Annotated in this window: 39 protein-coding genes; 16 read left to right on the forward strand and 23 right to left on the reverse strand. The window is 40.5% G+C overall.

Annotated features, from left to right (window positions below; translation table 11 throughout):
- Positions 1-156: 156 nt before the first annotated feature.
- A complete protein-coding gene (locus tag KBF71_02790; GenBank protein ID MBP9877243.1) occupies positions 157-3,111 on the reverse strand; it encodes a hypothetical protein in 2,955 nt (984 codons plus the stop codon).
- 30 nt (positions 3,112-3,141) lie between these two features.
- Positions 3,142-5,229 (reverse strand): AsmA family protein, encoded by a 2,088-nt coding sequence (locus KBF71_02795; protein ID MBP9877244.1) that lies wholly within the window; start codon positions 5,227-5,229, stop codon positions 3,142-3,144.
- A gap of 91 nt (positions 5,230-5,320) precedes the next feature.
- On the opposite strand from KBF71_02795, the gene KBF71_02800 reads away from it, so the two are divergent.
- Entirely contained in the window at positions 5,321-6,130 is an 810-nt protein-coding gene (locus KBF71_02800; protein ID MBP9877245.1) for an NAD kinase, read from the forward strand.
- Positions 6,131-6,254: 124 nt separating this feature from the next.
- Here the strand turns inward: KBF71_02800 and der are convergent, their stop codons facing one another.
- The 4 genes from der to rpmB all read right to left on the reverse strand — a co-directional run bounded on the left by der (position 6,255) and on the right by rpmB (position 10,239).
- Positions 6,255-7,670, reverse strand: a complete 1,416-nt coding sequence (der, locus tag KBF71_02805; GenBank protein MBP9877246.1) for a ribosome biogenesis GTPase Der — start codon at positions 7,668-7,670, stop codon at positions 6,255-6,257.
- 36 nt (positions 7,671-7,706) lie between these two features.
- Positions 7,707-9,110 (reverse strand): PQQ-binding-like beta-propeller repeat protein, encoded by a 1,404-nt coding sequence (locus KBF71_02810; protein ID MBP9877247.1) that lies wholly within the window; start codon positions 9,108-9,110, stop codon positions 7,707-7,709.
- Positions 9,111-9,153: 43 nt separating this feature from the next.
- The gene (locus KBF71_02815) at positions 9,154-9,807 is read right to left on the reverse strand and encodes a tetratricopeptide repeat protein (GenBank protein ID MBP9877248.1); all 654 of its coding nucleotides are present in this window, start codon (positions 9,805-9,807) and stop codon (positions 9,154-9,156) included.
- Between the two features lie 126 nt (positions 9,808-9,933).
- Complete coding sequence (rpmB, locus tag KBF71_02820; GenBank protein ID MBP9877249.1) at positions 9,934-10,239, reverse strand: 50S ribosomal protein L28; 306 nt, start codon at positions 10,237-10,239, stop codon at positions 9,934-9,936.
- A 168-nt stretch (positions 10,240-10,407) separates the two neighbouring features.
- On the opposite strand from rpmB, the gene acs reads away from it, so the two are divergent.
- Positions 10,408-12,312: an acetate--CoA ligase gene (acs, locus tag KBF71_02825; protein ID MBP9877250.1), complete on the forward strand. Its 1,905-nt coding sequence runs from the start codon at positions 10,408-10,410 to the stop codon at positions 12,310-12,312.
- A 5-nt stretch (positions 12,313-12,317) separates the two neighbouring features.
- On the opposite strand, the gene KBF71_02830 is transcribed toward acs, so the two are convergent.
- The 4 genes from KBF71_02830 to KBF71_02845 are packed head-to-tail and all read right to left on the reverse strand — an operon-like array spanning position 12,318 to position 15,137.
- Positions 12,318-13,013 (reverse strand): ATP-binding cassette domain-containing protein, encoded by a 696-nt coding sequence (locus tag KBF71_02830; GenBank protein ID MBP9877251.1) that lies wholly within the window; start codon positions 13,011-13,013, stop codon positions 12,318-12,320.
- A complete protein-coding gene (locus KBF71_02835; GenBank protein MBP9877252.1) occupies positions 13,007-13,852 on the reverse strand; it encodes a hypothetical protein in 846 nt (281 codons plus the stop codon). Before KBF71_02835 ends, KBF71_02830 begins: the two co-directional genes overlap by 7 nt.
- Positions 13,849-14,835: an ABC transporter substrate-binding protein gene (locus KBF71_02840; protein ID MBP9877253.1), complete on the reverse strand. Its 987-nt coding sequence runs from the start codon at positions 14,833-14,835 to the stop codon at positions 13,849-13,851. The genes KBF71_02835 and KBF71_02840 overlap by 4 nt, the downstream gene beginning before the upstream one ends.
- Positions 14,836-14,837: 2 nt before the next feature.
- On the reverse strand, positions 14,838-15,137 hold the full coding sequence (locus KBF71_02845; GenBank protein MBP9877254.1) for a transcriptional regulator: 300 nt from the start codon (positions 15,135-15,137) through the stop codon (positions 14,838-14,840).
- Positions 15,138-15,311: 174 nt separating this feature from the next.
- Between KBF71_02845 and KBF71_02850 the strand changes: the two genes are divergently transcribed.
- Positions 15,312-17,144: a hypothetical protein gene (locus tag KBF71_02850; protein ID MBP9877255.1), complete on the forward strand. Its 1,833-nt coding sequence runs from the start codon at positions 15,312-15,314 to the stop codon at positions 17,142-17,144.
- Between the two features lie 166 nt (positions 17,145-17,310).
- The gene (locus KBF71_02855; protein MBP9877256.1) at positions 17,311-18,480 is read left to right on the forward strand and encodes an ATP-binding protein; all 1,170 of its coding nucleotides are present in this window, start codon (positions 17,311-17,313) and stop codon (positions 18,478-18,480) included.
- On the opposite strand, the gene KBF71_02860 is transcribed toward KBF71_02855, so the two are convergent.
- The 9 genes from KBF71_02860 to KBF71_02900 form a co-directional block, all read right to left on the reverse strand.
- Entirely contained in the window at positions 18,437-18,733 is a 297-nt protein-coding gene (locus KBF71_02860) for a GIY-YIG nuclease family protein (protein ID MBP9877257.1), read from the reverse strand. The genes KBF71_02855 and KBF71_02860 overlap by 44 nt on opposite strands.
- Positions 18,730-19,329, reverse strand: a complete 600-nt coding sequence (locus KBF71_02865; protein MBP9877258.1) for a mobile mystery protein B — start codon at positions 19,327-19,329, stop codon at positions 18,730-18,732. The genes KBF71_02860 and KBF71_02865 overlap by 4 nt, the downstream gene beginning before the upstream one ends.
- Positions 19,326-19,784 (reverse strand): mobile mystery protein A, encoded by a 459-nt coding sequence (locus tag KBF71_02870; protein MBP9877259.1) that lies wholly within the window; start codon positions 19,782-19,784, stop codon positions 19,326-19,328. The genes KBF71_02865 and KBF71_02870 overlap by 4 nt, the downstream gene beginning before the upstream one ends.
- A 120-nt stretch (positions 19,785-19,904) precedes the next feature.
- Positions 19,905-20,978: a flagellar biosynthesis protein FlhB gene (gene flhB / locus KBF71_02875; protein ID MBP9877260.1), complete on the reverse strand. Its 1,074-nt coding sequence runs from the start codon at positions 20,976-20,978 to the stop codon at positions 19,905-19,907.
- Between the two features lie 15 nt (positions 20,979-20,993).
- A complete protein-coding gene (gene fliR / locus KBF71_02880) occupies positions 20,994-21,758 on the reverse strand; it encodes a flagellar biosynthetic protein FliR (GenBank protein ID MBP9877261.1) in 765 nt (254 codons plus the stop codon).
- Positions 21,759-21,761: 3 nt separating this feature from the next.
- The gene (gene fliQ / locus KBF71_02885; GenBank protein MBP9877262.1) at positions 21,762-22,034 is read right to left on the reverse strand and encodes a flagellar biosynthesis protein FliQ; all 273 of its coding nucleotides are present in this window, start codon (positions 22,032-22,034) and stop codon (positions 21,762-21,764) included.
- Positions 22,035-22,062: 28 nt separating this feature from the next.
- Positions 22,063-22,392 carry a flagellar hook-basal body complex protein FliE gene (locus KBF71_02890; GenBank protein MBP9877263.1) on the reverse strand — a complete coding sequence of 110 codons (330 nt, stop codon included), beginning with the start codon at positions 22,390-22,392 and terminating at the stop codon, positions 22,063-22,065.
- Between the two features lie 33 nt (positions 22,393-22,425).
- A complete protein-coding gene (gene flgC, locus KBF71_02895; GenBank protein ID MBP9877264.1) occupies positions 22,426-22,839 on the reverse strand; it encodes a flagellar basal body rod protein FlgC in 414 nt (137 codons plus the stop codon).
- Positions 22,840-22,857: 18 nt separating this feature from the next.
- Positions 22,858-23,271 (reverse strand): hypothetical protein, encoded by a 414-nt coding sequence (locus KBF71_02900; GenBank protein ID MBP9877265.1) that lies wholly within the window; start codon positions 23,269-23,271, stop codon positions 22,858-22,860.
- A 151-nt stretch (positions 23,272-23,422) separates the two neighbouring features.
- On the opposite strand from KBF71_02900, the gene KBF71_02905 reads away from it, so the two are divergent.
- The 5 genes from KBF71_02905 to KBF71_02925 all read left to right on the forward strand — a co-directional run bounded on the left by KBF71_02905 (position 23,423) and on the right by KBF71_02925 (position 27,747).
- Entirely contained in the window at positions 23,423-24,271 is an 849-nt protein-coding gene (locus tag KBF71_02905; GenBank protein MBP9877266.1) for a folate-binding protein YgfZ, read from the forward strand.
- Positions 24,272-24,367: 96 nt separating this feature from the next.
- The gene (sdhC, locus tag KBF71_02910; GenBank protein MBP9877267.1) at positions 24,368-24,754 is read left to right on the forward strand and encodes a succinate dehydrogenase, cytochrome b556 subunit; all 387 of its coding nucleotides are present in this window, start codon (positions 24,368-24,370) and stop codon (positions 24,752-24,754) included.
- Positions 24,755-24,759: 5 nt separating this feature from the next.
- Positions 24,760-25,152, forward strand: coding sequence for a succinate dehydrogenase, hydrophobic membrane anchor protein (sdhD, locus tag KBF71_02915; GenBank protein MBP9877268.1), 393 nt, complete (start codon positions 24,760-24,762; stop codon positions 25,150-25,152).
- A 6-nt stretch (positions 25,153-25,158) separates the two neighbouring features.
- On the forward strand, positions 25,159-26,949 hold the full coding sequence (locus KBF71_02920) for a succinate dehydrogenase flavoprotein subunit (GenBank protein MBP9877269.1): 1,791 nt from the start codon (positions 25,159-25,161) through the stop codon (positions 26,947-26,949).
- An 18-nt stretch (positions 26,950-26,967) separates the two neighbouring features.
- Positions 26,968-27,747, forward strand: a complete 780-nt coding sequence (locus tag KBF71_02925) for a succinate dehydrogenase iron-sulfur subunit (protein ID MBP9877270.1) — start codon at positions 26,968-26,970, stop codon at positions 27,745-27,747.
- Between the two features lie 704 nt (positions 27,748-28,451).
- On the opposite strand, the gene KBF71_02930 is transcribed toward KBF71_02925, so the two are convergent.
- The 4 genes from KBF71_02930 to KBF71_02945 form a co-directional block, all read right to left on the reverse strand.
- Positions 28,452-28,724, reverse strand: coding sequence for a hypothetical protein (locus tag KBF71_02930; GenBank protein ID MBP9877271.1), 273 nt, complete (start codon positions 28,722-28,724; stop codon positions 28,452-28,454).
- A 268-nt stretch (positions 28,725-28,992) separates the two neighbouring features.
- Positions 28,993-29,730 carry a hypothetical protein gene (locus KBF71_02935; protein ID MBP9877272.1) on the reverse strand — a complete coding sequence of 246 codons (738 nt, stop codon included), beginning with the start codon at positions 29,728-29,730 and terminating at the stop codon, positions 28,993-28,995.
- Between the two features lie 145 nt (positions 29,731-29,875).
- Positions 29,876-31,270: a CRTAC1 family protein gene (locus tag KBF71_02940; GenBank protein MBP9877273.1), complete on the reverse strand. Its 1,395-nt coding sequence runs from the start codon at positions 31,268-31,270 to the stop codon at positions 29,876-29,878.
- Between the two features lie 95 nt (positions 31,271-31,365).
- A complete protein-coding gene (locus KBF71_02945; protein MBP9877274.1) occupies positions 31,366-34,551 on the reverse strand; it encodes an AsmA-like C-terminal domain-containing protein in 3,186 nt (1,061 codons plus the stop codon).
- A gap of 69 nt (positions 34,552-34,620) precedes the next feature.
- On the opposite strand from KBF71_02945, the gene KBF71_02950 reads away from it, so the two are divergent.
- From KBF71_02950 to KBF71_02980, 7 genes are all read left to right on the forward strand, one after another.
- Positions 34,621-37,542, forward strand: a complete 2,922-nt coding sequence (locus KBF71_02950) for a bifunctional [glutamine synthetase] adenylyltransferase/[glutamine synthetase]-adenylyl-L-tyrosine phosphorylase (protein ID MBP9877275.1) — start codon at positions 34,621-34,623, stop codon at positions 37,540-37,542.
- Between the two features lie 10 nt (positions 37,543-37,552).
- Positions 37,553-38,008 carry a thioredoxin-dependent thiol peroxidase gene (gene bcp / locus KBF71_02955; protein ID MBP9877276.1) on the forward strand — a complete coding sequence of 152 codons (456 nt, stop codon included), beginning with the start codon at positions 37,553-37,555 and terminating at the stop codon, positions 38,006-38,008.
- Positions 38,009-38,215: 207 nt separating this feature from the next.
- Positions 38,216-38,920, forward strand: a complete 705-nt coding sequence (locus KBF71_02960) for a hypothetical protein (GenBank protein MBP9877277.1) — start codon at positions 38,216-38,218, stop codon at positions 38,918-38,920.
- Positions 38,921-39,196: 276 nt separating this feature from the next.
- Entirely contained in the window at positions 39,197-39,880 is a 684-nt protein-coding gene (locus tag KBF71_02965; protein ID MBP9877278.1) for a PEP-CTERM sorting domain-containing protein, read from the forward strand.
- Positions 39,881-40,052: 172 nt separating this feature from the next.
- Positions 40,053-40,439 carry a hypothetical protein gene (locus KBF71_02970; GenBank protein MBP9877279.1) on the forward strand — a complete coding sequence of 129 codons (387 nt, stop codon included), beginning with the start codon at positions 40,053-40,055 and terminating at the stop codon, positions 40,437-40,439.
- A 47-nt stretch (positions 40,440-40,486) separates the two neighbouring features.
- Positions 40,487-41,137: a sel1 repeat family protein gene (locus tag KBF71_02975; GenBank protein ID MBP9877280.1), complete on the forward strand. Its 651-nt coding sequence runs from the start codon at positions 40,487-40,489 to the stop codon at positions 41,135-41,137.
- A gap of 399 nt (positions 41,138-41,536) precedes the next feature.
- Positions 41,537-43,300, forward strand: coding sequence for an ATP-binding cassette domain-containing protein (locus KBF71_02980; protein ID MBP9877281.1), 1,764 nt, complete (start codon positions 41,537-41,539; stop codon positions 43,298-43,300).
- Positions 43,301-43,772: the final 472 nt, after the last annotated feature.

Here is a 43,772-nt window from a genome sequence, read left to right on the forward strand (position 1 = left end):
TAGATCAGATGGAAAAATACACTCCCGTAAATTTATACTCTAAGTTATAATCGAAAAAGTGTTACCTATGTCCCCGCACATTCGTTACCCATGTCTCCGGTCTGTACACTTTCGCAGGGATGACAAAGGAGAACGTGGGGATGACAAAAGAAAAGTTTATTTATTGAAAGAAACCCCTATTGTGATGCCTCGTTTGATTGATTTCTGAAGCCATTGTTTTTGATTTTCGGGGATGAGTTGTACATCAATATTCGTCTGACAGAGTTTGAGTCTTTTGAGCCTTGTATTTTCAATGCCTCCCGGTAATTCACACAAAGGATTGTGAGAAAGAGATAGGACTCGAAGACGTCTAGATTGGTTGATGCCACCTGGGAGTTTGCTCAATTGATTATAATCCAGTTTGAGTGTCTCTAAAAGCGGAAGCCTCCATATCTCTTCATGGATATAAGTTAATCGATTTCTTTGTAAATTTAAGTATTTGACATGCCTTAATTCTCTTATATTCAGAGGGAGGAGGGTGAGAGTTTGGCCTGTGTTAAATGTTCTATTCAGTGTAAAAGAAGGATCTTTTTGACGGACAGAATCTTCAATCATTTTTACGCAAACGCTATATCCTTTGTAGGAAAAAGAGAGCTCTGTTGGGTTGATTTGGTGTTTTTTTCGTAAAGGGATGGCTTCATTCGATCGAACAACAGAGTCAGCAAATTGCCTTAGATAGTCAAGGAAGGCTCCCAGATCGCCATCAAAAGAATCTGGAGAAAATCTTGCCTCTATTTGATCAAGAGGCTCGAAGCCAGATGTTTCTTGAAGTGACAATTGTATAGATTCTAGAATGGCAGGGATCTGGGAAAGATAGGCTGGCGCGGGGATGCCTGCTGTTTTCATCTTTTGGTGGGTTTGTCGTAATAACCAGAGTTTCTGTTTTGCGCTGAGAGCACTCCATGTCAGGCTGACGCGCAGATCCCTTAAAGAGGTTAGTTTTGTCATTGAATCTGGTAATGCACAAATAGGATTCTCTGTTAAGATGAGCGACTTTAAATGAGACAGTCTTGAAAGAGCATCAGGTACGGTTTGAATATTATTTTTATGCAGAGCAAGCATTTCAAGAGATTGCAGGTTTGCAATTTTGTCTGAAATGAGTGTGATGCAATTTTCTATTAAAGCAATTGTTTTTAACTGTAGGCAAGCATAGAGAACCTTCGGAATCTCAGCAAATAAATTTTTGTTTAAATAGATGTGTGTAAGATGAGGTAAGTCCTTAAGACTATCAGGTAAAGACGTGAGGTAAAGTTCGATCAGTGTAATTTTCTCAAGGTGTCTGAATTTTGAAAGTTCGGGTGGTATCAAAACAAGAGCAGAATTGACAAAAGAGAAGCGCTTACTATTTTGTTTGCTTTGTGAAAGATCATCAAGACAACATTCATATGAATGAAAAGCACGTTCAAGAGAAACATGTTGATCGTTGGGTTGAATCATCTTATTGATGTCTCTTACCAATCGGACGAATCGAGACAGGTGATCTAGAAAAGCGTCTTGGCTATCAAAAAAATCATAGGAAAGCCATTCTCTAACATCTTGAGTAGAGTAGACATATTGTTTAATTTCATTTCCATCATCATCTTGCTTAACATAATTTATAATATCATCTTGAATTCTAAGGCAAATTCGCTCGATCTCTTGAAGAATGTAGGTGATTTTAAAAGAGATTTCAATCTGTGTTAGGCTTAAGTGCTGTGTGAGAAAATCTTTTTCACCTTCTTCAATATCTGCAAATCTAGATCCAAATACATGTTGACTGATGAGGTTACGTCTTTCTATGAGTGATTTTGCATAGCGGTTTAAATATCTATTGAGGCCAGCAAGATGATGAAGTTCTTGCCATGGTAGAAATGTCATTAAGAGTAAAAGAAGATGCTGAGGAAGTGCCTCAAGGAGTGAGAGAACGTGTGCGCCGTGTACCTTACAGTTTCTTTCTCTGAAAATGTGTAATTCTCTGTCTTCTATGAGCGTGATTGACACATATTTAAGGCCAAGATAGGTCAATTCTAAAAGACTGCTTGCCTGTAGAGAAACGCTGGTAAGAGGGTTACCTGATAGGCTTAGCTTGCTTAAAGAGCCAAGACGATTGATCACATGAGGCACAGTGGACAGATGATTGGCGGAAAGATCAAGAAGGCGAAGGTTTGTTAGATTTTCAAACTCATCTGGTAGAGTCGTGAGCAAATTTTGTCGTAAACTAAGCTGTGTAAGACTCGTCAAATTTTGAAATGTACTTGGAAGATGAGTAAGGCCATTGCCTCTAAGATTTAATTGTCTTAATTGAGTGAGAGACCCAATTTGTAACGGGAGATAGGCTAATCTATTGCCATCAAGATAAAGTGCAGTAAGTCCAGTTAAATAACCAATTTCAGGCGGTAGGACTAATAAATTAGATCGTGATTGTTTTGTTTTGATTGTTAATGATTGTGCCTCGCTCTCAAGAGCCTTGTGAATGAATTCATTTGCTTCGACATAATCAATATATGACTCTTTTATTCGCAGAGAATTAAGTAATATAGAGTCTGCTTTCATTTTGTCATAGAGCTTTTTAAAAGAGTAAAGATGGAGACAAAAATCAGCTGAATTGCTAAATTCATGTTTAGAGAGATCAGATTCAATATCGCTTGCTTGTCTTGGTTTTATGAGTTCACCTTGAATGCGACGGATGATGTGATAGGCATGATTCGATAAAAATTGTTGAACATCTTCTGGTGATAAATCCAGATGTTCGATAACAAAGAGTTGATGCTCCTCTGTCGGAAGGTCATCATAGGTCTGTCCAAAGATGAGTTGGCTTGCATCATAGGTTAGACGATTCAGCGTCTTAGCAAAGGCTCCTAATGTTGTTTTTTTGCAGACTGTTGTTTTGAAATAAGGACCAATTTTTTCGCCAGCTCTTTTAAGCAGCGATTTGGTAAAGGGACCTTTGTCATGAAAAACTGTGCTTTCAAGCGATGTCTTTCGATTCAGAAAGTTATCTCTTACAGCCTTAATTGTTGATTTTTCAGTCTTCCAGGCTTTTGTTTCAAAAAATCTGAGTAAGGCAGAATGACATTCTGCTTGTCCAACCATCGTTCTATCTCTCCAACATCAATATGACAATTACTGACCTAGGAGCTGATTCAGAATCGCACCAGGATTAGAATTGTTTTTTTGTGCTGGTTGATCTTGAGACGGTGCTTGTGACGGCTCTCCCTCAGGTGCTTGTGAAGGCGCAGAAGAAGATCCTCCACCCAGGATGCCATTGATGATATCTTGAGTCGCAGCGCCTTTTTTGCCGCCTTTTTTACCAAGTAGATTGTTAATCTGATTTCCAAGAGCTTCAGGATTTTTAAGTGATTCCTCAATGATTCCTTTTGCATCAGGCAATACAGTGAGATGATCAAAAGTACCTGAAACAATAAAAGGAATGGTTAGGCTTGCAAGATTCAATTTGCCCTGTGAAGCTTTTGATGTATCTGCAAATTTTGGCACAATCCGGATATTCACACTTTCAGATGGTAAGTCCACATAACCATTACCAGAGAGTTGAACCATTGGGGATTTCATGGCAAGATCGTTTGTGTTGATGCGACCATTGTTCGCTTGGAATGTCATTGTGAGGCTTGAAAATTCTGTTTTTGCATTCGATTGCGAGAATAGTTTTGTAATGTCTCTTCCAATCGCTCCAAGATCAATCCCTTGTATGGATCCATTTTGAATATTGAAGGCACCACTGCCACTCATGCTTTGTTTGAGTTGTTTTTTGGTTGTTCCTGCCATGGTGATAGATCCATTACTGTCGGCTGTACCATTGAGCTTTTTAAAGTCTTTAAAAAGGGTCAGAAGTGGATTCACATCCACATCATCAAGCCCCCAATTTACAGAATAGTTCCCATTGCTTGTGAGCACTGATTTGATATCTGCTTTTCCTTTGAACAAGTTTGATTGCACGAGTTGGCTATTCAGGCGACCACCAGAAAGCGCTGCATCAATGTTTGTCTGTCCAAGACTCTGACCTTTAAGGCTCAAGTTTGTAATACCAATTTTGAAGGTGCCATCTAAAGTATCAAGTGCGGACAAATCAATTTTGTCATCATCTGAGTCAGCAAGAGCAACTTTTGAGAGAAAAAGTTCTTGTAGAGTTGCGGTGGTTAAATTTGTATCGGTTGTTGCTTCTGCGACCATGCGATCAATCGCAATGTTGTTGAATGAGAGATTTACTTTTGCATTTGGTTTTGATGTTCCGAGCGCAATTGTTGCAGAACCTTCTCCTTTATATTCATCAACTTCAATCTGTAAAGGATTGACGGAAAGAGTATTTTGGGCGAGTTGAATTTTCCCTTTCTTGCTGACTTTTGTGAAAGAAGAAGATGGTTTTTCAGCAGCGCCTGATGTCCATTGCAGAAGGGCAGGCAGGTCCTTTGTTTCAAAATCATAATCGCCTTTAAGCTCTCTTGCATCAGAAATAAGAGATTGTCCTGTTCCGTTGAAAGTCATTCTCATGACATTGTTTTCAAGAGACATTGAAAGATCGGATGCTTCTTTTTCATAGAGAGCATTTGCTTTTTTCAGTGTGATGTTAAAATCTGTTTTTTGCCCATGGAGCATAAAGTCTGCTTCAGCTTTTAAAGTTGATGAAAGGCTAGGCATTTCGAGATCAAAATTCAAATGGTCGATGACTTCAGTTTTGTTTTTTGAAGCATCAACATAGGTGAGCTTGCCGTCTTTAATTTTAACTTGGTTGACAAAAAGAGCTGCAGCTGCTGGTGAAACACTGCCTTCTTTCTTTTTGTCAGTATCATTGTTTGATTTGCTTGCAGATGCTGTATCAATCGACCAATTGAGAGTGCCTTCCTTTTTCTTTTCAAGGTAGAGATCTGGGCTGATTAGATCGAGTCTTTCAACGCGAACTTGTTGTGAGAAAATAAGATCTGAAAGAGAGATCACAAGATTAAGGCTTTCAACAGAAGCGAGCTGTTTTGATTCGTTTGGTTTTTTGATTGTTACTTTTGGTGCTTCAAGAGCAATCGATGGAAAAACGGATAAAGAAGCGGTTCCATCAATTGTGATATCGAGACCAGTTTGGTCTTTGGCTTGTTTCAGAGCTTCAGCTTGAATTTTTTCAATAGGGATAAATTTGGCTGCAATAAAGACACCAGCAAAAAGAATGATAATGAGCGCAAGAACGATATATAAGAATTTTTTCATGATGAGCCTCTGAATTAAGCTGTTATGGATGGCTTTCTGAAAGATTGCCATTTTATAGAGAACAATCTATAATGAGTCTCTAATAGGATATATGAGATTCAATTTTAAGGAAATCACAAAATTGCATTCGTTTGAAAAAAATACGCTTCATTTTTGCCATAGCCAGACTGTAGAGGCCTCAGCGGCATTTGAAGAGCTTATATCTTTTTATGGTCAATGTGATAAGGCTAAAGCAAAATGCCTTGTTGCTTTAGGCGGTGACGGATTCTTGCTTCACACGCTTCAGCAGAGTTTAGATTTGAATATTCCTGTTTTTGGTATGAACTGCGGATCGATTGGTTTTTTGCTGAATCCATTGCGACATGATGATTTATTGAATAGGCTGAATCAGACAAAGCCTTATAAGCTCTTTCCCTTACACATGAAGGCGATTGATAAGAATGGCAAGAGTCATGAACGTCTTGCGATCAATGAAGTGAGCCTGCTCAGACAACGGCATCAGACGGCAAAATTATCGATTCAAATCGATAATGTCATGCGGATGGAAGAGCTTATTTGTGATGGCGCATTGGTTTCAACGCCAGCAGGGAGCACGGCTTATAACTTTTCGGCTCATGGTCCTATCTTACCACTCACCTCAAACCTGATGGCTTTGACGCCAATTAGTGCTTTTCGGCCAAGACGCTGGAGAGGTGCTTTGCTCAATGAATCAGCACGTGTTGTTTTTGAGGTTTTAGAGGCCGATAAAAGACCAGTGAGTGCTGTTGCAGATGATCAAGAGATTCGCGATGTTGTGCATGTTGAAATTAGTGTTGATCACACGCATCCCTATGTTTTACTGTTTGATCCCGATCACGGCTGGGAAGAACGGATTTTGCAAGAGCAGTTCAGTAAAGAGTGATACAAAACACCATTTTAAAATTCTACTGCTTCACTCGTCGCTTATGTAGGTAAACTACACTGCGCTTCTCGTTCATAGTATAATTTTATCTGGTGTTTTGTATGAGCGTTGTTGGTTTTTATCGTTACCGCCGCTTTTTACCATCATCAAATGGGTTTTTGCCTTTGCGTAACATGAGGCGAATCGGAACCCCAGGCATCTCAAAATCTTCTCGTAACTGGTTGATGAGATAGTTTTTGTAATGACCAGGCAAATCTTCAGGTAGTGATGTCCACATTGCAAAGGTTGGTGGGCGATGCTTGACCTGTGTCATATATTTTAACTTAAGACGCTTTCCTTTAACCATCGGTGGCGGATGAATCTCGGTCTTTTCATTCAGCCAAACATTCAATTTATTAGTTGAAATGCGGCGATTCCATAAGTCATACATGTTTAAAGCTTGATCAAAAAGCATATCTAAATTTTGATGATGCAAAGCGGAAATTGTTACGTACGGAATGCCTTTGACTTGAGGCAGCGATTTTTCAAGTTGATAGTTGAGTTCAGAGAGTAACTCTTGTTTGTTTTTTGCTAAATCCCATTTGTTGAGCGCGATGATGAGGGCTCGCCCTTCATTCACAACATGACTTGCAATAGTGAGATCTTGATCTTCGAGTGGATGGGTTGCATCTAAAACCAAAATACACAAGTGAGCAAGGCGGATTGCGCGCATGCTCTCTTGCGTTGCCAGAATCTCAAGCTCTTCAGAAATTTTGCTTTTCTTTCTAAGGCCTGCCGTGTCAACCAAGCGAAAGGCTTTTCCTTTGTAATCCCATTCGCTCACAATAGAGTCACGCGTAAGACCTGCTTCAGGGCCTGTCAATGCGCGTTCTTCTTTTAAGATTGCATTCAAGAGTGTTGATTTGCCAACATTCGGGCGGCCAATGATTGCAAGGTGAATAGCGCGTTCTTCTTCAGGGACTTCAACGTCTTGAGGCGCAATCACTTCTTCTTCAAAAGACTCTTCTGTTTCTTCAATTGGTTCCTCAGTGACTACATCTGGGTAAAGGCTTGTGTGGATGTCATGAAGTAAATCATAAATACCAATATTATGCTCGGATGAAACGCGGTAGGGATCACCCAGGCCAAGTTCAAAAGCTTCAGCAACACCCGGGTAGGCTTTCCGTAAATCGTCACATTTGTTGACCGCTAGACTCACAGGGATTCCTAATTTTCTGAGCCAATTTGCAAAATAACGATCAAGCGGCGTAAGCCCTTCGCGACCATCTATGACCATGATGATGTGTGATACATTCTGTTTGAGCGCGCGTTCAGTTTGCCCTCGCATTCGAACCTCAAGACTGTTTTTGCTGCCTTCTTCAAGACCTGCCGTATCAACAAGGATAAGAGGAGGGGAGAGATTCGGTATCTCAGCCTCGCGCCAATCACGCGTTACGCCTGGTGTGTCATGCACAATTGCAAGCTTTTTGCGAATAAGCTTGTTAAAAAGGGTTGATTTGCCGACGTTCGGCCGGCCAATAATGGCTATTTTGTGTAGCATAAAGTCCTCAAAGTATGAATAAAATAAAGAGTTTGTTTAATGTGTATCTTGTCCCGTGTCAGCCTTGCTGTAGGTGGATGCTGTGTTTTTTTGATCGCCGACAAGGCGAATCAAATCGCCATTTTTCATGAGCAAAAGCATGCTATTATTGACAACAATTGGTGCAATGACAGCTTCGCTGCCGTAAGATGCTTTGCCAATCTCTGTGCCATTTTCAGGGTTATATTCGAGTAGCTCACCTAAAGAGTTGGTAATCCACAATTTGTCACCCGCTAAAACAGGGCCATACCAGACGATAGATTCAGGTTTTTTGCGTTGCTGCTTTAAGTCACTGATCCAGAAGATCTTACCATTATACAGATTCATGGCGATAAGCTCTGCTTCATTTGAAATCATGAAGGCTGTATTCCCGCTCACCCATGGCATATTAATCCCACCGACATGCTCTTCCCAGCGACGAATGCCTGTTCTGCGGTCAATCGCAAATAATTTGTTTGCATGGCTCATGGCGAGAATAACTTCTCCTGCAATCACAGGGGGCGCTTTAATATCAGAAAGAGTTGATGTCAGACCGACCTTGCGGTTATTTGCCAAATTATCTGACCATGTCATACGGCCTGTATCAATATTCAGCGCGTTGATTTCACCAGAAGTATAAGCGCCTAATACCAGATTATCTTTTACTGCAGGACTTGAAGAGCCAACCAATGAAGCGTTTTCTGAGATACCAGTATCTTTCCAGATCACTTTTCCGTTGACAGGATTCATGGCCAGCAATTTATTGTCTGCAGTCAGGATGAAAATTTTGTTATCGGTCACAGCAGGGGCAGAACGAATTGGAGATCCAACAGACACACGCCAAAGTTCTTTTCCATCTGTAATGTCAAGTGAGAGAACTTCCCCATATGCTGTTGATATAATGAGGTTTTGCCCTAAAACAGCCATGCCGCCGCCATGTAGCTTTGTTCTTTCTTTCTCAGGCTTTACTGAAACAGACCAGATTTTTTGTCCCGTTTGTTCCTGATAGGCTGAAATTTGTGAGGCTGAATCCATCGCATAAATGATGCCTTGGTCAACGACAGGAGATACGTAAATTTTATTATGACCTGATGAGCTTGAACCAATATTGCTTGACCATTGTTTTTGAAGCGTACCTGAGAGTTCGAGATGATCACTAAAATGATCGCTTTTCATGCCAATCTGAGACCATGAACTGTTCATGTATGGGGCGCTTAGGCTCATGTGATCAGATGCCTCAAGAACAGCTGGCTCTAATTTTGTCTTTTGAGCCAAAACGGAGACACGGTCTCCTTCAAGTTTCTTTTGTTTTTTATCATCAGCGCCCATCCAGCACCCGTTTAGAAAAAGCGAACAGATTGTGAGCGGTAAAATAATAGATAGGCTTTTTGAGCGGTATGGTGTGCGGAATACAAATTTCATAGGGACCTCAAATGATAAGTCATTGAATAATTAGAGAGCTATCTTACTTCTGACTGAGTTGAATTTTGAGAAGCTCAGCTCTGTGTTTCAAGCCTTCAGGTAAATTGTCAATTGCGATAAGCTCTTGCAAAGTCTCTTTTGCTTCATCACGTTTGTTTAATTCCTGGAGAAGAAAGATTTTTAGCTCAAGAACGAGTGGTCTATAGTGAAAATTATCAAGATCGATTTCATCGATATCAGCAAGCACTTCTTCTGGTTTGGCAAAGCGAATTTTTGACATAAGAGCATAATAGTTAGCAAGGTCTTTGTAAATTGCAGGAACAGCTGCACTTTCAACTATTTTATGATAGGCATCATAGGCTTCCTTGAAATTTTCTTGTTTCACAAAAAGGGCTGCTTCATACAATGAAGCTAAATAGGTATAGCCTTTTTTGTTTTCAAGGAAAGGAAGTCCATTTTTAACGGTGTCTGGATTCATCGGCATTGTTAAAAGTTCATAGTAAGAACTTGTGTATGACATGTCTCTTTGGTGTGCTCTATACTGCCAATAGGTAACACCTGATGTGATAATGAGAGCTGAAATAATGGTGATAATGATATAATTCTTATATTTATCCCATACTTCTTGGATTTTGTCAGCTTTTAGATCTTCATCGATTTCACGAAAAATACCTGAAATATAATCGTCTTTTTCCATTGTGCATCTCTACTTAAAGTTTGTCCTACAGTGCCACATCATATCAGGATTTGTTTTGATAAGGAACTAAAAAAGGTTCTTAAAGAGAGCTTTAAGAACCTTTTATTAAAACGATGCTGAAGTAACTTAAGCAGCAGATGCAGCGCTTTGTTCAAGAGCTTTTGCAACTTTGCGTTTAATTTTAAGCGCTTCAGGTGTCAATTTTGCATTTTTTGTCTTCATGAGCATTGCATCAAAACCACCTTTAAAATCAATGGTTCTTTGTGCTTTGCGTGAAATTTTCATGCGAAATGTTTGTTTCAGCGCATCGCTCATGAGTGTTACATTTAAACAGTTTGGTAGAAAGCGACGGCGTGTTTTGTTGTTTGCATGGCTCACATTATTACCAACCAAAACACCTTTGTCGTCTAGAATATCACAACGTCTTGCCATTTTATTACTCCTTACAAAAATCAAGATCTAGCCCGAAACCTTAATATAAAAGAATTGAATCGTCAAGTTTTTTTTCGACTTTTCTGGATTTAAAAAGAAAAAATCGGTTTGTGATCCATTGAAAGAAGTTTTACACTAAAAGAAAAAAGCAAGGCAAAGGAAAATAAGATGAATAAAAGCAGTCAGATAGAGTTGAAAACAATGGCTGATTATGAGCGGCTTTATGCCGAATCAGTCGCTGATCCGGACACTTTTTGGGGAGATATTGGCAAGTGTATTACATGGATAAAGCCCTATTCACGTGTTAAAAATGCAACTTTTCAGCATCCTGTTTCTATTAAATGGTTTGAAGATGGCACTTTGAACGCTTGTTACAATTGTGTCGATCGCCATTTGCCAGAAAAAGCAAATGATACAGCCTTTGTTTTTGTAGGGGATGAGCCGGGGCATTCTGAAGTTATTACTTACCAAATGCTCTATGATAAAGTATGCCGTTTTGCAAATGTTTTGAAGGCGCAGCAAGTAAAAAAAGGTGACCGCGTTACGATCTATATGCCCATGATTCCCGAGGCAGTCTATGCGATGCTAGCTTGTGCACGTATTGGCGCTGTTCATTCTGTTGTCTTTGGTGGTTTTTCTGCTGAAAGTCTAAAGGATCGAATCTTAGATTGCCAAAGCACTTGTGTGATCACAGCAGATGAAGGTAAAAGAGGCGGCAAAATAATTGCTTTAAAGCAAAACGCCGATCTTGCCTTAACTCATTGTCCTGATGTAAAAACCCTGTTGGTCGTTAAGCACACAGGTTGTGCTGTCAATTGGACGGAAGGCCGTGATCTTTGGCTTTTGGATGAAATGACTAAAATGCCAGCAACATGTGAGCCGCAAGAAATGTCTGCAGAAGATCCACTCTTTATTTTGTATACCTCTGGGTCAACAGGTAAGCCAAAAGGCGTTTTGCATACAACAGGCGGATATATGGTCTATATTTCTTTCACGTTTCAATATGTTTTTGATTATCAGCCGACCGATCTTTATTGGTGTACAGCAGATGTGGGCTGGGTTACAGGCCATTCTTACATTGTGTATGGACCTCTTGCGAATGGGGCAAAATCTGTGCTCTATGAAGGTGTGCCAAATTATCCAGACTTCTCACGCTTTTGGCAGATTATTGATGAGCAAAAGGTCACAATTTTCTACACAGCCCCTACGGCTTTGCGGTCCTTAATGAAGGAGGGTGATGCTTTTGTTAAAAAGACAAGTCGTCAGTCTTTGCGTATTCTGGGTTCAGTGGGTGAGCCGATCAATTCAGAGGCTTGGGAATGGTATCATAAAGTTGTAGGCGATGGACGGTGCTCGATTGTTGATACTTGGTGGCAAACAGAAACAGGCGGCGTTTTGATTTCGCCTTTGCCAAATATTACGCCGTTAAAGCCGAGTTCAGCCACAAAGCCATTTTTTGGTGTAAAGCCGATGATTGTTGATGAAAAAGGCGATGAGCTTCATGGTGTGTGTGAGGGGCGACTCTGTATTGCTGAGAGCTGGCCAGGTCAAATGCGGACTGTTTTTGGGGATCATGCACGCTTCGAGCAAACATATTTCTCAACTTATAAAGGACTTTATTTCACAGGAGATGGCTGCCGGCGTGACGCTGATGGATACTATTGGATCACAGGTCGTGTGGATGATGTCATCAATGTGTCGGGTCATAGATTAGGAACGGCGGAGATTGAAAGTGCGATTAATCTTCATCCAAAAGTTGCGGAGTCAGCTGTTGTTGGTTTTCCGCATGATATCAAAGGGCAAGGGATCTATGCCTATGTGACAGTCTTTTCTGGTGAGAATCCATCCCCTGAATTAAAGGCTGAAATTATCGCTATTGTGAGAAAAGAGATTGGGCCGATTGCAACACCGGATGTGATTCAATTTACCCCTGCATTGCCAAAAACAAGATCAGGTAAAATCATGAGGCGCATCTTGCGGAAAATTGCAGCGCATGAGGATGATTCACTCGGAGACATTTCAACGCTCGCAGATACGACGATTGTGTCCTCTTTGATTGAAGGCCGGGAATAACTCTCTCACTGCACCTCAATCAAGACTCCATCCTTTAAAATCAAAAGTCGATCGGCATATTGCTGTCCCTCTTTCATATTGTGTGTGATCATAAGGCAGCTTCTTTTTTCAGCACGGGCGAGTTGATAGGCGAGATTCATGATTTTTTTTGCTGTTTTTGGATTGAGAGCAGCTGTAATCTCATCCAATAACAAAAGCTTTGATGGCTGCATGAGTGACATGATTAAGCTCAGTGCTTGACGCTCACCACCTGAAAGACATGAGACAGTATCATCAAGGCGATTTTCGAGCCCCATGTTTAAGAGACTTAACCTGTCTTGATAAAGGGTGCGGCGTTTGCTTTGAGACCAGAGCGCAAGGCCTCGTCTTTTAGTGCGACGATCAGCAAAGGCAAGGTTCTCGAACAGGGTCAGGTTTTCCATTGTGCCAACACGTGGATCTTGCATAACAGAAGAAACAACGGCCGAAAAAGCAATTTGGTTTTTATGTGTCATGTCTATCTCATCAATGAGAATGCGGCCTGAATTTGGTTTTTGTGCGCCTGAAATGAGATTGAAGAGAGTCGATTTACCAGCGCCATTCTCACCAATAATCACAACAAATTCTGACGGTAATATCTCTAAGTTTAAATAAGAGAATAGCTTTCTTTCCAAAGGTGTTCCTTTGCCGAGCGTGAGAGAAATATTGTCAAGAGTCAGCATGGGCGTCTCCGTGATAGGATCATAATCGAGGTTATCAGAAGACCAGTGATTAAGTTTAAATCACTGCTTTCAAGCCCAAGTGCATCACTGTGCAGCGCAATTGAAATGAAGAGGCGATAGAGAATCGATCCAAAGACACAGCTGAGAATTGAGACCCAAAGTGAGCGGTTTTGAAAGCATTTTTCGCCGATAATGATGGAAGCAAGGCCGATAATGATGGTTCCAAAGCCGCTTCCGACATCTGAAAATTCTTGATGTTGACTGAAGAGGCCTCCGCCAAAGGCGATGAGTCCATTGCTGAGGGAAAGGCCAATGAGTGTCATTTTTGGGATCGAGATGCCATTGTTAACAGCGAGTCTTTTGTTTTGGCCAATGCTTCTGAGGCCAAGGCCAAAGTCTGTCTGCAAAAGATAGGCTATCAACAATATGATGCTGATACTTATGATGCTCAATATATAGAGAGAATTTAAACCCGTGAAAATGGTTTTATTATCGAAAAGCACAAGATTTGGCTGGCCACCCATAATGCGTAAGTTTAACGAGTAAAGCATGAAAGCAACCAGAATGCCCGAGAGTAAATCGTTGATTTTAAATCTTAAGTTTAAAAATGCGGTTACAAGGCCGGCACATCCTCCCGCTAAACAAGACATCATGATGGCAAGGATAGGTGAAAATCCGAGCTTGATCAGAATGCTTGATGTGGCTGAACCCAAGACAAAACTGCCATCGCATGTTAAATCAGTGAAATTCAGGATCCGGAAACTGAGATATATGCCGATAGCAATAATCCCATAGATGAGCCCGAGATCAAGGCTCATCAATAGTTCGTTCAAACTCATTCTGAGATCTCATTTAAAAGTGTGGTTGCGCGCTGCATCACCTCAGGCTTAAGGTCTAGGCCTATTTTTTCGGCCGCTTTTGCATTCAGAAAGAGTTCAGTTTTTGTTGGGAATTCAACTTCAATTGAGCCAGCATCAGTGCCATTCAGAATCTGTATGATCATGGAAGCGGCTTGGCGGCCGAGATCGTGCTGATTTGGCCCTAAAGCAGCAAGCGCGCCCAATTCCACAGCGTCTGTATCACTCACATAAACAGGAATCTTGTCGTCGGTTGCAATTTTGATAATGCTTTGAAGGGCACTTAAAGCTGTATTGTCATTGTCAATAAAGATGGCATCAACTTGATTGATCAGTTTTGTTGTTGCTTGTGGAATATCGGTTGTCTTCGAGGCACTTTGTTTGATGAGCGTGATTCCCTTTTTCTCACAGAGAGGTGCTAAGGTGTCAAGAGAGGTAACTGAGTTCTGTTCGCCAGGATTATAAATCACACCGAGTCTTTTTAAATTGGGTTGCAATTCAAGAAAGAGATCAAGCTCAGCTTCAAGATCAACAGCATCAGAAACGCCTGTTGTGTTCTTGCCAGGCGCTTGAATTGTATCGATCAATCCAGAGCCAAGAGGATCTGTGACAGATGCAAAAACAAGAGGTGTCTTTTGCGTGGAGGTATATTTGGAAAGGCTGAGGGAGGAGAGTGTCCCGAGGCCAACAAAAATATCAGGCCTTTGATTTGCAAATTTTGAGGCGATTTGTGAAGCGAGAGCAAAATTGCCTTGGGCTGATTCAATGCGAAGAGTTAAATTTTGATCTTTGATGAATCCATTTTCTGCAAGACCATCTATAATGCCTTCAATGGCCCGGTTTAAAGCAGGATTGTCACTGGATTTGCTGATGAGAATTTTGGTTTGTTTTAATTCTGCACTAAAGCTTTGTAAGCTGAGGCAAGAGAAGAAGAGGGCAGTTAATAATACTTTGAATTGAGTCATTTTTAAGGTCCTTGATTTTGTCGATTGAGGATGAGTCTATATCCGTGATAGGGTTCATCTTTTAAAAAGCGGGCAACCCTGCCAATAGTAGTGAGGCTTGCTCCTGTTAATTTATGGATCTCTCTATATGAGAGTTTTCCATCCGCAAGGAGTTGACAGACGCGCCATCTTTCTGATAAAGCGCTGAGCTCTTGCGGCGTGCACAGATCTTTCAGAAAGAGAAAGGCTTCTTCTTTGTTTTGGAGTGAAAGAAGCGCCTCACAAAGCTGAAACTGTGCGGTGTGATGATGATCTGGGTCCATCTTATTGTCTCCTCAATTGGTATAATGTGCTACTATGCTAGTACAATAGGGCGACGGGGTCAAGAAAAAAATTGAGATTGGGCCAAAATTTTAAGTTGAAAATGTAATTCATCTTCTGTAGGTTTTTACAAAGAATATTTTTATAAACCGTTATAACAAGAAAGGTAATGACATATGACACTTCTAGATGCACTCAATTTATCACAAAAAACCTCTTCTACAGCCGTGCTCCAAAAGCAAGGCGCTCGATCGATTCAAGCCGAGGCAGGAAAGCAAACCCCTAAAGTATCTGAGATCGATTTTGCAGACAAATTAGCTGAGCTCAATAAATTGCCTCTTTGGGATAGGGAGTGGAAAATTATTTGTCTGAAAAAAATTAATAACATTCCAGTGACTTTAGATATGAAACTGAAATTTCTACAACCGGTTTATGAGCAAAAGTTGAGGGAAGCTGAGACATTTGATGATATTCTAAAAATTTTTCAACAGGGTGCATTTCAATGTTTTGAAGGAGATGTTTTCAATTCTCAGCTCTTCGATTCTTATATTAAGCCAGTTATTGAACAAGTTGCAAGAGAACGAGAGATGACTCTCACATTGCGAGATATTACTATGGTGCTAGGACGCTCTCCCTCATTGTTGCGCGGATATCTCGAAAATTTGCTCCGAACGCAGTATGAGATCTTATTACTTGATGATGTAGAGAGGTATTTCTCTCAAACCATCAACGTTCTATTCGAAATGTTTTATCTCTGGTCTGTCTGCGTTATTCATAATACAAAAGAACTGCATGATTTTTGTACAGGGACTCTTCCTGTAACAAAGATGAAATTTGATTATGAGATGGGAGATGCAGATACTGTGCTGCTTGCTGAGGCTCTTGGATGGAAAGAGACTCTGACAAATTTGGATCTTTCGTGGCCTAGCAAAATGGGAGATGCGGGCGCTGAAGCGTTTGCTGAGGCTCTTAAGGTGAACACTACTCTGACAAGTCTTAATATGATGGCGTACGAGATTGGAAATGCAGGTGCTGCGGCGCTTGCTGGGGCTCTTAAGGTCAATAAAACCCTCACAACTCTTAATTTGTTCCATAGCAACATTGGAGATGCAGGCATTGTTGCGTTTGCTGAGGCACTTGAAGTGAATGAGACTTTGACAAGTCTTCATTTTTGGGGCGCTCGTGGCGACATGCGTGGCGAAGGTATAAGAGCGCTTGCTAAGACTCTTACAGTGAATAAGACGTTGACAAGTCTTAATCTGGATAGTGTCCGAACTGGAACTGAAGATCTTGAGATGCTTGCTGAGGCTCTCAAAGTGAATGTGACATTGGCAAGTCTGAGTCTTAAGAATAGCCAAATCAACCCTAAAGGTGCAAAAGTGCTTGCTGGTGTTCTCAAAGTGAATGAAACCTTGACAAGTCTGGATCTTGAGGGTAACTCTATTATGCCTCAAGGCGCAATAGTTCTTGCTGAGGCTCTCGAAGTGAATAAGGCGCTGATAAGTCTTAATCTTGGGAACAACTCACTGGGCGCTGATAGCATGATCCTTGTTGGCCATTCTATACCGGGTAGAAAATCTCAATTTTATTCTTCTTTGAATGATGTCAAGGGCTTTGCAGTAGCCCTTGCTAAGGCTCTTCAAGAGAATAGAACGCTGACAAGTCTCAATCTTGAGAGTAATCACATAAAAGATGAGAGTATAGAAGTGCTTGCTAAGGCTCTCGCAGTGAATGGAACCTTGACAAGTCTTAATCTTAAAGATAACGAAAGTGGAAATGTAGGTGCAATAGCCCTCGCTGATGCCCTCAAAGTGAATAGGACGTTGACCAGTCTTAATCTTGAAAGGAACAAAATTGGATCAATTGGTGTTGTGATGCTTGCTGCTTCTCGTGCAGAGAGCGACACGCGGACAAGCTTTTATTTTGGGAACAACAACATTGCAAATTCTCCAAAACAATTTCTGACAGAGATAAGCACTTTCTATAAAGGAAGTACCTTTCAGTTTTAGTTTCTCTTCATTCATCATGACATGATTGAGACTACTGCAGAATAGAGTTTTATAGGATTGTCTCATTTCTGCGGTCTGCTGTTGATATTTCACCTGTGCTCTATTATGCTGTCACCTCTATTAATTTATTGTTGCAATTTTAAAAGTTAAGTTTATAATTACAACAATGATACCAAGATATGCAACATCTATTGTCCAAAAAGCACTAACACGAGAAGCGGCGGTTGCTCTTATCGGGCCAAGACAGGTTGGAAAAACCACTCTTGCTTTCCTTATTGGGGAGGGGCAACCTTCTATTTATTTAGATCTTGAAGCGAGAGGGGATCGTGAGAAGCTTTCCGATCCTGTGCAATTTTTACGACGCCATACCGATAAATTAGTTATACTCGATGAAATACATCGTGTTCCAACGTTATTTGAAGCGCTGAGAGGTATTATTGATGAAGGTCGACGCATTGGCAAAGCGACAGGTAGATTTCTATTTTTAGGATCAGCGAATATTGATTTGATGCGGCAATCAGAAACTTTAGCCGGACGCATTGAGTATGTGGACCTTGGGATTTTGAACGCACTCGAGATCAAAGATTATTCCGAGCTAGAAAAATTATGGCTCAGGGGTGGTTTCCCAAGAAGCTTTCTTGCTGCAGATGATGAGGATAGTTATTTAAAGAGACAGAACTTTGTTCGCACTTATTTAGAGAGAGATATTCCTTTATTTGGACCAAGAATAGCTTCAGAAATGCTTGAGAGATTATGGATTATGCTTGCGCACCATCAGGGAGCCATGATTAATCAGGCGGACTTATCAAGAAGCCTGGGCGTATCAGTGACAACTATTAAAAATTACATTGACCTTTTAACAGATCTATTACTTGTCAGGCAGCTTCATCCTTATGCAACCAATGTGTCAAAACGACTTGTTAAAACACCTAAAACATTCATCAGAGATAGCGGGCTTGTTCATGCTCTTCTGGGTATTGAAACGTTTGATGAGCTTTTAGGGCATCCTATTGTTGGTGCGAGCTGGGAAGGCTTTGTGATTGAGAATCTTCTTTCTGCTGCGCCTTTTCGTACTTTGTCTAGTTTTTATAGGACTGCAAGAGGAGCAGAGATTGATCTCGTACTAGAGCATGGTGGCAAGCATGGCCTTTGGGCAATTGAAGTCAAAAAGGGGTTTGTTCCAAAAATGCAAAAAGGATTTCTTGTTGGGCTTGAAGATATTCAACCTAAAAAAGCCTTTATTGTTTATGGAGGGAAAGATCGATTCCCTAAAAGCAAAGATGTTGAGGTCATTAGTCTAATTGAGTTGTGCCAAGAACTCTCAAATCTCGTATAATGATCAGCTTTTCTTTATCAGCTTTGCTCATTTGCTTAATCTGATATTCAAGCTGGTAGGCTGCAGTTTTATTTGGCATTTTTTGTTGGAAGACAAGCCTCAAAGGCGCTTTGCCTCTTAAGTATTTCGCGCATTTTTTGCCTTGCGATTGATGTTCCAGAAAGCGTCTTTCAACATTAATTGAAACGCCCGTATAAAGGGAATTATCGTTGCCGCGAATGATATAGACGTACCAGATAGGAGCATTTGTCATCTTAGCGTTTCTTGATCTATTGTACAAAAGTGAGTCAATGGGGCATAATCTTCTCTATCGGCTCTTTGCAGGGCTGAGATATATTGCGTTCTAATATCGGAATCAATTGTTAGGTTCAGATTGTTCCATTGAAATGGTTTCTCATCAAATTGCTTCAAAAGAAGATCTGTAATTAATCTAGAAAGCCTACCATTCCCATTGTGAAATGGGTGAATTTTGACAATTCTGTGGTGAAATCTAACGGCGATATCGTTTGATGTATATGTTTTTTCAGTTATCCAGTATCTAACATCTGCGCAAAGAGTGAAGAGGGATTCCTGGATAAAGTAGGGCGCTACCCCAATGTTTGTCTGGTATTGCCTAAATTGTCCTGCCCATTTCCATGTTAAGTTGAACATTTTGCGATGAAGGGTTTTCATGAAATCTGTTGATAAAGGATCAATTTTCTTTTTAGTGAGAAGCCATTTGTGTGCTTCTAGGATGTTGGCTTGTTCATGTTCATTAACTTCATTTTGTGTTAAAACATTCGTAGGGATTAAGTTATGTGCTTCATCTTCATTATAAGGCGTTGCGCCAATAGCATAAATGAACTTCATTCGTCTTCCCATATAAATGAAATGTTTTTTTTGTTTTTATAGGATTCTTTTAGTTTGTCAACTAGAAATTCAATTTCTTCATCTTGTGTTTTTTGATCTTCAAGTGCCATTGAATTTCTGATTAATAAAACAGTTTTTCGTGCCTTTTCTTCTATTCTATTCTGAACTATTTTTTCAAGGGAATCTTTAGGGAGGAGGGTATAAAAAAGACGACAATTTAAGACTGGTGCAATTTTTTCAAGCGTCTTTAGGTTTATTGTTCCTCTTTTTTCTGATGTTTCCATTTGTTGAACTGCTTGAGTACTTACTTTAAGTTTTATTGCAATTTGTTCGTGAGTCATGCCCAATGCATCACGGATAGCACGAATCCATCCGTGTCTTGGTCTTTCAGGTAAGGCGTTTGTTTTGAAGTCTTTAAAAGTTCTGTCTATTTGACGTTGTGATAGGTCTCTCATATTCATTTTCCTGTTTTCTCTTCTAAAGTATCAACTTATAGATTGATTGTCAACACAAAAAAACAATATACAGATTGTTTTTTTATAAGAAATATCAATCTTTAAGTTGATTTTTTCATCTTAGCGTTTCTTTTTGAGCCCATAGACGTAGGAGATAATTTTGGCAACGGCCTTATAGTAGTCTTCCGGAATTTCTTCATCAAGATCTACGTTGGCATAAAGAGCACGCGCTAGAGGTGGGTTTTCAACAATGGGGACCTTGTGTTCTTTCGCAATCTCTCTGATTTTAAGCGCAATCCGGTCCACACCTTTAGCAACAAGGACTGGCGCTGTGTTTCGGAGCTCTTCATACTTCAGCGCAATCGCATAGTGCTCAGGGTTGGTGATGATCACATCTGCGCTCGGAACAGCTTGCATCATACGACGCTGAGAGCGCTCTTGTTGCATTTGTCGTACTTTGCTTTTAACGAGTGGATCACCCTCTGTTTGTCGATATTCTTCCTTGATTTCATGATGGCTCATGCGCATTTTTTTCATGAATGCAAAGCGTTGATAAAGGTAATCGAGAATTGCAATCAGGAATAAGACAGATAGAATTGAGAGTAAGATTTTGACGAGCAAAGATTGTATTTCGCTAAGCCCTGTGAGAAGGTCTGCCCCTGTGAAAAGATTTATTTTCTTAACCTCTGGCCAAAGGATCGCAAAGACAATCGAGCCTGTAATGGCCATTTTGATGATCCCTTTGATAAAATCAACAAAAGAGTTCATTGAAAATATCCGCTTAAGGCCACTTATAGGTGAAACACGCTCTAACTTTGGCACTAAATTTTCAAGAGACATTTTCCCGCCGACCTGGATGAGCTGTCCGATGATGGCGGCTAGGCTTGCAAGGCATAAAGGAATGGCAAGCAGTTTGATTGTGAGGAAAAGGCCGTCAGTCATGATCGAGCCCGTTTCAAAATTATCAGCGTGAAAGTCCCCTGCATTTTGTAAAAATGTAGCAAGACCATTAAAGCTCCATTTTCCTAAAGTGGGCGCAAAAACAAAAGCGAGAAAAAAAGTTGAGAGAATCATCATCCAATTGTTGATCTCTTTACTGCTGAAAATTTGTCCTTTTTTCGCAGCTTCATCTAGTTTTCGCTGGGAGGGCTCTTCCGTTTTCTGGGAATCATCATCACTATCATCATCAGCCATGATTCATCTCCCTTCCTAATTCAGGCCAAATAGACCGCCCAAGCCTTGAGCAGTATAATTCAGCCAATAGATTAACATGGTCATGACCGTTGCGGCTACAAGAATGATTCCGACCAAAAGTTGGATAGGCATAGCTATGAAAAAGACCTGAAGCTGTGGCATCAACCGAGATAAGATGCCAAGCGAAACGGAAAACAGAACGCTTAAAATGAGAAAGGGTAGAGACATTTTGACGCCAATAATGAAAGCATCGGCGATATATTTAAGCATTGTATCTGAGAGATCGTGCAGTGAAATCGTTTCGAGTGGTGAGAGATACATGTAGCTTTCAACAAGCCCTCTGATAAAAAGATGATGAAGGTCTGTGATATAAATCAGCGTTGTGCCAATAATTGTGTAGAACACACTGGCCAAAGATCCTTGTGATGAAAGGGCGGGGTTGAACATGGCTGCGTTCGAAAATCCGATTTGGAATGAGATTAAAGTACCTGCAACATCGAGAGCTGAGAGGAAAATACGAACGATCATGCCTAAAAAAGCACCGATCATGACTTCCTTCAGCACAAGAAATAAAAGAATAAAGACATTGTGTGGCACTGTTGGTAGATATCGCTGAACAACAGGAAAGAGGATAACAGAAAGACCAAGGGCCAGAATCAGTCGAATTTTTGTGCTGACAAAATTATCGCCAATACCTGGTACCAGCATGAGAGCAGTGCCAATACGGCAAAAAATGAAGAACCATTCAAAGATATGCTGGGTTAATAGATCTTCAATCATCGCTTAGCTGACGCCTAAGTATGTGATTCTTTCTGCTAGATATCCCATGAAATCTGTGAGTGTTGAAATCATGTAAGGCATCAAAAATATCATAGAGATGAAGATGACCAATATTTTGGGCACGAAAGAAAGAGTCATCTCTTGAATTTGCGTTAAGGCTTGCAGAAAAGAGATCGCGACACCAACAAATAAAGCAAGCAGCATAATTGGAGCCCCAATCTTTAATGCAACGATAATAGAGAGTCTTGCGAGCTCGATAGCGTCAATTTCAGTCATTTATATCTCAGATCTAAGGTGGTCGTTATTAAACAGGTGTTCTGTAAATTTCTTGGAGAGCTTGGACAACTTCTGTTCGGATAGCTGCCGTTTCTTCCAATTTTGCTTTCGCTGTTAAAAGAGAGAAAACAACTTCCTGAGCGCCTTTTTTGCGATCGAGTGATTCTGTATTGGTTTTTTCAGATGCTTTGATAGAAGAAATTGTATCTGTGACTTGATCTTGGACCATATCTTTTAGAATGCTCCCAAATGAATTATTTGCACTTGGTGCATTCATTCCTGGTTTGCCGGCGCTTTCTTTTGCCGATGTGTAGGCCTTCATAATTTGGCTGCCTAATGTGCTTGTACCTTCTGGCATGATGTTTATCCTTTTTATAGTGGGCTATCATTATTATGGTTTGAGAAGATTCACAGTTTGGCTGTGCATTTCTTGTGTTGCTTTGATCATCTTGAGACCGGCTTGATAATTATGCTTAGCCTCTTCATAATCTGCCTTTTCGATGATTGGATTGACGTTTGGGTATTCAACATATCCATTTTGATCTGCTTTTGGATGTGAAGGTTCATATCTTTTTTCAAAAGCGCTTTGGTCTTTGACAATCTTTTTAAGATTGACTTGCTTTTGATTGTTTTCACGGTCAAGAACTTGCTGAAAAACAGGGATCTCTCTTTGATATGGTTTGCCGTCACCAGCATCTGTTGTTGCTGCATTTGCAAGATTTCTAGCTGCTATGCGTGATCGATCGGATTCTGCTTTCATGCCAGAAGCTGAAATTTTAATCGTATCAATAAATGCATCACTCATTTGAGGTTATCCTATTGGTTATTTTTTATTCAAAGCGAGCTTCAACATGTTCATGTATTCTTTGATTTGCATATGAACAAGTTCATTTTCCATTCTGACATCTGCGGCTTCAAGCATTTGTTCTTCAAGGTTAATCGTATTTCCGCTTTTTGTAATTTGATAAGGCTTTTTTTGTTTTTCTGTATCGTATCCTTGAACAGCAGAAAGACCTGGGCCGCCGACAAAGTGTTTGGCATTGGTTGTAATTGGGGATCTAGCCGCGCTCATTTTTTGTTGATTGCTTGATTTCTTAAGTTCTTTTTCAAAATTGGGCCTATCAATCGTTAAGGCTTTCTCATGAGGAAGGCTTGCATTCGAGATATTTTTCGCAATAATAGTCTGCTTGGCCGCCAGCCAATGTGCTTTACGAAAAAATCCTTCGAGAAAGGACATAGAAATCTCCTCTTTTACTCTCATTACTCTACGATTGGAAGGTTAAGAAAGTATTAATTTTGAGGGTATTAACCATCTTCAATACTTCACAAAAAGATTTGAGGGATAGATATCATGTGATAAGATGGGCTTTAAGCATAAGGAAGCCTGAATGATGACAGATAAGTTTTTAATGATTTTACCCGATCGCTCTTGTCTTCGCATAACAGGGGCAGATAAAAAGCAATTCTTGCAAGGTCTGATTACAAATGATATTGAGTTTTTGTCATCAGATGCCTCAATTTATGCATGTTTTTTAACGCCGCAGGGTCGGTTTGTTCTTGATTTTTTTGTTGTGCAAATGCCACAGGATGATGCTTATTGGATTGAGGGCCCATCTCATTTGCTTGATTCGTTCATGATGCAGCTAAAGCTTTACAAGCTAAGATCAGATGTGCAGATTGAAAAAGTAACCAATGCGCAAGTTGGTGTGTCTCTCTCAGAAAAAAGCATAAGCCTATTGCCGAATGCTTTCAGCTATGGTGATCCGCGTTTTTCCGAATTAGGCTTTCGATTTATTATGAAGAGCTTAGATCCAATTGAGCAGATTGGATCCATTGATCAATATGAAAATCTTTGCTTGTCATATGGGATTCCTCAAACTGGGCAGGATCTGGTGCCAAATCAAACTTACATACTCGAGGCGCACCTTGATAAATTGAATGGTGTCTCTTTTGACAAGGGGTGCTATTTGGGTCAAGAGCTGACAGCGCGTATGAAATATCGTGGCTTGCTAAAGCGCGCTCTGTATCCTTTTAAAATTGTGAAGGGCGCACCGCAAATTGGTTGCGAGCTTATAAAAGATGGAAAAGAAATTGGGAAGGTAACAAATCTCTCAACTCATTTTGGGATGGCCTTTGTTACAATCAGTGAGGTGCAAAAAATTTTGGCAGAATTGAAAGGTAAGCTTGAACAAGATGATTTTATTGTTGAATTTTTTAAGCCTGCTTGGCTTCGTTAAAAAAAGTGATTTAAAAATGTGGATTTCATTTGACAAATAACCAAATATTCATTCAATTCTATGATGATAGATATTCAATGATTATTTGGGATAACCATGACAACAAAAAAACAAAGACCTTTGTCGCCGCATTTGACAATATATCAAGTTCAAATAACCTCAACCTTGTCGATCTTTCATCGGCTGACAGGTGTTTTTCTGACCTTGGGGACAGTCTATCTTTTTGCATGGCTTATGGCAGCGGCCATGGGGCCGGAAACTTACACAGAATTTAGAATGTTTGCCTCATCGTGGTTCGGGATTCTTTTGCTTTTTGGTTGGAGTTGGTCCTTTTTTTACCATCTTTGCACAGGTATTCGCCATCTCTTTTGGGATATAGGCATGGGGTATGATTTAAAAACAATGACTTTTACAGGGTGGATAGCTGTTTTCTCCTCCTTTGGTTTGACCTTTGGGCTTTGGTCAATCTATTTAGTGAATTAGGAGGGATGATTATGTCTGATTTCAAAACATCTTATAAAAAAGTCAAAGGCCTCGGTTCTGCTAAAGGTGGTACAGATCATTGGTGGATGATGAGGCTAACATCGGTTGCTTTGATTCCTCTGGGGATTTGGTTTGTCTTTAGTTTGGTTGGTCTTATTGATGCAGATTTAACTGAATTTGCAGATTGGCTCAGGAGTCCTTTTCAAGCCACGATGATGGTTCTGTTTCTAGGATTTCTTTTCCATCATGCTGCAAATGGGATGCAAGTTGTTTATGAGGATTATATTCACTGCGAAAAAATGAAATGGTTCGCCATTTATGGAACAAAATTTGCATGTTTATTTATGGCTGTGGCATCTGTTGTTGCAGTGATTAGAATATCATTTGGGGGTATGTAAAAACGAATGACTGAAGCTTATCAAATTGTTGATCATTTTTATGACGTTGTTGTCGTCGGTGCAGGTGGTGCTGGACTAAGAGCCACCTTTGGCATGTCAGAGAAGGGTCTGAAGACAGCTTGCCTTTCAAAAGTTTTTCCAACACGGAGTCATACAGTTGCCGCGCAAGGTGGTATTAGTGCTGCTCTTGGGAATATGGGTGAGGATGACTGGCGTTTCCATATGTATGACACTGTGAAAGGCTCAGACTGGCTCGGTGATCAGGATGCGATTCAATATATGTGCCAAGAAGCGATTCCAGCCATTATTGAACTTGAACATTATGGCGTTCCTTTTAGCCGAACAGTTGATGGAAAAATCTATCAGCGTGCCTTTGGCGGCATGACAACTCACTATGGTGAAGGCAGAGCGCAGAGAACTTGTGCAGCAGCAGATAGAACAGGTCATGCCATTTTACATACGCTTTATCAACAATCCTTGAAGCATCAAGCGGAGTTTTTTATTGAATATTTCGCGCTTGACTTGATCATGGATGATAAAGGTGTTTGCCGTGGCGTGATGGCGCTGAATTTAGATGATGGTACAATTCATAGATTCAATGCGCACATCACTGTGCTGGCAACAGGTGGTTATGGACGGACTTATTTCTCATGCACATCAGCCCATACTTGTACAGGTGATGGCGGTGGTATGGTCTTGAGGGCAGGTTTGCCGTTGCAAGATATGGAATTTGTTCAGTTCCATCCAACAGGAATTTACGGTGCTGGCTGTCTGATCACAGAAGGAGCACGCGGAGAAGGTGGGTATCTCACCAACTCACAAGGTGAGCGTTTTATGGAGCGTTATGCACCATCAGCAAAAGATCTAGCAAGCCGTGATGTGGTGAGCCGCTCTATGACAGTTGAAATCCGTGAAGGCCGTGGTGTTGGTAAAGAACATGATCATATTCATCTCCACCTTGAGCATTTAGATCCTGCGATCATTCATGAGAGATTACCTGGCATTGCTGAGACAGCAAAGATTTTTGCGGGCGTTGATATGACAAAAGAGCCGATTCCTGTGTTGCCAACCGTGCATTATAACATGGGCGGTATCCCAACCAACTATAAGGGCGAAGTTGTAAGGCCTACAAAGAAAGATCCTGAAGCAATCGTTCCAGGTCTGATGGCCATTGGCGAGGCTGCTTGTGTGTCAGTTCATGGTGCAAATCGTCTGGGATCGAACTCACTTCTGGATCTGGTTGTTTTTGGGAGAGCAGCTGCGAATCAAGCTGCAGAAATTATCAAGCCTGGAACAGCTGTTCCAAAACCACAGAAAGACTCAGCTGATTTTGCCTTGACGAATCTGGATGCTGCGCGCTTCGCAAAAGGTGATGTTCGGACAGCTGATTTACGTCTTGAAATGCAAAAAGCAATGCAGAACAATTGCGCGGTTTTCAGAACAGGTGAGGTTCTGCAAGAAGGCGTTGAGAAAGTTCAAAAAGCCTATCAAAAGCTGGATCGCTTGAAGGTAACGGATCGCTCACTTATCTGGAATACAGACTTGATTGAAACATTAGAGCTTAAAAATCTGATGGATCAAGCCCTTGTGACAATTATTGCGGCTGAAAATCGTAAGGAAAGCAGAGGGGCGCATGCCCGTGAAGATTATCCAGATCGCGATGACAAGGATTGGATGAAGCACACAATTATCACCTGCGATGCAAAAGGGAAAACCAAGATTGATTATCGTCCAGTGAGAATGAAAACCTTAACGGATGAGATTGAGCCGATTCCACCAAAAGCCAGAGTTTATTAAAAGATAAAGGATTGAGAGATGGTTGAACTAAGATTGCCAAAAAATTCGCGTATCAAGCCAGGAAAAAAGCATACAAATCCGGCAGGAAAAGAGAATAAGGAATTCAGAGTCTATCGCTATGATCCTGATAAGGATGAAAATCCAAGATTGGATTCTTTTGAAGTCGATTTAGACAATTGTGGCCCAATGGTTCTCGATGCTTTGCTTTATATCAAAGATAAAATTGATAGCTCTCTGACGTTCCGGAGATCTTGTCGTGAAGGGATTTGCGGTTCTTGCGCTATGAATATTGATGGCACCAATACGCTTGCGTGTTTAAAGCCAATTGAGGATGTAAAAGGGGATGTTGCAATTTATCCTTTGCCACATATGGAAGTCATCAAGGATTTGGTCCCAGATTTAAAAAATGTAATCGCTCAATATGCATCGATTAAACCATGGTTGCAGTCAGATGAAGCTGCTCCTCCCGCCTCTGAGCGCCTTCAATCGCCTGAAGAGCGTGAATTGCTTGATGGTCTTTATGAATGTATTCTATGCTTTTGTTGTTCAACATCCTGCCCGAGTTACTGGTGGAATAGTGATAAGTATCTAGGGCCTGCCATTTTGCTTCAGGCCTATCGCTGGCTTGTTGATAGCCGAGATGATGCAACGGGCGAGAGACTTGATAATTTAGAAGATCCTTTCAAGCTTTACCGTTGCCATACGATTATGAATTGTACCAAGACCTGTCCGAAGGGCCTCAATCCAGCCAAAGCCATCGGTGGCATCAAAGAAATGATGGTTGAGCGCAAGGGGTAGGGGTATGTTCTTCGTAATTCAGAGCCTCCTCCTTTAAGAGGTGGCGCCTGTCCCGCCGAAGCTTTAGCGTAGGAGGATGGAATCTCAGCAATGCTAGAACGCAAGACGATGCATGTTGATGCATCCCAGAGACTCCACGGGCTCTCTTTCAAGAGCCCTCTGAGTGACAATATTTATAGATTGCTCTTATAAACTTTTCATCAACGCATTATCTGACCTTCCGCGCAATGACAGACGTGTATATAATTTATACCGTCACTCAACCATTACTCCTTATGAAAACGACGTCTCGCACCATAACCGATCGCAATGAGCGATGGGATCAAAAGCCCTAAAAGAGAAGGTTCAGGTGTTGCAGTTGTATATGTACATGCCGATTCAGTTCCACTTTTACAAATAAGATAAAAACCTATACTGGGTGAGGCAAAATTGAGATTACTTCCTACGTTAATGGCACCGAAAGTAATATTAGAGCTTCGAAAATCAGTTCCCGTGCCTGGTCTATCAATAAGGGCTCCTCCAAAAAGTAAACCCGAACTAATTTGATTGTACCCTCTTTGCGCAGATGTATCTAAAGCGGTAGGGAGTGTTGAGCCTGTCAGTAGAAGGAAATTTGTATAATTTGTTAAAGTAGCCCCACTATAGAAACCAGCTACGCCTATGTCTACAGCTCCGAGTCCTGCATTCGTATACAACGCATTAATCTATGCAGTCGTTGCAAGTTGGAAATTCTGAAAAGTCCCGCCAGTGAGTAGCAGCGTTTGCATCTGATTCCAGCTGAGATTTGTTGTAAAATCAACATCAAGCCAAATGAGACCAGTGCTGGTATCTATTGTTAGATTTTCATCGGTCCCTTGTATAAGAGCCGCATGAGAAATCTGCGCAAAACCGAGTATTAATGCAGACGTGAGAGCTACCTTTTTAGCAAAACTGATCATTGATGATTTTGCTTTTGTAAATTGATTAATGAATGCCATGATTGTCTCCTATCGATTAAATAAACATATTCTAGCACTATAATCCATACAGTCGTTGTGCGAATAGCACAATACTTGCATATTTCGTGCCAATAAATAAGCATTTAAAATCAATAAGTTAAAATTATGATTTATTTGTAAGAGTGAACTGTGTAAGAAAAAATGACAAAAAAATATCAGCCCTAAGTTATCTGTCAGATGAAAGATAGCCTGGGGCTGATAGGTCGTTTAGAGATTTTTTGAGTGATGAGTACTCTAATTGTAGATATTATTCTGGTGCAACTGGTGCAGCAGGTGGGTTTAAGCCTTTGCCTTTGAATTCTTCATCAGCAGCAGGAAGAACAACAGATGTAAAAAATGGAGAAGATAGTTTTACATATAGCTCATGTAATTCTCCCCATGTTTTTTCTTCGCCCTTAAAGCCAGTTTTTACTGTTGGTAGATCATCTGCGCCAATAAGACGAGGATTGGTATTGCGAACTGCATTCATGTAAGCACTCTTTTTTGAAGGATCTCTTGTAGAGTGACCAAGTTCGTTTATTTTTTCCATTAGAACTGGACGTAAATCTCCATTTGCAATGATACGATCAACTAGATTGTTTTCAGAGAGATGTGCATGATTTTGAACAGCAGCTTTTGTTTCAGCTGACGATTTGTAAAGTCCAGATGGTGTGATGAGTTCAGGCTTTACGTTAGAGTTTAAATTTGCCAAAACAGTTGCAAAATCTTCTGGTTTGAAATTTTCAATTGTAACGGTATCAGGGTCACGACCTTCTTTTGTGGCGCGAGCTTTTTCCTGTGCAGTGCGGTCAGCAAGAATTTTACCTGTGGCAGATATGATAGCTTCAATTGAAGCTGCGACAGCTGCTTCTCTGTAAGCAGGCAATGCTTTTTGATAGTCAGCAACTGCTACGTTGTATTGATCAAAAGCTGCTTTTTTTGCATCAGCATCTAGGGGGGCAGCAACGGCAGCTGGTGCAGCAGCTTGTGGGTCTATATTAGCCATAGTTTACTCCTTTGTTTGATTATTTCCTGTATTCGAATTTTTTATTTTTATTCAAAAAATTATCCCTACCCTAAGTAAGGATAATTTGTTTCATCAATATTACAAGAAATATGTTTGCAAATACTTTATAGGAGTATTATGGGTGTTAACATTTTTCAGCAAGCGTTTCTCTGCGCCCATCCGGATGGAGAATTGTGAGGTTTTGATTTGGTTTGATGTTTCTGAGGACCTCAAAGCTACCATCGGGCCAGCGAATCTCGATATGGTCAATAATCTGTGCTTTGCCAAGACCAAAGTGAGCAACAGGTTCCATCTGACAGAGATAGCCACTCCCTGCACAAATTGAACGGAGCTGGCTGCGACCATCAGCAAAAAGACGCACACGTGCACCGCGTGCAGGCGCGCCGCTTGGTGTTAAGATACAAAGGCGAAGCCAGTTATTTTTGGTTGCGAGTGTTTTAAAGAACCTGAGAGATTGTTCAGTTTTGAAGCCGCGTGTTAAGAGTAACTCGAGCTGTCCGTCATGGTCAAAGTCACCAACAACAGCCCCTCTGGCCTCACCAATCTCATCTTCAGCCTCAAGGCAAGGAATATCAGTCCACTCATCGTCAATATATTTAAAGAGACGATTTCGTCCTTTGGCAACATGAAAGAAAATTTCTTCAAATCCATCATTGTCAAAGTCTGCAACGATGATGTTTTGAACATGAGCAGGACGGGCAAGTGCCTCAGAGGCTGCACTTAGAAAGCCCCCGCCTGGTCTTTGAAGATAGAGTCGATTTTCACCATCACGGCTACCGTAAATCAGATCAAATAAGCCATCACCGTCAGAATCGATTACGGTGGCACCGCTATTAATCTGTCCAGGATCATCGATTTTCACTTCTTCTGATATTTCTTCAAAAGTCCCTGAGCCTAAATTGCGGAAGAGAAAATTCCCATGACGTGTTGTTGCAAAGATATCCATGCGTTCTGAAACAATTTGAGCTGAAATAACCGACATGCCTTCAGCAATGATGTCGAGCCCGGCTTCTTCAGCCATATCAAAAAGCTTGCCTTTATAGTTGATCTCGTAGAGTCTCCAAGGATTGCCACGATTGACAATGATAAATCCATATTTTCCATTGCCTTTACGATCAATACAAGCAACAGAACGGCCTGAGCCAAAGTTCATCACATGCGCATTCTCTGCACTGGCGAGAAGATCCATCCAGCGATCACCAAAGTAAGCGAAGATACGATCACCAACTGGCTTTAAGCCTTCTTTTGTGTCATTGTTCAGAATATAAAGCTCTTCTCGGCCATCGCAGTCAATGTCAGCAGCACAGACGCTGATCGCTTCTCCTTCAGAGTCTCTTAAAATTTCAGGGATATGAATCTCAATGAGTTTTCCATTTTTCCATCCAAGGGCTTGGTTATCGCATCCAAAACCACATATGAATATTTCAAAGTGACCATCATTGTTAAGATCGACAATCGCCGCTCCATTCATTAAGCGAGGCGTATTCTTTTCAATAAGCTCTGAGCAATCAATAAACATGTGTCCTCTTTTTCTTATATTTCTTTGTTCAAGTATAATACAAAACTATAAAAGAGAGAATTAAAAAAGAAAGAGCATCAGGTCTTTTGATACAATTATTCTGATTTTAGATTGTTGTTTTTATTTGTAATGGATTGTTCATTCTTTTCAGATGTTTGTAAATGCTCATCAAAGCTTTTGGTTGAGCCAGCGAAGAAGAGGCGGCGGATGATACCTGGTGTTAAAAGAGAGGCTGCGCTCACTTTCATTTTAGGATTTTCGAGCGAGCCTTTTATCTGATAGTTTGCAGCAAAGATGCCTTCACCAGATTTGCCGATGAGAAGATCGCCAACAACAGGAATTGAGCCAATGACATGGTTCATGCTATGCATTGGCACAACCGTTCCCTCTGCTTCAATCCATTCAGATTTGAAATTAAGATTGCCTCGTGCCGTCAAGCCTAGGGAGCTTCCCTGTGTTGTCATATTATCAACACCGAGTAAGTTGTTCTTCCACTGGTAGTCGCCATGACTTGATTTAAAAACGATTCCTTTGTTTTCTATCGTTTGTGAAAGACCGTCAATGGAAAGGAGATTGGCAATTTTAGCAAAGAGAGGCAGATCACCTTTCAGTTGGTAGTTTGTCAGCTCAAAGATTCCTTTGTAATGAGTGTCGGTCATGTCAGCAGTGCCATCAACAAGAAGTTTTCCATTATACATTGAGGTGTATAAATCCATGCTGCGGAGCAATTGACCTATATCTTCAATATTCGCATGAAAATGCATTCTGTTTTCAGCTTTGTCTTTTTTCAAGGCGATTTCGATGTTTTTATCAGATAGTGGTGTTTTGGCCTTTAGATCAAAGGATTGGTAATGATTGTTTCTGTGGAGTGCTTTGAGACTCAAATCTTTAATTTCATCTCTGTTTTTAAAACGGAGACGATCCACAACAAGATTTAAATCAAAATCAGCTTCATCATCTGAATCGCTTTTCAGCAGGTCTTTTCTTTTTTTCCAGAAGCCATCAAAGTCAAAGAGAGATCCTGTGACGTTGATCTGGTAAATGTCAGAGGGTTCGCGATAAAGATCGATTGCGATATCAGAGTCTCCAATTTTGAACTGAGGAAATTGAAGCAGTAAAACTTTCTTTGTTTCAGGATCAGTCACAAATTTACCATCAATTGCGACATCTTTCCCTTTGATATCAAGTTTCATAAAAGATAGCTTTTCACCATTTTCACGAATGATTTGTGCGGTGCCAGATAAGGGGCTGTTTTTTGCTTTTTGATAGTGAAAATCAGGCAAATCAATTTTGGTTTTCTGTAAATCGAATGAGGCATCAATCTGATTTGATTTGTAAAGACTATTGGTCATGGTCATTGAAAGGGATAGAGGGCCCGAGGCTTTATCCTGTAAATCAGGGATGAGTTGATAGAGATCTTCAGCCATAAATGGACCGGAGGCCTTCAGCGATTGTTTGATGCCATTTTGCGGATTGAAATATTCAGTCCATTCAATATCTGTCTCTGCTCCATTAAGGTGGGGCTTGCCTGTGAGCGTCATTTTATCATTGTCAAGGATAAGATTGAGCGCACTATTCTCAATATTGATGCCCGGTGCAACCTCTTTAAACCCAGTCTTTGTTAGTGCGCTTTGAAGCTGAATTTTGACATCTTTGAGGCTGACGGATTTGCTTAATGGGAAATCTAAGTGTAATTTTGTGTGCGCCGATCCAGATAGGCGATCAAGGCTGATTGGATATTGCGATAGAAAATTCAAGGGTTCTTTTTCAATAAATTGGAGGGATTTATCTAAGGGGCCATCGGCCTCGACATCGATTGCGATTGCCTGATTACTTCCAGATAAGCCAGAAATGAGAACTTTTGTGTTTTTGAGTGGAATGGTGTTAGCAATCCCTTCATGAATATCAATATCAAAATTATCTCTATCGTAAGTAATGTGCCCTTTCACCTTTGTGGCAATTGGTAAAGGTTTGAAGTAATTTACGTCAAGATCTTCATAATCTATAGTGCCGTTAAGGCGTCTTAATCTGAAAGAGTCCTCTTTTCCAGAAAGCCTAACAGAAATGGTTGCCTTATTGGCTGTGCCTTCCTTTATATTACTCAATACCCAGTCACGGGCCACAATAGCAAGCGGTTTTGGCCAATAGTTAGGTAGATCCCTCATTTGAAAATGAAGCAATTCAGCGTCAATTTTAATGTTGGGTCTTTTGGTTTCAGCAAAAACGATTTTACTTTTGGCATTGACATGTCCTTCTGCGGAATCAAAAGAGAGTGTATCAACAGTCAATGAGTGATCTAGAGATTTGTATGTCAGGCTCATATCGAGGCCTTCTAGATCTATTTTCTTTGGAAAGAATGATTTAGAGAGAAAAAATCCATTTGCATTTTGGATTTTCAAGCGCGAAATCATATCGTGCGCCCTTAAATCATAATGCAAAGAGTAACGATAATTAGCCGTCAGAGCGAGATCATCTATATAGTCTGATTCTTTAATGTGCTTCAAAGCAAGAGGAAGTGAATGCAGAGAGAGATGATCAGACATCGTCTCAAGCGTGAAATAATCAAGCTTTTTGTTGTAATCGCAATCTCCTTTAAAGTTGACTGTTTTTTGGTCATATACCATATCAAAATCATAATGACCTAGAACATGTTGTCCTTGATGTTTTAGCTTTAAGTTTAACTCTGGAATTGTTACATGAATCTTTTCAACATGGTCAGTATAGTCGATTGAGATTTTTTGCAAAGATAGGTTCTCAATGTATTTATAGCGACCGATAAAACTTTCAAAATCTTGCATAACAAATTCAGGCGTGAGAAAAAACACAAAAGGCGAGGTTTCAGATGTTGATTCATTTGATCCAAGTTTCTGAAAGCCAACAGTGATTTGATTTTGCGCATTGCGTGCTATTTTTAAATGCCCAGATTGAAGGTCAATTTCATGAGGAACAAACCGGCCCCATATTAGATCCCAATATGAGAATTGGACGCCTAGCTGCTTAATGATGGTGAGTTTTTCACCTTTTTCATTTGAAATATTGAGGCCTTCGAGCAGAAATTCAAAAGGCAAAAGACTGTCAGATTTTGTGAGTTTCAAGCTCTCAAGCTTAAATTCAAAATCAGGAGAAAGCTCTGAGACATATGTTTCAAAACGTTTTGCTAAAAAATCAAGAGGGATAGGACCTTTTGACAGTTGATAATTGAGGTAAAGCAAAAAGCTAATCAGGGAAATCAGGATCGCAGAGATAAATATGAGACATGATCTGAAAAGAACTTTGTACATTCAAAGTAATCCTGACATAATGGTATAAAAGCAAAGACACACAAAGTAGCTTGCTAGAAAGTTTAAGAGATGGATAGAGCAAATTTAGTGAATAAAGATGCCACAATATCCCCCGGGATCTTGAGTCCTGATCATATACAAATTCTAGAAAAACATCTACATAATAATGACTTTATCGGTCATCAAATTATAAAAATACTTGATTATTCGCCATTTTTGAGGGAAATTATTAGAAAGTTTCCTGATTTCTTTAAAGATGTGCTTGATAAAGGAGCCGAAAATACAACGGAAGCGCTGCTCAAAACACTGAAGCAGCAGGATGTTTTTGATCTGAAGTTTGAAGAATTGCAGGCTTTATTGCGTATTGTTCGTCAGAAGATTTCTCTTTCGATTGCCTTTGGCGATATTGTTGATCAGTGGAGCGTCCAAAAAGTAACAACTTATCTTAGCTTTTTTGCTGATATTGTTCTCTATAAAGCAACGAATTACCTCTTGTATCAATTCCATCTTGCAAGAAGAATCATTCTGCCGCATCCTGGTGATCCTTCGCGTGAGTCAGGCTTGATTGTGCTAGCGGCCGGTAAATTAGGCGCTGAAGAACTCAATTATTCAAGTGACGTGGATCTTTTGTTTTTCTATGATGAGCAGAAAATATTGGTGAGCGATCATTATGCTTTGAAGAAAACATTAAATGATTTTGTGCATCAGTTCGTCAAACTGATCCAGGATTCAACGGAAGATGGTTATGTCTTTCGTGTGGATTTAAGGCTAAGGCCAGATTCAGGGGCAACGCCTGTGATTATGTCGATTGGCTCTGCTATGCATTATTATACGACCGTTGGCCAAAACTGGGAAAGAGCTGTGATGATCAGGGCACGGCAAGTGGCGGGTGATCCTGTCTCTGGTGCTGCTTTTTTTGATTATTTAAAGAGCTATATTTGGCGTAAAAACCTGGATTTTGAAACAATTAAAGACATCCAATCTGTCAAAAGACAGATTCAGAGCCAGCGCGTGATTGTCAAAGATGATCTTTTTGATTATCACTTAAAGCTTGGCCACGGTGGTATTCGCGAGATTGAGTTTTTTATACAAACCCAGCAATTGATTTATGGTGGCCGGAATCTTTCTTTGCAAACCAGATCAACGCTTAAGGGGCTTGAAAAACTGGCAAGGCATGGTTTGATCACAACAACAGCCTGTGATCAACTATCTGAAGCCTACATATTTTACCGTTTTCTTGAACATCGATTGCAGATGAAAGAAGATCAGCAAACCCATTCATTGCCAAAAACAACAGAAGAGATGGAAGCCTTCGCGGGTTTCTGCGGCTTCGAGAATGCAGATTTGTTAATTGAAAAGCTAAAGACGCATATTTCAATTGTTCAAAAGAATTATGCTGAGCTTTTTGCAGATGCGCCTTTACTTAGTGCATCTGGGAATCTTGTTTTCACAGGGATTGAAGATGATCCGGATACTATTGAATCACTTAAAAAGATGGGCTTTACGGCGCCAAGCGATATTAGTAATACAATTCGGGGCTGGCATCATGGGCGTTATCGATGTTTAAAGAACCTGAGCGCAAGGCAATATTTGACTGAATTGGTGCCCGTGATCTTAGAAGAGCTTTCAAAAACCGCTCATCCTCAAAATGCATTTATCCAGTTCGATCGCTTTATTAGTTTGATTCCTTATGGATTTCAGCTCTTTTCATTGCTGTATCATAATCCTGAGATTCTCACATCGCTTGCGCGTCTTTTGGGGGCGGGCCCAGATTTAAGTGAGTGGTTAGGGCATAATCCGAATTTGCTTGAAAATCTTCTCAATCCACACTTTTTGAAATTACTGAAAATTGATCAACGTAAGCTGACCGAGAATCTGTCGCTTGCAGCAGATTATGAAGAGGCATTGTTGTTGTGTCGGCGTTGGCTGAAGAATCATAAATTTTACGCGGGCGTTCATAGTCTCTTTTTCTATTCATCATTGCAAGAGATCCATAAGTTTTTGACGAAGACGACAGATTTGCTCCTGAAAACAATTGTCCATATGGTGCAAAAAGACTTTGAAGATAAGTATGGACAGATTCCTCAAACATCTTTTGCCATTTTAGCTCTTGGAAATTATGGCGCAAGGCAAATGGCTGCCAATTCTGATCTGGATTTGATTATGATTTTTGACTCGCCTTCGGTTGATATGAAGTCGAATGGTAAAACAACTTTGTATGTTCAAGAATATTATACAAAATTGACGCAGCGTCTCTTGAATGCGCTGATGGCGCAGTCAAACGAAGGTCGTCTTTATGAAATTGATATGAGGTTAAGGCCTCATGGATTACAGGGGTCAATTGCTATTTCATTTGAGTTTTTCAAGTCATACTACATGGAAAAGGCCTGGATCCCAGAAGTCATGTCTTTAACGCGGAGCCGTGTTGTCTTTTCTACTCACTCTTTGGGTGAGAAAATTTCGAATCAAGTGACTGAGATTCTCTCCTTGTGTCGATTGCCGTCGGTTTTGATCAAAGAGATTACAGGCATGAATGAAAAAATTCATCAAGAGCATCTTGTAAGCTCTGCTTTTGATTTGAAATATTCAAGAGGCGGCATTGTTGATATCGAGTTTTTGTGTCAATATCTGATTTTAAGATATAGTCACGAGCAACCTAATATTTTGAGGTCTTCAACTTTTGATGCGCTTTTGGCATTGAAAGATCAGGGTATCATCCCAGGCACTCATTACGAGGCTTTGTATCAAGCCTATTATCTGATGCAAGGACTTAAAAATTACTTTGCTTATACGTTGGGCGATACAGATAAGATGATTTCATCTGAGCTGTATGAAAGGGTTGCATCGAATTATTTTTTTGATAGTATAAAGAGTAAAGGTATGGAATTTCATCAATCGTTCTTAAGTGAAACTGCAGAAGAGGCATTGATGATGCTCTATAAGACAACGCTCGATATCATAAATTATTATTATTCAAACCCTTCAACATAAAGGATAGACCATGACTCTTTCAATTGGTGATAAAGCGCCCGCTTTTACGTCGGTCGATCAAAACAATGCATCTGTATCATTGGCTGATTTTGCAGGTAAAAAACTCGTTCTCTATTTTTATCCAAAAGATGATACGCCTGGCTGTACAACAGAGGCCAATACTTTCAAGGAACATTTGCAAGCCTTTCATGATAAGGGCGCTGTTGTGGTTGGTGTCTCAAAAGATACGCCGGATTGTCATGTGAAATTTATTGAAAAATACGGTTTGCCTTTTACGCTTTTGTCTGATGCAGATGGCTCTATGTGTGAGGCCTATGGCACATGGGCTGAAAAAAGCATGTATGGAAAAAAATATATGGGTATTGATCGGTCAACATTTTTGATTGATGAGGCTGGTAAATTGCGTAAAATTTGGCGCTCTGTTAAAGTTCCTGGGCATGTTGAAGAGGTTTTAGGATCGCTTTGAGAGGGGTGATTAAGGGAACCGTCATTCAGAGCCACCTCCCTAAGAGGTGGCGTGGAATCTCTGCAAAGTATCCATATAAACTGCACTTTTGTGGTGCTCTAGAGACTCCACGCCCTCCTAAAGGAGGGCTCTGAGTGACGGCACTAAATTTATCCTACAGTCATGAATTCCTTTCAGTGCATTTGTTGGTATTAAGGAGCTAATTGCGTGAATCAGTTTCTATACGTCCAGAAGGGCCCGAGTCTCTATACAGAGTGCTACCATTGGCCATTGACCTTGCTTGCTCCATTTAAAAAGCGAGATATATTAGCTTTATTGCGTTACTACCAGAACGTACTTGATATGATTTTTGGGACAGATTCATTGGAGACGCGTCAAATCTATATTGATTTTTGGCGAACGCAGTTTGAGAACTATCGGGCCTATCCGACTCTGTTCACCAAAGAGCCTTTGCGTACGGCGATTCAAAAGCATCGCTTGCCAATTGAACTGTTTGAAACTTTTCTTGTGGCGGTTGAGACATCTTTTTTGATCAAACATTTTGATCAGAAAAAAGACCTGGATGATGAGATTGAGATAATGGCAAATCTCACGTCTAAATCCTTATGTCATCTGTTTTGGCTTGTCCTTGCGCCGAAGCAACCAATCGATCAAACTTTTTGTGAAACATTTGGTAAAGCGATTACATTGCTTTCATTGATTCATTTATACCCAGAAATGATCGAGAAGCAGGAGATTTACGCATTGCTGTCTCAGGCAAGGCTTTTTCTTTTAAACCAAAATAATCCAAGATTGACACCGCTTTTGAAGATAGTTGAGTTAAGTGCCAAGATTTTAAAACAAAAGACTTTTATCTATGCTATCCCACGTCTTCCATTGCTTGAAAAGATTATTCTGACAGCTTCAAGGTGATTTGTTTTCCTTCTATTTTGAGATGGATTAACATTTAAAAACAATAAGATGCGTAGATTTTGTCATTTTTTTTTGACAATGATGAATAAAATGAGTCTTCTGTTCAGTCAGAATTGATTTTAAACAATTGATTTTATTAGTTTTGTTTTGGTGGCACGCTCCTTGCAATAATGTGTGTAATAAACAATATATTTTATAAACTATTTATAAATATGTTGTTCTATTAAGCGAGGTTTTTGGCTTGATCATGAACCTAAATAACAAAAGGAGGATACAATGAAAAAGCTAACATTAGTTGCATTGGGATTGGTTGCGAGTCTCTATGCAAGTCAGGCAGAAGCAGCAATGGTGACATGGATTTGGAACTTTACGAATACTGGGGCATTTGCACCCCCAATGGCCGCAGGCAATATTGAGAATGGTACACTCCACAGTGATCTTTTTAAAACAGGTCCTTTTGGTGAATATGTTCTCACTGCAAGTGCATTTGATGATTTTGGAAGTCCTTTAAATTTACAAAATGATGGTTCTGGGCTAGGTGCAACTGGTGGGTTTTTACCCACGTTTGTTGAGGATGCTGGAGATGGCTATGAGTTTCTAACATTAGACTTAACAGCTTTTAATGCGATGACAGCAAATACAGCTATTTTTGAGATTATGCTGACTGGTCTAGGACAAGATATGCTTGCGAATGTTACGTGGGATTCGTTATTGGGTCCTGGTATTGGGGTGGATTCAGAGTCCAATCTTGTATTTCTAGCGCTCGCTAATTTAGGTAACGTTCTTTACTTATCACCTTCATTAACAACTTCATCTGATTCATCTTTCCAACTTCGGTATTTGAAAATGACTTTTGATGATTGTGTTTTGACGAGTTGCGGAGGCCCTGTTCCTGAACCTGCTGTTCTTGGATTGCTTGGTTTCTCACTTGCAGGTCTCGCTTATCTTCGCCGGAAGTAATAGTATTGATTCCTATTGTAAAAAAAGAGCCAATCTACGGCTCTTTTTTTACTGTTTTAAAGAATTGAATCAAGATATAAATAATAGTTGACAGATTGATCATTCTTTCATATTATTTCGCTCTAATCTATTTTATTTTTAAATGTGTAATTTATTTTGAAAGGGTTCTATAATGTATAATTTCCCACGTAATAATGGCATGGGTATGCCATCAGCAAATCAAGGTCAACTTTTAAATTTAGGCGGAATAACAGTGCTCTATATTCCTTATAGACGAATTGATGAACGATCAAACGAGCAGATTTGGGAGTCAGCCCAGGCTTTAGAGGCAAGGGCAGAGTATCGAGTGGCTTTTCGTGAATTTACTACTCTTGCAAGCAGAGGCGTGACAGAAGCAAAGTTTAAGCTAGGTCAATATTGCTTTTTGGCTTTGGGACAACCTGAATCGTTTTCAAGAGCCTATCTTGCTTTTCAAAGAGCGGCAGCAGATGGCCATGAAGAAGCGCAGAAAATGGTTGCTCTTTTTGATCAGTTTCCGATTTTAAAGTCGCTTTCGTAAGTTATATTTTTTATTTTTATTATGATTTTTTTTAAAGGAGAGACCCCATGAGTGATTTGGGTAGAGCTGTATTAGGCTCATATGCAATGGTTGAAGATGTTCGTCAATTTATGAATTCGGTATCATCTGAAAAGGTTGAATGCGCAAGTTTAGAGCTAGTGGATTTAAATCAAAAGGCGCGTGCAGATGCAGGCAATGCAATTGATCAATATCTTTTGGGCAAATCAGCTCTTCGTGCTGGAAATGTTCAAAAAGCAGAATATTATTTTGCGATATTGGCCAATCAGCAGATTGCAAAGGCTGAGTATCAGCTAGGCCTTATCTATAAAGAAATATATAAAGATTCAGCTGGTGCTTTATGTTGCTTTAAAAGAGCAGCTCAAAAAGGCTATGCAAAAGCTCAATTTACAATGGGGATGCTGGTTAAGGAAGCAAAGCCGACACATGCCTTTGTTTACTTCAAAGCTGCTGCGGATCAAAGCCATGCTCTGGCGCAGTTTTACACGGCTCTTTGTTTTAAATATGGCAGAGGTGTTGTCGCAGATAAAGAGGCCGCTGCTTTTTATTCTAATAAGGTTGCTTGCGAAGGATTCAAAGAAAAGAGTATCTTTGTAAAGGTTTGTGAGGTTTTGGCAAAATCAAACATGAATCTCATGCAAGCGATGGAAGCTGAAACAGATCTTTGGCATGCTGTGTAAAATCAAATACTAAATTAAATTTTCGAAAACATAAATTTAACAGTTCGCTTTACACGGAGCCGTCATCCTGAGCCGAGCGTCTTGTCCACCGAAGCACGTAGTGCGCAGGGGGAAGCGAAGGCGTGAGGATCCAGTTGAATGATAAACAGCGAAAGTATCAATGATTGTTCTTGGTGATACTTTCCTGGATCCTCACGGCCCAACTTCCTTCGCACTACGTGCTTCGGCATCTGAGCCTCAGGATGACGGCACTACCTCACACTTGTAAGATTTTTTTAGCTAAGATTGCTCGTTCATTAGATTCAGTCATTAGGCCATCTCTTCATCATTGAACTTCTTAAAAAAAGAGCCTATGATGCGGGTGTAATAGAATAAAAAAGCCCTCATCAGAATTGCACCATGACCATTGAACAACCACTTCAAGCCGCCAAAGTCAGAACCTTTACAAGGCTTATGCCTTATGTAAAGCCTTATATGACGAAGGTCATTTTGGCTTTTTTCTCTTTGTGTCTTGCCTCTGTGACAGTTCTTGGATTTGGTCAAGGGCTGAAATATGTTGTTGATCAAGGTTTTCAGCGCAATGATCATAATACGCTTAATATGGCTCTGCTCTTTATGCTTGTGGCAACGCTTCTGCTTGCTTTTGCGAGCTTCTCACGCTTTTATCTGGTTTCGTGGCTTGGGGAAAGAATTGTAGCAGATCTCCGGCAGCGGCTCTTTAAACATTTGCTCAGCTTGCATATTTCATTTTATGAAACAACAAAAATTGGGGATATCCTCTCGCGCCTAACAGCAGATACAACAGTTTTGCAAATGGTGATCGGGTCGACCATGTCTTTTGCATTGAGAAATCTTTTGCTTTTGATTGGTGGTACAACGCTTCTTTTCCTTGCAAGCGCGAAATTAACAGGGCTTGTCTTTTTGTTGATTCCAGCAGTTGTCATTCCGATCATTTTCCTGGGTAAAAAAGTCAAACGTTTGTCTAAAATCAATCAAGAAAAAATTGCGGTTTTTCAGTCGTTTGGCGAAGAAACACTCTCTTATATCAAAACAGTGCAAGCCTATACCCATGAAGATCGAGATGCTCATGATTTCTCGGGTGCTGTCAATAATGCTTTTGAGGCATCGCGTCAGCATATTCTTACCAGAGCCTTGCTCACAGCCATTGTGATTACCCTCATTTTTGGATCCATCGGTGTGATTCTGTGGATTGGTGGTAAGGATGTTTTGGCGGGTAAAATGACAGCGGGTGAGCTTTCTTCCTTTATTTTCTACGCTGTGCTTGTGGCGGCCTCTTTTGGTGCTTTGTCTGAGGTTTTTGGTGATTTTCAAAGGGCGGCAGGGGCAACAGAAAGGCTTTTTGATTTGCTCGATGTAGAGCCAGAGATTAAAGCACCTTTAGAGCAAGGTATTGTTTTACAAGACGGGAAGGGCCGAATTGCATTTGAAAATGTGACGTTCTCATATCCCTCACGCCCCAATCAGGTCGCTTTGGATGACTTTACATTGAAGATTGAGCCAGGTGAGCACGTGGCCGTTGTTGGGCCATCTGGTGCAGGTAAATCAACTATTTTTCAATTGATCCTTAGGTTCTATGATCCGCAATCAGGGCGGATTATCTTTGAAAACCGGGCAATCCAAGAGTTGGATCCTAAAGATTTAAGGAACCATATTGCAATCGTGCCTCAAGATCCCGTTATTTTTTCAACCACGGCTTATGAGAATATTGCTTATGGGCGAAAGGATGCAACAGAAGAAGAGGTAAAGGCTGCTGCAAAAGCCGCCCATGCTCATGGTTTCATCGAGGCTTTGCCTGGCGGATATGGCTGTTTTCTGGGAGAGAAGGGAACGCGCCTCTCTGGCGGTCAAAAGCAACGCATTGCGATTGCTCGGGCCATTCTAAAAAATCCTAAGATTTTGCTTTTGGATGAGGCTACAAGCGCTCTTGATACGGAGAATGAGAAAAATATTCAGGATGCTCTCACAAATTTCATGCAAGACAAGACAACAATTGTGATCGCACACAGGCTTTCCACGATTAAAAATGCGGATCGCATCATTGTGCTTGATGAGGGGCGCATTGTGGCAACAGGCAAGCATGAGGCGCTCATGCGCGAGAATGGCCTTTATGCAAAACTTGCAGCGATGCAATTTAGTTCATAGTGGATGACCGACGTGAGTGGTTTAGGATTAGTACGCCGTCACTTAGAGGGCTCCATCAGGAGCCCGCCTGTCAGGCCGAAGCCTTGGCGTAGGCTGATGGAGTCTCTGCAGTCTTTCAATAGAGATTGCGTTAAGTTGTTAGTTAATGAGATTCCACGTCGCCTCTTAGCGAGGCGACTCTGAATGACGATTATCTAAATTTAAAAACTTAGCGGATGATAACAAGATTTCAAATTTCATTGTTCATTCATAGTTTTCTTGCGATTCTGGTATACTCGTCATCCTGAACTCGTTTCAGGATCTATAGATGCTGAAATAAATTCAGCATGACGTATTGGGAAGGTGAGATTTCAAATTTCATTGTTCATTCATAGTTTTCTTGCGATTCTGGTATACTCGTCATCCTGAACTCGTTTCAGGATCTATAGATGCTGAAATAAATTCAGCATGACGTATTGGGAAGGTGAGATTT

Source organism: Alphaproteobacteria bacterium, from assembly GCA_018063245.1.
GTDB lineage: Bacteria > Pseudomonadota > Alphaproteobacteria > JAGPBS01 > JAGPBS01 > JAGPBS01.

Bases quoted from the DNA above. Each gene is read 5' to 3' on its own strand.
- KBF71_02790 (MBP9877243.1), bottom strand. From the start codon at position 3,111: ATGGTTGGACAAGCAGAATGTCATTCTGCCTTACTCAGATTTTTTGAA.
- KBF71_02795 (MBP9877244.1), bottom strand. From the start codon at position 5,229: ATGAAAAAATTCTTATATATCGTTCTTGCGCTCATTATCATTCTTTTT.
- KBF71_02800 (MBP9877245.1), top strand. From the start codon at position 5,321: ATGAGATTCAATTTTAAGGAAATCACAAAATTGCATTCGTTTGAAAAA.
- der (MBP9877246.1), bottom strand. From the start codon at position 7,670: ATGCTACACAAAATAGCCATTATTGGCCGGCCGAACGTCGGCAAATCA.
- KBF71_02810 (MBP9877247.1), bottom strand. From the start codon at position 9,110: ATGAAATTTGTATTCCGCACACCATACCGCTCAAAAAGCCTATCTATT.
- KBF71_02815 (MBP9877248.1), bottom strand. From the start codon at position 9,807: ATGGAAAAAGACGATTATATTTCAGGTATTTTTCGTGAAATCGATGAA.
- rpmB (MBP9877249.1), bottom strand. From the start codon at position 10,239: ATGGCAAGACGTTGTGATATTCTAGACGACAAAGGTGTTTTGGTTGGT.
- acs (MBP9877250.1), top strand. From the start codon at position 10,408: ATGAATAAAAGCAGTCAGATAGAGTTGAAAACAATGGCTGATTATGAG.
- KBF71_02830 (MBP9877251.1), bottom strand. From the start codon at position 13,013: ATGCTGACTCTTGACAATATTTCTCTCACGCTCGGCAAAGGAACACCT.
- KBF71_02835 (MBP9877252.1), bottom strand. From the start codon at position 13,852: ATGAGTTTGAACGAACTATTGATGAGCCTTGATCTCGGGCTCATCTAT.
- KBF71_02840 (MBP9877253.1), bottom strand. From the start codon at position 14,835: ATGACTCAATTCAAAGTATTATTAACTGCCCTCTTCTTCTCTTGCCTC.
- KBF71_02845 (MBP9877254.1), bottom strand. From the start codon at position 15,137: ATGGACCCAGATCATCATCACACCGCACAGTTTCAGCTTTGTGAGGCG.
- KBF71_02850 (MBP9877255.1), top strand. From the start codon at position 15,312: ATGACACTTCTAGATGCACTCAATTTATCACAAAAAACCTCTTCTACA.
- KBF71_02855 (MBP9877256.1), top strand. From the start codon at position 17,311: ATGATACCAAGATATGCAACATCTATTGTCCAAAAAGCACTAACACGA.
- KBF71_02860 (MBP9877257.1), bottom strand. From the start codon at position 18,733: ATGACAAATGCTCCTATCTGGTACGTCTATATCATTCGCGGCAACGAT.
- KBF71_02865 (MBP9877258.1), bottom strand. From the start codon at position 19,329: ATGAAGTTCATTTATGCTATTGGCGCAACGCCTTATAATGAAGATGAA.
- KBF71_02870 (MBP9877259.1), bottom strand. From the start codon at position 19,784: ATGAGAGACCTATCACAACGTCAAATAGACAGAACTTTTAAAGACTTC.
- flhB (MBP9877260.1), bottom strand. From the start codon at position 20,978: ATGGCTGATGATGATAGTGATGATGATTCCCAGAAAACGGAAGAGCCC.
- fliR (MBP9877261.1), bottom strand. From the start codon at position 21,758: ATGATTGAAGATCTATTAACCCAGCATATCTTTGAATGGTTCTTCATT.
- fliQ (MBP9877262.1), bottom strand. From the start codon at position 22,034: ATGACTGAAATTGACGCTATCGAGCTCGCAAGACTCTCTATTATCGTT.
- KBF71_02890 (MBP9877263.1), bottom strand. From the start codon at position 22,392: ATGCCAGAAGGTACAAGCACATTAGGCAGCCAAATTATGAAGGCCTAC.
- flgC (MBP9877264.1), bottom strand. From the start codon at position 22,839: ATGAGTGATGCATTTATTGATACGATTAAAATTTCAGCTTCTGGCATG.
- KBF71_02900 (MBP9877265.1), bottom strand. From the start codon at position 23,271: ATGTCCTTTCTCGAAGGATTTTTTCGTAAAGCACATTGGCTGGCGGCC.
- KBF71_02905 (MBP9877266.1), top strand. From the start codon at position 23,423: ATGATGACAGATAAGTTTTTAATGATTTTACCCGATCGCTCTTGTCTT.
- sdhC (MBP9877267.1), top strand. From the start codon at position 24,368: ATGACAACAAAAAAACAAAGACCTTTGTCGCCGCATTTGACAATATAT.
- sdhD (MBP9877268.1), top strand. From the start codon at position 24,760: ATGATTATGTCTGATTTCAAAACATCTTATAAAAAAGTCAAAGGCCTC.
- KBF71_02920 (MBP9877269.1), top strand. From the start codon at position 25,159: ATGACTGAAGCTTATCAAATTGTTGATCATTTTTATGACGTTGTTGTC.
- KBF71_02925 (MBP9877270.1), top strand. From the start codon at position 26,968: ATGGTTGAACTAAGATTGCCAAAAAATTCGCGTATCAAGCCAGGAAAA.
- KBF71_02930 (MBP9877271.1), bottom strand. From the start codon at position 28,724: ATGGCATTCATTAATCAATTTACAAAAGCAAAATCATCAATGATCAGT.
- KBF71_02935 (MBP9877272.1), bottom strand. From the start codon at position 29,730: ATGGCTAATATAGACCCACAAGCTGCTGCACCAGCTGCCGTTGCTGCC.
- KBF71_02940 (MBP9877273.1), bottom strand. From the start codon at position 31,270: ATGTTTATTGATTGCTCAGAGCTTATTGAAAAGAATACGCCTCGCTTA.
- KBF71_02945 (MBP9877274.1), bottom strand. From the start codon at position 34,551: ATGTACAAAGTTCTTTTCAGATCATGTCTCATATTTATCTCTGCGATC.
- KBF71_02950 (MBP9877275.1), top strand. From the start codon at position 34,621: ATGGATAGAGCAAATTTAGTGAATAAAGATGCCACAATATCCCCCGGG.
- bcp (MBP9877276.1), top strand. From the start codon at position 37,553: ATGACTCTTTCAATTGGTGATAAAGCGCCCGCTTTTACGTCGGTCGAT.
- KBF71_02965 (MBP9877278.1), top strand. From the start codon at position 39,197: ATGAAAAAGCTAACATTAGTTGCATTGGGATTGGTTGCGAGTCTCTAT.
- KBF71_02970 (MBP9877279.1), top strand. From the start codon at position 40,053: ATGTATAATTTCCCACGTAATAATGGCATGGGTATGCCATCAGCAAAT.
- KBF71_02975 (MBP9877280.1), top strand. From the start codon at position 40,487: ATGAGTGATTTGGGTAGAGCTGTATTAGGCTCATATGCAATGGTTGAA.
- KBF71_02980 (MBP9877281.1), top strand. From the start codon at position 41,537: ATGACCATTGAACAACCACTTCAAGCCGCCAAAGTCAGAACCTTTACA.